Source organism: Streptococcus danieliae (assembly GCF_013415245.1).
GTDB lineage: Bacteria > Bacillota > Bacilli > Lactobacillales > Streptococcaceae > Streptococcus > Streptococcus danieliae_A.
The window spans coordinates 1-56,711 of record NZ_JACBXX010000134.1 but is presented as its reverse complement, the minus strand read 5'-3'; the positions used below and the strand labels follow the sequence as shown (position 1 = coordinate 56,711).

Below are 56,711 nucleotides of genomic sequence, written 5' to 3'. Positions count from 1 at the left end.
AAATCCGGTAAGGAAGAATGGATTAATTCCACGTCGTCAAAACTATTGTAGGGTGATTGGTAGGTAAGTGCATGCTGGATATGTTCATCCTTGCGATTCCTCATGAGAAGTCCTCCTGATACAGTAGCTGAATCCCAACTTGCTCCCACTCCTGAAGCAATTGGTCTAAAATGTCTTTATCAAAAACAAAAGCGATTCCACAATCGCCCCCTCCGGCTCCAGAGGATTTCGCAACAGCGTCATATTGACTAGCAAGGGACCGTAATTGGTAGAGCTTGTTGGTATAAATGGCCGGACTAAGATTCTCTAACAAATCACTGATCTGATTCAAACTCTTTTTAAACCCTGCACCGTCTCCTTTTAGGAGTGCTTCTTTACAACGGAGAGTTGCTTGATTAGTTGCCTTTAAAAATTCAGAATCAATAGCCGCCTGTACCTGCCGAATCAAGTCCTTGGAAATGGCTGGTTGACGCGTCCAGCCCACTAAAAATTGACAAGCTAGTTGAGACTTGAGCACCTCAATCTGATAGCCCCAATCTAAGGCTAGGGTTTCCTGTAACGAATGATTTTCTAGATAACGACGCACTCGCTTGCGATCAAAGGCTTGAAAACTAATAAAGTCTTCATAAGCGATACAGGCCAAATCCCCCATCGATCCGTTATCTCCTCGAGCTAATAAGACGTAGGAGGCCAGTCGAAAAAGACGATCTGGGGACAGCTCCAGATCCGCAAAAGCCGCTAAAGCTTTTAAAACCAAGACTGTCACAGAGCCGCTGGATCCAATACCATACTTCAAGCCATCCTCTTCCATCTTCCCTGAAATTTCTAAGGCAAATGGAGATAGTTGGGCTAGGTCCAGACCTCTATAACGAGCCCAAACTTTGACGGTGTCCTGTATGAGGCTGTAATTCTCATCTGTCTCCATTCCAACCGAATAGTCAAACAAATCCGAGTGGATCTGAATCTGAGAGGCAGGAGCAATACTTGCCTGCATGTAAATGGGAATGTTTTTTATTAAAGCCGTTTGTCCGGGAGTTAAAATAGCATATTCACCGGCTACATAGAGTTTCCCACAAGAGGTTACCTTAATCGTCATAACTTGGATCCTTTGTTCCTGAACTGATCACCCGATAGCCATAATCCTGTTCAAAAATCTGACTGAGCTTTACCAAATCTGCTTCCTGGCATAGCACTTTAACATTAGGGCCAGCGTCCATGGTGAAGTAACACTCATGCCCTTTTTGGCGTAAGCTTTTTACTAAATCCATCGCCTTATAGGACTCTGGCGTCAAATAATTAAAGGATGGTGTCGCATATTCATTGGTCCGGTGCATGGCCAAAGCATTTTTCTCCGTCAATTGTCCAACTTTAGTAAAATCGTCCTCTTTTAAATACTCAAGCATGGCCTGATAATCTTTCTCAGACTGATCAATCCATTCTTGGAAAACTGTCGAGGTACTACTTGCAATTTTCATCCCTTCTCGGCTAGAAATTGGTTTTTTGTTAGTCTCTAGAACCAACATAATCATTCCCAATTTTAGATCTGTTTCTACCTGATAAATCTCACCAGAGTCCTTATCCCAAGCAGCTATTGGTCCAAAGAAGGAGCGTGAAGAGGAGCCGGATGCAAATTTAGCTTTTTGAGCCAACTCAGATCTGCTATAACCCGTTTCAAACAATTGATCACAGGCCATCACCAAGGCAGATAGACCACTAGAACTGGATGACAGGCCTGCGGCAGTGGGCATATTGTTCTGCGTTTCAACTTTCACATAAATGTCCGGATTACTACGGTACTGATCAATGACTGCCGAAATTTTGCTATGTTCTTTTTCATCCTGTAAAACACCATTGATGTAGAACAAGTCCTTCTTTGTTTCAGCAGGTAAAAAACTGACGGTTGTCGTTGTATACAAATTGTCAAGCGTCAATGAAATACTGCTGGTTGCTGGAATCATCCGTTCTGCATCAGCCTTTCCCCAATATTTAACAATAGCAATATTCGCATAGGACTGAACGGTTACACTTTTTCTATCCATACCTGCTGAGCTCCTTTTCCAAATAATTTTTCACGAATCATAAATGCATCCTCCAAGTTGGCTGCAAGAGCTATAACACAGCCCCCTAGACCGCCACCGCTCATTTTAGCTCCCAGAGCACCGGCAGCTATCGCCTGATCTACCAATTCATCTACAAAAGGCAGGCTAACACCAATCGCCCTTAACTCTTTGTGGGCTAAGCTCATGAGACGTCCGACTTCACGACTATTGTGTGCTTTAATAGCAAGCTCAGTTTGTGCAGCCAAGTTTCCCAAAGTGGCTAGATGGGGACGATTCAGCTCCTCAAATTGTGCCACCTTATCAACAGCCTCACGAGTATGGCCCTGAATCCCTGAATCAGCAATTACTAAATAGGCCTCCAAAGCAACCTCTAAACTAGCAAAGCCAGTATCCCGACTAAATTTGATAGGAACATCAGACAGACAGGTTTTGGCATCAAGACCACTCGGATTGCTGTGGGCAATCTTTTCTGCTTGATGGACAAGCATTTCTAATTTTTCTAAAGATAGGGACTCTTCAAAATAAGCATAGACAGCTCGAATGGCAGCTATCGATACAGCAGCTGAGGATCCCATTCCTCGTTTTTGAGGAATTTTTGAATCGATTTCATAAGAAATTTTGGCCTCCAACTGACCTAAAGAATCAAGCGCTGCAAATACAGCCGTTGACAGGGAATCTTCAAAATCAAAGGTTATCGCTTGACTAGCCGGTTGAATACGACAAGTAGCCTCAATTCCTAATAAGGGGAGCGCAATAGCTGAATAACCATACACTACTGAATGCTCTCCCATCAAAATAATTTTACCGTGGGACCGGCCTATACCCTTGTCTACCATTCCTTACCTCACATCTAGCTAGTTGACTATCTCTTTCATTATATCATGCTCAAGGCAAATTCTAAAAAAGCAACCATTCCCGACTTTATCACCTAAAAATAGACAAAGACCAGCTAACCCCTTGTGCCCCAAGGGATTTGGCTAGTCTTTTTTCTTATTTGGGTGTTGTATATGGAGCTTTGATTCGCGTTTTAATATCCAACTGTATCACTTATCCAAAGCAAAAAGAGGCTCGGGAAATTCCCTGCCTCAGACTATCTTATTCAATCGAACAACCATTCAGTCCACAAGTCATGGCCGATGAGCCCAAACTGACTGGCTTCGTTTCTAAACCAAAAGCCTTTTCCAGAGCTTCTTCAAATACTGCTTGAGGCTGAGCTCCCGCAATCGAGAAGCGACCATCAAAAAGGAAAAAGGGAACAGGAGCTGAGCCATGTCCCGCCCCAGACCTTGCTCAATTGCTAAGTGGAGTAGGGCATGACTTTTACGACTATTGGGAATCCAGGCCTGGTCAAAGCGGAAGTCCAGGCCTTCCTCCTTAGCCAAGTTGGTGATAGCATCTAATTGTGCCTGGGCTTGCTCTTGGGTGAGTTGGTATTTAAGGGCTAGGTAGTCACGAGCTGGATACGATTGATCCACAGGGAGGCTTGGATCCAACTCAAACGAGCGAAAAACCAGCTCCACTTGATCTCCCTTTTGGTACTTGGCCAAGGCCTTCTCCAAACGGGCTTCTGCAATGTAACAGAAGGGGCAATAAACATCTGACCATACTTCGATTTTCATCAGACTAGTCCTTTCGATCAACGCTTTGACTGAGCTCTCTAAAATCATTGATTTCTTGAACAACTTCCGTAATTTTGTATTGCATAGCTGCTAGAGCACCGGAACCTGCATAGAAACGATTGGGAGCCTTTTTCATCGCAGCTAGTTCCAGAATCGCCTGCGCCAAGTAAGTTGGATCCCCGCCTTGGTTATGATTAAGTCGGGCTAGACCACTCATGGTTGCTTGAACAACCTCGTAATCCTTGATTTCTTTCTCCGGACGACGCATGGAAGAGGCATCCAAGAAATCGGTGCGAATCCCCGTTGGGTTAACTGCTGTAACTTGAATCCCAAACGGCTCCACTTCTGCCTGTAGAGCTTCACTCATCATAATGACAGAAGCCTTGGTCGCCGAATAAATCCCCTGAACCGGCCCAGTCACAGAACCAGAAATCGATGCGAGGTTGATAATATGACCCGATTGCTGCTCCCGCATACCTGGCAAGACAGCCTGAGTTAACGCCAAGAGACCAAAGACATTGACGTCAAAGTTTTTACGCACTTCTTCGAGTGAAAACTCTTCTAAGGCTCCAAAAATGCCATAGCCCGCATTGTTGACCAACACGTCAATCCGGCCAAACTGATCCAAGGCCTGCTTAACAGCCGCTTTGATACTGTCCTCTGTGAAGGCCATTTCCAAAGCTAGAAAATCAGCCCCAGCTTCCGGCACACGCGCCAAAACCTGCTCCCGTAAGGTTGCTGCATTTCGCGAAGTCGCGATAACACGATAGTCTTTTTCCAAAGCAGCAACAGCCACTTCCAAACCGATTCCTTTAGAGGCACCGGTCACAAATAATACTTTTTTCATTTCAATTCACCTCTGCGTAACAGTATACTCTATTTTGGCAAAAAAAGTTTCCTGGCGACACCAGGAAACTTTAAAAATTTATTTAGACTTAATATAATTAACTCCAACTGCCTTCGGCGCAACCGCTTTTCCGAAGAAGACCGCAAGGACGACGATAGTCAAGACATAAGGAGCAATCTGTAGGTAAACGGCTGGAACCTTGTCAAAGAGTGGCAACTGGCTCCCAATAACCGCCAAACTTTGGGACAATCCAAAGAAAAGACTGGAGAACATGGCACCAACTGGATTCCACTTCCCGAAGATCATCGCTGCAAGCGCGATAAATCCTGGTCCGACAATGGTTGAAATGGAGAAATTAACCGAAATTGATTGAGCATAAACCGCACCCCCAACACCACCAAGGAAACCAGAAATCATTACACCCGCATACCGCATCATGTAAACATTGATCCCAAGGGTATCGGCCGCCTGTGGATGTTCACCAACGGAACGGAGGCGAAGACCAAACTTAGTCTTAAACATTACAAACCAAGCCAGGAAGGAAACCGCAATGGCCACATATCCCATAATCGACGTATTTTTGAAAAAGATTTCACCGATAAATGGGATGTCCGATAAGAGTGGGAAATCAAAACGTCCAAAGGACTCTTGAATATTATCGGTTTGACCTTTATTATACAGAACTTTAACCAAGAAGACCGTCAAGGCTGGAGCCATCAGGTTCAGCACCGTACCACTAACCACGTGGTCTGCACGGAAATGGACAGTCGCCACAGCATGGAGGAGGGAGAAGAGCACACCCGCCAAACCTCCTACCAGAAGCGCCAACCAAGGAGTTGCCTCGCCTAAAACAGAAGCCGTTTCAAGATTGAAAACAACTGCGGAAAAAGCACCGACAACCATGATTCCTTCCAAACCGACATTGACAATCCCTGCATGCTCAGAAAAACTTCCACCGATAGAAGTAAAAATGAGAGGGGCTGAATAAATCAGCATGGAAGACACTAATAAGGCTAATAGGGTTTCGAGATTCATTTAGCTTGCCCCTCCTTTTTTGCTTTTGATTCGAGGAATTTTTCAATAACATAATGAATTCCAACGAAGAAGATAATCGATGCTGTCACAATGTTAACCAGTTCTGGTGGAATTGACGCCGCATTCATACCTGGCGCCCCAACTTGTAGGACAGCAAAGAGGAAGGCCGCAAAGATAATTCCAATTGGGGAATTATTGGCTAGAAGAGATACTGCCATCCCGTTAAAACCAATCGAGAGGGAACTTCCTTGAATGTAGACATTCTGGAAGGTTCCAAGTCCTTCAACAGCTCCTCCCAGACCCGCAAGCGCACCGGAGATAATCATCGAAATAATGATAATCCGTTTGGAAGACATCCCCGCATACTCACTGGCATGAGGGTTAAGACCAACCGAACGAATTTCAAAACCAAGAGTGGTTTTTTTCAAGAGGAACCAAATCGCAAAGACTGCAATTAGGGCAAAGAAAATCCCAATGTTCATCCGTGAGTTACTGGTCAGAGCCCGCAACCATTCTGTTTGGTAGCTCGCAGCCATTCCCACTGGCTTACTAGAGTCAGTACTTTGCATCACAGACTGAGGCAATTGGTGAATAAGCGCATTTCCAACATAAAGAACAATATAGTTCATCATGATGGTTACAATAACCTCACTTGTACCTAGGTAAGCCCGAAGAATCCCTGGAATCGATCCAATAATTCCCCCAGCAAACATGGCAATGATAATGGTAGCAGGAACCATAACCAGGCGTGGCAGGTCTGGATTGAGAAGGGCAAAGGATGCTGCCGCAATCCAACCCGCCAAGGCTTGGCCCGCCAAACCGACGTTAAAGAAGCCGGCACGGCTAGCGACCGCAAAACCGAGACCAATCAAGGTCAGGGGACCCATGGCCCGGAAGATTTCTCCAATCGAACGAAGGGAACCAAAAGCTGTTGCAAAGAGAGCTTCATATCCCCAAATAGCATCGTAGCCAAAAATCCACATGATAATGGCTCCAAGGACAATCCCCAAGAGAACTGAAATTAGGGGAACAGCTGCACCTTGAATTTTCTTAGACATTTCCTTCCTCCTTCTTCAATTCTCCACCAGCCATCAAGATTCCGAGTTCTTGTTTGTTAGTGGTTTCAGGATCTAGTTCACCCTGGATTTTACCATCATGGATAACGGCAATGCGATCTGAAACATTCAAGATCTCATCCAGTTCAAAAGAAACAACCAAGATGGCCTTGCCTTTATCCCGTTCTTCAATTAGACGCTTGTGAATATACTCAATCGCACCAACATCCAAACCACGGGTTGGCTGACTCACAATCAACAAATCTGGATCCCGATCCACTTCCCGAGCAATAATCGCCTTTTGCTGGTTTCCTCCAGACAGCGCTTTTGCCGGTACATATTCACTAGCCGCACGAACATCAAACTCATTCATGAGTTTACGCGCATGTTGGTAAATATTGTTGTAGTTCAGAATTCCCTTGGAACTCATTGGTTCCTTGTAATAGGTTTGTAGGGCAATATTTTCCGAAATTGATAATTGCAAAACAAGACCATCGCGGTGGCGATCTTCTGGCACGTGTCCAACCTGCATTTCTGTAATTGTCCGTGGACTAGCCCCGACAATGTTTTGACCTTTTAGGGTAATCGTTCCTGACTTAACCTTCCGTAGACCAGTAATGGCTTGGATCAACTCCGTTTGACCATTGCCGTCAATTCCGGCAATCCCGACAATCTCACCGGCACGAACATCTAGGTTGAGGTTTTTAACTGCAGGAACACCACGATTCTCCAAGACCACCAAATCTTTAATGGATAGAACCGTTTCTTGCGGTTGAGCCTTGACCTTGTCTGTTTTGAAGGAAACCGAACGGCCGACCATCATTTCAGCCAAATCCTGGTTGCTAGCCCCAGCGATTTCAACCGTTTCGATGCTCTTACCGCGGCGAATAACCGTCACTCGATCTGCAACAGCCCGGATTTCATCCAATTTATGCGTGATCAAAATCAAGGATTTCCCTTCTTTCACCAGACTCTTCATGATTTCAACCAACTCTTGAATTTCAGAAGGGGTCAAAACCGCGGTCGGCTCGTCAAAAATAAGGATATCTGCACCTCGGTAAAGGGTTTTTAGAATTTCAACCCGTTGCTGCATTCCCACTGAGATATCTTCGATCTTGGCTGCTGGGTCTACTGCCAAACCATAACGTTCAGACAATGCTTTAATTTCCTTGGTGGCTTCCTTAATGTCTAAGACACCATTTTTAGTGACTTCACTTCCCAAGATGATATTTTCTGCAACCGTGAAGGCCTCTACCAGCATAAAGTGCTGGTGTACCATCCCGATTCCAAGAGAAGCTGCTTTCGAAGGGGAATCCAATTGAACAACCTGGCCATTGACCGCGATTTCACCACTGGTTGGTTCTAACAAACCTGCCAGCATATTCATCAAAGTGGATTTCCCTGCCCCGTTTTCTCCTAGAAGGGCATGAATTTCGCCCTTCCGGAGTTGAAGATTAATATGGTCGTTGGCAACAAAATCCCCAAATTTTTTGGTGATGTCGCGCATCTCGATGACATGTTCATTCGCCATATTCCGTTTGTCCTTTCCAACGTCTCCGCTTATTATTTTTCAGGAACGGTTACTTTGCCGTCGATAATCGCTTGTTTCGCTTCCTCAACAGCTTTTTTGGTTTCATCGTTCAAGTTCTCATAAGTGACTTCAACACCACCAGATTTTAGGTCATAGGCAGTGGTTGTTCCACCAGGGAATTTATCTTCTTGCAATTTGTTGGCCATATCTTTGATAGTGTTTCCAACTTCTTTCAAGGTTGAAGTCAAAACAACATTGGCTTCTTTTCCATCCTTGTCTTTGTAACCACCTTGAGGAGCTTGGTCACTATCTACACCAATAACCCAAACTTTTTCATCAGAATCTGCCGCAAGTTTTTCATTCCGCGTAATGGCTTCATTCAAAAGTCCGTCACCAGTCTTACCAGATGCGTGGAAAATCACATCTGCACCAGCCGCATATTGGGCTGCAGCGATTGTTTTACCTTTGGCAGCATCATTGAAGGAACCTGCATAATCGACTTGCACTTTGATCGATGGGTCGACAGATTTCACACCGGCTTCAAACCCTTTTTCAAAGCGTGTGATAACTTCACTTTCAACACCACCAATGAAACCAACTTGTTTTGATTTTGTATTTTTGGCAGCAGCAACACCGGCTAGGTAAGCTGCTTCGTTATCTGCAAAGGTTGCAGAAGCCACGTTATCCAGATCAATCACACTGTCAACCATAACAAATTTTGTATCTGGATTGTTTTTAGCAACTTCTTCCAAAGAAGTCGCAAGGGCAAACCCTGCACCTGCAACCATATCATAGCCTTCTGTAATGGCTTGTTGGAAATTGTTGGTGAAGTCAGATTCATTTTCAGACTGGTAGTAAGTATAGCCCTGATTTTGTTTTAAGTTATTTTCTTCACCCCAAGCCTTCAAACCTGTCCAAGCAGATTCGTTGAAAGAGTGATCATCAACCCCACCTGTATCGGTCACATAAGCAACACGAATCGAATCTGCAGCTGACTCGGAGCGGTTTGCGCTACGGTTTGAACAAGCTGCTAAAGCAACTACTGCAAGAGAGGCTGCACCAAGGGCTACAATTTTATTTGACTTCATTACAATCTCCTTTATTTGAATCAATTAATTTAAATTTTGGAAAGAATAAGGTAACAATTCTGCCATCGTCATGGTTTTTGTTGAACCATCCTTGGCAATTAAGGTAATGGGTACATCCATTTCAAAAAATTCCGCCATTACTTGCCGGCAAGCTCCACACGGTGACACCGGTGCTTGCGTCTCTCCATAAATGTAGAGAGCAGAGAAGTCAGTCACTCCCTCTGAAACGGCTTTAAAAATAGCGGTTCTCTCCCCACAGTTGGTTAAGCCAAAGCTCGCATTTTCAATGTTAACTCCGGTAAAAACCTGTCCATCCTTGGCAACAAGGACAGCTCCAATGGGGAAATGGGAGTAGGGAACGTAAGCGCGGTTAGCTGTTTCCATAGCCAGCTGAATTGGATCAATAGCCTCCATTCACAACCTCGCCCTTCATAATGGCCACACCGGCAGAAGTTCCAATTCGAGTTGCCCCTGCTTCTACAAAAGCAACAGCATCTTCATAAGAACGTGCTCCACCAGCTGCTTTGACACCAAACTCTGGTCCAACTGCACGACGCATCAATTCAAGATCCGCTACATTGGCACCAGCTGTTGAAAATCCTGTTGACGTCTTCACAAAATCAGCACCTGCTTCAACGGTTAGGCGAGAAGCACGCTCTTTTTCTTCATCTGTCAACAAGGCTGTTTCAATAATAACCTTAACCACGGCATCTCCGCTGGCTTCCACAACTGCTTGAATGTCTTTCAAAACGGTTGCGTCATCACCATCTTTGAGGGCAGCAATGTTCATCACCATATCCACTTCATCAGCGCCATTTTTAACAGCTTCTGCTGTTTCGAACGCTTTTGTAGCAGGAGTTGTTGCTCCTAGAGGGAAACCGATAACGGTACAGACTTTAACATCTGTTCCAGCCAGCTCCTCCGCAGCCAAAGCGACCCAACTTGGATTCAAACAAACACTCGCAAAATCGTAGTCTTTGGCCTCTTGAATCAACTGTAGAATCGCAGCTTTTTGCGCATCTGCTTTGAGAAGTGTGTGATCAATGTATTTGTTCAGTTTCATGCTTTTCTCCTATTCTTTTGGCAGGAAATTCGGTTACATTTCACTCCCTCTATTTTATCATTTTTTAGCGGTCATTGACCACCTCCCTTCAAGTTTTTTGGGCGCTTATTTTGCAAAAAAAGAGGTTGATTTCTCAACCTCTTACGAATACAAAAGCCACTAAGGTTTTAAAGAAAAACTTCAAAACCTACGTCCACGCCAAAAAGATTATTTTTCAGGAACGGTCAAACGTCCCGCAATAATGTCTTCTTTAGCTGTTGAAACGGCTGCTTTAGCATCTGAGGAAAGTTGACCTGTCACAAGGTTTACACCACCCACCTTCAAACCATAAACAGTTGTTTGGTTTCCAGGGAAGTTTCCTTGACTGGCCTTATCTGCAATATCTTTCAGAGCTGCTCCAACTTCCTTGATTGTGGAAGTCAAAACAAAGTTTGCTTTTTTTCCATCTTTGGAAGTAAATTCTCCATCAGCGGATTGATCCTGATCCACGCCGATAACCCAGACCTTGTCGGCTTCATCACGTGTTTCATTTAAATCTTTCGCTTCTTTGAAGACTCCAGCTCCACTTCCACCTGCTGCTTGGTAAATCACGTCCACACCACTCGCATATTGAGCCTGTGCCAAGGATTTCCCTTTAGAGGCATCCGTAAAGGAACCTGCGTAATCTACCTGAACTTTGATGTCTGGATCCACCGAATGAATCCCTGCCTCAAAGCCCTTTTCAAACCGTTTCACAACTTCAGATTCAATCCCGCCAATAAAACCAATCTTCTTCGACTGACTGGTTTTAGCCGCTGCAACTCCCGCTAGGTAAGCTGCTTCTTGATCCGCAAATGTTGCACTAGTTACATTCTTTTGACCTTCAATCACTTCATCCAAAATGACATAATTCACATCTGGATGGTCCTTAGCAGCCTGTTCAACTGCGTTTTTGACAATGTAACCAATTCCAATAATCAAATTGCTTCCGCTCGAAGCGGCCTGCTCAAAATTATTGGTGTAATCCGACTCCGAATCGGATTGGTAATAATCATAACCATTACCCTGGCTAAGTCCTTGAGCCTTGCCCCATGCTTCTAAACCTTCCCAGGCAGACTGGTTAAAAGATTTATCATCCACGCCACCAACGCTAGTAACCAAACTAGCTTTTACCTTGGCTTCTGAATTTTCTGTGTTTCCTCGCTGACCACAAGCAACTAGTCCCAGTGATGCCACTGCTAGGCCTGCAACCGCAAGAATAGGCTTCTTATTCAAAGCGCTAACCTCCGTTTTTTACATACAGTTGACAGTATAGCACAGAAAAATCATTTTGACTAGATTCATTCGTAAAAAATCCAAAACTTTTCAGTAAACTTTCAAGAAAGCGTTTAAGTCACGAACGTTTTTAAAGCCGTTTTCTCTTATATGCAACTTACACCTACTTCCTGCTCCAGCAAAAAAGCCGGTAAAACCGACTTCTCGCTTATTCATACCTCAATGAAACAACCGGATCTAATTGACTAATTTTTTTGGTTGGGAAATAGGCGGATAGGTAACCCAAAAGCAAACCTAAACCAATCATCATCAGAATCGACTGCAGATCTAAGAAAAAGACCCTGGTAATGCTAGGATAAAAATGACGAACAAGCACATTGGCGATACTTCCAATGACTTGAGCAACTAGGAAAGCTGCTGCCAAGGACAGGAAGGTAATGATGAGCGATTCATAAAGAAAAATCGACTGAACACCCCGGTTCAAATAACCAACCGCCTTCATAACCCCAATCTCCCTGGATCGTTGCATAATATTAATATAAACGATAATCCCAATCATAATAGTAGAAACAACCACTGCTTGGAAAGACAAAACAATCAATAATCCCTGGATCACCCGAATAAACTGGATTACCAAACCAAGTACCTCTTGTTGCGACAGCACAGTATATTTTTTATTTTCCTTTAGACTTTCCACAACGGCCTCTGTCGCACCTGGATCCTGCAATTCAAAAATTACATAAGGCTTTAAACGCACGAATTGCTGTTGCTGCAGGATTTTTTCCAGCGTCACTGGCGCCATGTAACTATTGCTATCTGCCAACTCATCGGTCAAAACCCGGCTAATCTTCACCGAGACAGTCGCTGTATGAGTTCCTTTCTCCGTATTCTCCAGGATGACTAATTGAACTTCTTTTCCTACCAAGCTCTCTGCCGTGTAACTACTTTTGGTCTCGCGGTTAAAATCTTCGATAAAGGTGATTGGAACCGTTATCCCCTCTTCAGATGGATCCTTATAGGGATTCCCGGCAAGGAGATTTTCCTCTGTATTAGCAGGGACTGCAATCTCACTATTTGTATAAAGGCTGACCAGCTGAGCATAATTGGGTAGAGACTGACTGAGATCCAGTTTTTTTCCTTCAATACTAGCTGTTTGAATCAAGGTTGAAAAGGGACTTTCTAGATACTTGATCTGGTCTTTGCCCACCAGATCATAAATAAAATCAATATCCGATTGGTTCAAAACCCCACCACCAGTTGTTTGAGCATTCAAGGACACCTGGATCTGAGCTGGTAACTGTCCTTGATTAGTTTCCCGATGAATCAAATCAACAACCGCATTTCCTAGACCAAAAGCAAGTAAAATCCCGATAAAGCCGATAGAAGTCGCTGCCGCAATCATAAAATTTCGCCAACGCCGTTCTAAAAAATTAGACCAGGCCAAACGCAGCTTGCTTCTTCGTGTAAAACTATTTCTCTGACTTTTCTGTTTTCTCAATGATCTCACCGTCTTTCATCCTGATAATGATGTCTGCATAATCCGCAACTTCTGGATTATGGCTCACAATAATGATTGTTTTCCCCAAGGTCTGCAACTGTTTAAAAATCTCTAAAACTGCTGCTTGGGATTTGGAATCCAAAGACCCCGTCGGCTCATCCGCCACGATTAAGTCTGGAGTATTAACCAGGGCTCGGGCAATCGCCACTCGTTGCCGCTGCCCTCCAGATAATTCCTGAACATTTTTCGCTTTAAAGGCCAACATTCCCAACTGCTCCAGATACCGCTCCCCAATCTCATTCATTTCTTGTTCTCTTAACCCGTATAAACGCAGCGGCAACTTTACATTCTCTAAAACAGACTGATGGGCAATGACATTAAAATTTTGAAAAACAAAACCAATATTCTCTTTGCGGAAAAGGGTCAGCTCATCTGGAGATAGCTCACTCAGACGCTGGTTTTTAAACAAAACCTCCCCCTGATAATCTGAGTCCAGACCACTGATAATGTTTAACAGACTGGTCTTCCCACAACCGGATGGACCATAAATCACCACCAGCTTGTTTTCTTCCAATTGGAGATTAACTCCCTTTAGGGCTTGCTCACTAGCCTTCGAGGTCCCTGTGTACACTTTATGAACATCTTTTATTTCTAACAACATCACAATCTCCTTTTAAGGCAAAACCAGTATCTGGATAAACAAAAAGAGAGAGGACACGAATCCCCTCTCTCACTCGCTAATATCGATTATTTAGCTGGAACTTCTAGATCACCAGCTACGATTTTATCTTTTGCTTCTTTAACAGCTGCTTTTGCATCATCAGACAAGTTTGTTTCTGCAAGGTCAACACCTTTGTCTTTCAAACCGTAAGTAAGGTGTTTACCACCTGGGAACTTACCATCTTTCGCTTGGTTTGCCAAGTCTGCAACAGCTGCTCCAACTTCTTTCAAAGTAGAGGCAAGAACAAAGTTGGATTCTTTACCGTCTTTAGATTTGTAGTTTCCTTCATCTTTCTGGTCACGGTCAACACCGACTACCCAAACTTTTTCTGCTTCGTCTTTGGTTTCATTCAAGTCTTTTGCTTCTTTGAATACACCCACACCAGTTCCACCAGCTGCTTGGTAGATCACATCTACGCCAGCTGAGTATTGAGCTTGAGCGATTGATTTCCCTTTCGCTGCATCACTGAAAGAACCTGCGTAGTCCACACGAACGTTGATAGAAGGATCAACAGATTTAACCCCTGCTTCGAATCCTTTTTCAAAACGGGTGATAACTTCGGATTCCATACCACCGATGAAACCAATTTCTTTTGTTTTAGTTGTTTTAGCCGCAGCCACACCAGCTAGGTAAGCTGCTTCGTTATCCGCAAAGGTTGCAGAAGCAACGTTATCCATGTTTTCAATCACTTCATCAATGATAACGTAGTTAGTATCTGTACGGTCTTTCGCAGCTGATTCAACAGCGTTACGAAGGGCAAAACCGATACCGAATACCAATTGGTTACCGCTAGATGCTGCTTGTTCCAAGTTGTTGGCATAATCAGACTCACTTTGAGATTGGATATAGCTAATACCACTTCCTTCAGATAGGCCGTTTTCTTTACCCCAAGCCATCAAACCTTCCCAAGCTGATTGGTTAAAGGACTTGTCATCAACCCCACCAGTATCGGTTACGATAACTGCCTTGAGGTCTGTTTTAGCATCGGCATTTTCACTGGTAGAACGGTTGCCACAGGCTACCAATGTTAGGGCTGCTGCAGCCGTCAAACCGATACCAAACCATTGTTTCTTGTTCATTATGAACCTCCTAAAAAAATGTTAGAACGAATGAGTGATCCAAATCACTAGGCAAAAGATACGGTGAGGGATGTCGGAAATTCAAAGTCCTTCAAAATTAACGAACGATTTCAATAATTTCCTTGATTTCGACCTCTTCTTTTCCTATTTTAACATTTTCCAGAAATTCTTCAAGCATAACTTTCGGAATTTCCGAATTTGCGTAAATTCTCGCCAAAATCTGACCCGCTTCTACCCGGTCGCCCACTTTTTTCTCAAAGACAAGACCGGTTTCGAAATCCAGAGGATCTGTTTTAACAGCACGACCAGCACCTAACTTCATAGCAAAGAGACCATAATAAAGGGCTGGAAGCTCTGTAATATAGCCACTTACAGGTGCTTTAACTTCATACACCTCTTGGACTTGGACAGGGCGATAGAGATCTTCTAAATCACCACCTTGGGCCACCACCATCTCTTCAAATTTAGCCAAGGCTAAACCGTTTTCAAGATGGGAACGAACTTCCTCAAGTGATTTTTCAACACCTGCTAAAGCCAACAACATTTGCCCCAATTCGCTTACAAAGTTCGTAATATCCGAACGACCTTGTCCCCGTAAAATCTCAATCGCTTCCAGTAGCTCCAAACGATTCCCGATCGCCCGACCCAGCGGTTGGCTCATGTCTGTCACCACAGCCACTGTTTCACGACCAACGGCTTTTCCAAGATTGACCATGGTTGTAGCTAGTTCCCGCGCTTCTTCGATCGTTTTCATAAAGGCGCCTTGTCCAACTGTCACATCCAGAAGAATAGCATCCGCTCCTGCTGCGATTTTCTTACTCATAACCGAGCTTGCAATCAAAGGAATGATATCAACTGTTGCGGTCACATCCCGTAGAGCGTAGAGCAGCTTATCAGCCTTAACCAACTGGTCCGACTGACCAATCACAGATACACCAATCTCTTGGACCTGTTGAATGAAATCCGCTTCTGGAATTTCTACCTGGAAACCTTTGATCGATTCCAATTTATCCAAGGTACCACCCGTATGCCCCAGACCACGACCACTCATTTTAGCCACCGATACACCGAAGCTCGCAACCAGCGGCGCCAAGATCAAGGTTACCTTGTCCCCCACACCACCAGTGGAATGCTTATCAACCTTGATACCCGGAATAGCAGACAAATCCACCTGATCGCCACTAGCCACCATGGCCATAGTCAAATCACTGATTTCCCGTGTATCCATCCCCTTGAAGTAGATGGCCATGGCCAAAGCCGCCATCTGGTAGTCCGGAACAGCCCCATCCACATAGCCCTCAACCAACCAATCAATCTCTTCCTTGCTCAAGGCATGACCATCACGTTTTTTCTGAATTAAGTCAACTGCTCTCATTCCTTTTCACTCCTAAGGATGTAATAACCCTTATCCTTTCTGATAATTTCACAATTGCCAAAGATTTCTTCCATTTTCTTCTTGGCACTTGGCGCCCCCTGCTTCTTTTGAATCACAAGGGTCAAATCTCCACCAGGTTCCAAGTAATCTGGTGCCTCCACAATCATTTTGTGGACCACACTCTTACCCGCCCGAATTGGCGGATTGGAGATAATATGGGTAAAGGTCCCTGCAACCTGCTCATACACATCTGAAGAAAAGATCTGCGCCTCCACCCCATTGGCCCGGGCATTCTTGGTTGCCAAATCTAAAGCCCTTTCATTAACATCGACCATGGTCACCTGCTGGCCCTGCACCTTGGCTAGGGCAATCCCCAAAGGGCCATAGCCACACCCTAGGTCCAACAGCCGCTCTCCCGGTGCAAAATCCAGGCTATCCAACAAGACCCGGGAACCATAGTCCACCTGCTTTTTCGAAAAAACACCTGCATCCGCTAAAAACAGAAAATCCTGCCCCAACAGGGACTGCCGTAACTCCCGCACATCATGCGCAGCATCTGGCTGCCGCTCAAAATACATCTTACTCATGAAATTATTATACCACCCTACCTCCAACAATGGTAGTAAAGAGCGGGAGCTACAAAATAAGAAGGCCAGGTAAAAAAGAGCCTCTGACACATTTGAAAACGATTTACAGGTCTAGCCCCCTATGATATACTATGCGAGGAAACGAGGATTTTATGCAGGAATTTTTTAACTACCGTCAAATGAAGCGGGAGGACTGGAGCCAGCTCCACTCTGATTTCACCAAGGCCGGTTTAACCCAGGCCGAATTAGACGCTATTCGCAGCCTCAACGACCCCATTGAATTAGAAGAGATCGAAGCCATCTATCTCCCCCTCATTCATTTGCTTCATATCTATCGAAAAAATAAAGAAGAACTAAATCTAGCCAAGGGGACTTTTCTGGGCCAAACCGCTAGTAAGTCTCCCTTTATCATCGGCATCGCAGGTAGCGTGGCTGTCGGCAAATCTACAACCAGTCGCCTTCTACGCTTACTACTCCAACAGACCTATCCCAACTTACAGGTCGACCTGGTCACCACAGATGGTTTCCTCTACCCCAATGCCTACCTAGAAACCCAAGATATGATGCACCAAAAGGGCTTTCCCCAGTCCTATGACATGGAAAAATTGCTAGACTTTTTGGACCACATCCGTAATGGCGATGCCTACGATGTCCCCCTCTACTCCCATGAGAGTTACGATATTCTCAGCGACCAAGTCTACCACTTGGAAAACACGGATATCTTGATTGTGGAAGGGATCAATCTCTTTCAAATTTCAGACCAGCCCAATCTTTTCAGTCTCGATTATTTTGATTTTTCCATCTACATCGACGCCCCCACTGCCCTCATCGAGCAGTGGTACTTGGAACGCTTCCTAAAACTGCGCGATATGGCTATGGAGAAGCCGGAGAATTACCACCACCGTTTCAGTCGGATGACCGTAGCGGAATCCCTGACTTATGCCCGTCATGTCTGGGAAAGTATCAATCTGGTCAATCTGATCAACTACATTCTGCCGACTCGAAATCGGGCACAAATGATCCTGCACAAGAACCAGGACCATAAAATTGATAAAATCTACCTAAAAAAATGAATTCTTCTTGTCAAGTGCTCAAAATTTCTGTATAATTAGATAGTTATTATTTATGGAGGTGAAAGATTTTGGCAAATATTAAATCAGCTATCAAACGCGCTGAATTGAACGTAAAACAAAACGAAAAAAATTCAGCTCAAAAATCAGCTATGCGTACTGCGATCAAGAACTTTGAAGCAAACCCAACTGAAGAGCTTTTCCGTACTGCATCTGCTGCAATTGATAAAGCAGAAACAAAAGGTTTGATTCACAAAAACAAAGCAAGCCGCGACAAGTCACGCCTTGCTGCTAAACTTGCTCAATAAGAATAGAAGCTCCTCGGAGCTTTTTTCTTTGGCTCTTTGTCAACTGTAGTGAGTAGAATTTTACAATCTATAAATAGTGAGTACAATATAGCCTAAAAATGGCTTCCTTTCAATTCATATGGGATGCTTTCCCTGTGGTGGGGGACGGCAGCGACCTCTGACGAGTTCCATGCCTTATTCGGAAACCGAAGTTTTCCGAATCCCCCCGATTCCAAGCTCAGTAGCTTGGAATCTTTTCACCACGGGGTTCCGCATCCCTTTTAATTTTTGGAAGCCTTAAAGAATTGCATCAGGTGTGGGTGAATTCTATCAGAGAGCAAGTCGAGAGAGGACTACCTGTTCCTTTTCTCGTTTCGTATTCAAGGCTAGGAAAATGCGTTTCTTAAAATTGTCAAAGTTCCTGAAACCAAAGGCATTCCGCTTGATAACCTTGATGAGATTATTAGTTGCCTCTAGTCTTGCATTGGAATAAGGCAATTCTAGGGCATTACAAACCTTATCTTTGTTTTTACGGAAAGTATGGAAGACTGTTTGGAAAATCGGATTGACAGACCCTATTTCTTCCTCTATTAAGGCAAAGAAGTGATCCGTATTTTTATTCTTGATGTGGAATAGAAGCATCTGATAAAGTTGGTAATGCTGGTTTAGTTCCTCAGAATACCCAAGTAGTTCATCCAGTATTTCTTGACTAGTTAGATGCATTTGAAACATAGGTTAATAAGTGCGTTTTGTGCTCAATTTGCGGCTATCGGTTTGTATGATTTTCCAATACCGCTTTAGACGTCGATACTCTTTTGACTGTTTGTCAAATTGGTTCATAATTTGTATCCGCACACGATTCATAGCTCGGCTGAGATGTTGTACGATATGAAAGCGATCCAATACAATTTTTGCTTTTGGAAGTGAAACAGTCTGGGAATAGACTGTTTCAGCCTGAGCTTGGAAATAAAAAAGTGAGGTTGTTTGACCAGTGTGAAATAGGGTGTGAACATATCCATAGTAATGATTTCCACTTTTTTCTGATTTTCAAGGTATATTGTTGGAAATGGTCTCTAATTGTAGCATGAGTACGTCCGTCTAGTATTGCGACGATTTCAGAGGACTCAAAATCTTGAGCGATGAAACTCATTTTCCCTTTTTTAAAAGAATACTCATCCCAACTCATTATCTTGGGCAGTGACTTCAAGTTTGGTTTTGTCTTTACTAATTTTAACCGTCTAAGGACGGTTGATGTAGAGATATGTAGACGCTCGGCAATGCTTTTCATCGAATCCTTTTCGACCAGTAATTGAGTAATTTTCCGTTGGATGTCAGTTGAAATCTGATGATTTTTCTTGACAATAGGCGTCTCTGATACTTGCACTTTTCGGCATTCTTTGCACTGAAATCTTCTTTTCTTCAAGTATAGTGCAGTTGGCATTCCTTGACATTCTAATAGAGGGATTTTAGAAGGTTTTTGAAAGTCATACTTGATCATTTTCCCTTGGCAATGAGGACAAGTAGGCGGTTGATAGTCTAGAGTAGCGTTTAGTACAATACACTCTGGTCTTTTATAGTAAAAGGTAATTTTGATATTTTTGTCTGTAATTCCGAGTAATTCTGTGGTATTATGAATACGTTCTATATGATTCTCCTAATGTTGGTTTCGTCGCTATTCATTATAGATCATGTGGGACTTTTTTTGTATCTCAAAAAGCCCTATAATCTCTGTTTTGGGTCGTTACCCACTACAGAGATTATAGAGCCGTTTTTTGGTGCTCTCTTAAGGTTCCATATTTTCCGTCTCAGACCCCACACCATTTAGTTCATTCAGGGTAAGGGCATTGGTTTTAAGTTTCTCCACGGTATCGAGACCTAGAGAGCTGCGCAAGGTGTTTTGCATCTCCAAGATGTGGTCTGATTCGACAATCTGGTAGCTGCCTCCATCGGCCAGGGTCGCATCTTCTCCTCGGAGCTGTTCCTGCTTAATCTTGCGGAAAGCATCTTGGTAAACCAACAGTTTTGGAATACTGTTGGACGACAAGTCAATGCTGGTCTGCATATTATTGCTAACCGCACTTAAAATTTCCCGATAGTGGCTGACACTGTTGAGACTAAGTACTTTTTGGACAACCTTCTGAATCACTTCCCGCTGGCGTTGTTGGCGACCATAGTCCCCTTCGGGGTCCTGGTAGCGCATGCGAGCATAGACCAGAGCCTGGTCCCCATTGATGTGTTGCTTCCCAGGTTTGACCGTCGCCTTGTATTCTGGCTCCTGCTCCTCAATCGAAATCGGGAAGTCAAAGGTATTGTTAACCTCGATGCCTCCCACGGCATCGACTAATTCAACCAAGCCCTGCATATTAATCATGACATAGTGGTCGATGGTGATATTCATCAAGGATTCAATGGTCGGAATCGCCAATTCAGCCCCGCCCATGGCATAGGCTGCATTGAGCTTAGCCTCCGTCACCTCTCCCTTTTGGGAAATTTTGGTCAGGATATCCCGCTCCAAACTCATCATAGTACTGTTCTTAGTATCCGGATTGACCGTTACTAAGAGCATGGTATCACTATTTCCCTCCCAAGGATCCGAACGGGAACCACTTCCCGTATCCACCCCCATCAAGAGAAGGGTCATGGGTTCAGCCCGCTCAATCACATCCGACTGCCGGCCAAAATTTTGAAAGGTTTTGGCCAACTGACCCGTTGATTGAAAATAAATCGTCCCTGCATAGGTCCCAAGGCCAATCAGGGTAACCAGAAGAAAGGTTAAGAATAATTTTAAATTCTGTTTAAACATGTTATTCCCTATCTAACACCAGCCCCATCAAGAGGACTGTCTCATACCGACCATCCCAAAGTTGGATAGCCTCTTCCTGCCGACCTTCATAGGAAAAGCCCATTTTTTCATACAAGGCCCTGGCAGCTTGATTTCTTTCTTGAACATTTAAGGATAAACGCCGAAGAGTTGGGGTCTCAGCCAACCAGTCAAAGAGCAGCTCAAACAGCATGGTCCCGATTCCGTGACCCCAGTAAGCCTGAGCAACCGCCACGAACACTTCTCCCACATGAGCTAAGCGGGGATTGCTGTCTGTCGACAAGTTCAGCAGACCAACCAGCTGATTGTCCAGGCGAGCCACCAAAAACAGCCGCTCTGGATGCTGCAGACTCGAATCTACATAATCCTCCAGCTGCTCTAGCGACAAGTCCAAACCACTAGGTTCCAAACTGGTCAAGTCACTTTCACATGCCACCTGCTGAAAAAACTCCAGCAGCTGACCAGCATCCGTCACCTGGGCTTCCTCAATCACCAATTCTTGCTGCGGCATCTTTCCAAGCCTCCATCAATTTCTGGCTGCGGGACCCAAGAGCTGCCAGCTCCAGGCGACGACCTTGATCCTCATGATACAGGGTCAAATGTAAGTAATCATTGGGAAGGGCATCGCCCATTAACTCACCCCACTCAATTACCGTGACCCCATCGCCGAAGAGGAAGGCATCCAGATCAATCGAATCCGGATCTCCCTCAATCCGATAAACATCTAAATGGTAGAGCGGCAGGCGCCCCTCGTATTCACGCACAATCGTGTAGGTGGGACTTTTGATCATCTGGTTAATCCCCAAACCCCGCGCAATCCCCTTAGTCAGGGTCGTTTTTCCAGCACCAAGGTCACCGGACAAAACCAGCACATCTCCGACCTCCAGGAGGCCTCCTAATTTCTCACCCCAGGCTATCAGGGTTGCTTCATTTTGACTTTTCATTCCTTCATTATACCAAATTCACTTCCTACTTCCTACCTTTACCCAATCATCGGCTAATAAAAAGAGGCACATGCCTTGAAGGGCGGTAAAACCAAGAATAAAAATGATGTGTTGCCAGCTAAAGACGTCCAAGAAAGTCTGGACTACCAAGTTGGGACGTGTAAAGACATCCCAGGAATTGAGGCGAATGTAGCGCCCCACGGTGATGGCCAAACTTGAGAGGCCAGACAGAACCACCGTTGCCAGAATCTCCTGCCAAAGTTTCCAAGAAAAATGCGAGCGTATCAAGCGCCAACTCTCCACGCCACACAAAACACCAAAGAAAATAGCAAAGACAAAGCCAAAAAAGAGCTTCTGATTAGCCCGGTTATAAAGCACATCTACGACCCAATGCATGTGGATCAAGTCCGTCACCATATAGAAGGTGTTGGGGAAAAACAGCAACCACAAAAACCAGGCTCCCCAACGGAAAATCCGATTCTGACTGACCTTGGACAAGAGTGCAAAATCCAGAGCTGTTAAGGCTAAAAACATATTCCAGGTTAGATTGGGACCATTCTGAGTCGCCCCAATCAAAGCCAAGACTGTAAAAATCGCAATAAAAGCTGATTGATAGACAAGCAAAATTCGTTTGTACATAATCCCTCCCTTTTAGTTGCTAACAGTTTACCATGAAAACATTAAAATTTGCTATACTAGGTAAAAGTAAAAAACTGGAGTAGCTATGGAAACAACTAAAATTATTGCCCTCGATCTCGATGGAACCCTCTTAAATGATCAGCAGCAAATCTCTCCTAACAGCAAGGAGGTACTCAAACAAGTCCAGGACCAGGGCCACAAAATTATCATCACCACCGGCCGTCCCTATCGCTCTGCCATCCCCTACTACCAATACTTAGAACTCGACACCCCCTTGATTTCCTTCAATGGCGCCCTAACCTCCCTGCCAGGTCAAGACTGGGAACACGAACGGGAATACACCATCAACAAGGACTACCTGGTCGACCTCGTTCACAGACAAGACGAGGTTCAAGCCGACTTCATTGTCAGTGAATACCGTAAAAAATTCTTTATTCACCAACAAGAGCCCCAGAATCTAGATCCCCAGCTTTTGGGAATTGAGAAGATTACTAAACAGCACCTGCTGATTCCCCAGAAAATCACCAAAAATCCAAATGCCATCCTCTTTCAAACCCGCTTCCAAGATATCGACCATCTAGCTCAAGATTTAACCCACTACTACCAAGGGGAAATGACTGTCAGCACCTGGGGTGGTCCCTACAATATTTTAGAATGCACTCCCAAAGGTATCCACAAGGCCAATGCCCTCAAGCACCTCTTGGCCATCTACCAAAAACAAGCCTCTGATCTCATCGCCTTCGGCGACCAACTGAATGACAAGGAAATGTTGGCCTTAGCCGGATCCGGCTATGCCATGCAAAATGCCAACCCCAAACTCCTCGACTATGCCGACCAACAAATCCAATGGACCAACCAAGAAGATGGTGTCGCCCAAAAACTTGGAGAACTCTTCCTATAAATAAGTCCTATTTTTGTTCAACCAGTCAGAAGCAGATCGACCTCCTGCTTCTGACTGGTTTCTTTTTTGGCAAAAACCATGTAAACGCTTGCACCTATAAAACCATTGTGATATACTGAACATATAAAACAGGGGAAGCCCTGAGACTAAGGAGGCTCTATATGAAAGCTGTTGTTGTTAATGCAGAAGGTACCGGCGTTGAAGTTGTCGAAAAAGAATTTCGTCCGATTGAAGCAGGGGAGGCCCTGGTCGAAATCGAATATTGTGGGGTCTGCCATACTGACCTCCACGTCGCTCATGGCGATTTCGGAAAAGTTCCTGGCCGTGTCTTAGGCCATGAAGGAATTGGTCTTGTCAAAGAAGTAGCTCCAGATGTTCGCAACCTCAAGGTCGGCGACCGTGTGAGCGTGGCCTGGTTCTTCCAAGGTTGTGGAAGCTGTGAATACTGTACCACCGGCCGCGAAACCCTTTGTCGCGACGTCAAAAATGCAGGCTACTCCGTAGACGGGGGCATGGCCAAACAATGTATTGTCACAGCTGACTATGCTGTAAAAGTGCCTGATAATTTGGACCCAGCCCAAGCTTCGTCCATCACCTGTGCGGGGGTTACTACCTACAAAGCCATTAAAGAAGCCAATGTGCAGCCAGGCCAGTGGGTTGTTATTTATGGTGCTGGGGGTCTGGGAAACCTCGCCATTCAATATGCGAAAAAAGTTTTCAATGCCCATGTCATTGCCGTCGATATTAATCAAGATAAACTAGATTTGGCTTTGGAATCTGGGGCAGACATCAGCCTCAATGGTCGCGAAATCGAGGATATTCCAGGAAAAATCATGGAAATCACCGGCCTTGGAGCCCACGCTGCTGTTGTCACAGCTGTTTCTAAAGTGGCCTTTAACCAAGCCGTCGATTCCCTTCGCGCTGCTGGGGTTTTGGTCGCTGTTGGGCTACCATCTGAATACATGGATCTCAGCATCGTCAAACTTGTTTTGGATGGCATTAAAGTTGTCGGCTCCCTGGTCGGAACCCGTAAAGATTTAGAAGAAGCCTTCCAATTTGGAGCTGAGGGCTTGGTAGTACCAGTTGTTCAACTACGCCCAGTTGACGAGGCTACAGCTGTCTTTGACGAAATGGAAGCCGGTACCATCCAAGGCCGTATGGTGCTAGACTTCAAAAACGCTTAATCAATTTACGATAGGTAGGGGATCAGCCTCTACCTTTTTGTTGTGGTTTTTTCACTTGTCTAGGATTTTTTGAAATTACTTGACATTTTCTTGAAATCGCTTTACAATGAGATAGCTTAAACATTTCTTAAGGATTTAAGTTTCAAATATTTTTTAGGAGGAGACCAATAATGAGTATTGGAATCATTATTGCTAGCCACGGTGAATTCGCTGCCGGCATCCACCAATCTGGATCTATGATCTTTGGAGATCAAGAAAAAGTCCAGGTTGTAACCTTTATGCCAAGCGAAGGACCAGACGACTTGTATGCCAAGTTTAATGACGCTGTGGCTGCGTTTGACGCAGAGGACGAGGTCCTTGTTCTAGCTGACCTTTGGAGTGGATCTCCCTTCAACCAAGCTAGCCGCGTTATGGGCGAAAACCCTGAGCGCAAGTTTGCCATCATCACTGGTTTGAACTTGCCAATGCTAATTCAAGCCTATACAGAACGAATGATGGATCCAGCTGCAGGTGTTGAATCTGTCGCTGCTAACATCATCAAGGAAGCCAAAGATGGTATTAAGGCACTTCCAGAAGAGCTAAACCCTGCTGACGAAGCTGCTCCAGCAGCAGCTGGACCTGTTGCCCAAGCTGCAATCCCAGAAGGAACAGTGATTGGCGATGGCAAATTGAAGATCAACTTGGCGCGGATCGATACCCGTCTACTTCACGGACAGGTTGCAACTGGTTGGACACCGGACTCAAAAGCAGACCGGATTATCGTTGCATCCGATTCTGTTTCGCAAGATGAATTGCGTAAAGAGTTGATTAAACAAGCAGCTCCTGGTAACGTCAAAGCCAATGTTGTCCCAATTCAAAAATTGATCGACGTTTCCAAAGACCCTCGTTTCGGAAACACTCACGCGCTTATTTTGTTTGAAACACCACAAGATGCGCTTCGTGCCATTGAGGGCGGTGTTCCGATCAAGACCTTGAATGTTGGTTCTATGGCTCATTCAACTGGTAAAACAATGGTTAACAACGTTCTATCCATGGACAAGGAAGACGTTGCAACCTTTGAAAAACTACGGGAACTTGGCGTTGAATTTGACGTCCGCAAGGTTCCAAATGACTCGAAAAAAGATTTGTTTGACCTCATTTCTAAGGCCAACGTTCAATAATAATAGAAAGGACATAAACCATGTCATTGATTTCTGCAATTTTGGTTATCCTTGTTGCCTTCCTAGCTGGACTTGAAGGTATCTTGGACCAATTCCAATTCCATCAACCACTTGTTGCTTGTACCCTTATCGGTCTTGTAACAGGTAACCTTACAGCAGGTATTATGCTGGGTGGTTCTCTCCAAATGATCGCCCTTGGTTGGGCTAACATCGGTGCCGCTGTCGCACCTGATGCAGCCCTTGCTTCTGTCGCTGCTGCGATTATCCTCGTTTTGGGTGGCGATACTTCCACACGTGGAATTGCCGTTGCTCAAGCCGTTGCGATTCCACTAGCCGTAGCTGGTCTCTTCCTTACCATGTTGGTGCGTACCGTTTCTGTCGGTTTGGTCCACGGAGCTGACGCAGCTGCCAAAGAAGGTGACATCGCCAAGATGGAACGTTACCACTACATCGCTCTCCTTCTTCAAGGACTTCGGATTGCGGTGCCTGCTGCCCTTCTTCTAGCAATTCCAACTCAGGCCGTGCAAGCTGCACTTGAAGCTATGCCAGCTTGGTTGTCTAATGGTATGGCCATCGGTGGTGGTATGGTTGTAGCCGTTGGTTACGCCATGGTTATCAATATGATGGCAACTCGTGAAGTATGGCCATTCTTCGCCATCGGTTTTGCACTTGCAGCCGTTTCTGACCTCACCTTGATTGCCCTTGGTGCGATCGGTGTTGCTCTTGCCTTCATCTACTTGAACTTGTCTAAAAAAGGTGGTTCAGGTGGTGGCAGCGCTGCTACTTCAACAGACCCTATCGGGGATATCCTAGAAGACTATTAAGAAAGGGGACTTACAAGCATGTCTGAAAAGCTTCAATTAACTAAAAATGATCGTCAGAAAGTCTGGTTGCGTTCCACTTTCTTGCAAGGTTCTTGGAACTACGAGCGGATGCAAAACTTGGGTTGGGCTTACTCTATGGTTCCAGCCATCAAACGCCTTTACACTTCTAAAGAAGACCGTGCGGCTGCCCTTGAGCGTCACATGGAGTTCTTCAACACACACCCATACGTTGCTTCACCAATCCTTGGGGTAACCCTAGCCTTGGAAGAAGAGCGGGCGCGTGGAGCTGAAATCGATGATACCGCAATCCAAGGGGTTAAAATCGGGATGATGGGACCTTTGGCCGGGATTGGAGATCCAGTCTTCTGGTTTACTGTTCGTCCTATTCTTGGTGCCTTGGGTGCTTCTCTAGCCCTCTCTGGAAACATCATGGGCCCAATCATCTTCTTCGTATTCTGGAACCTTATCCGGATGGCTTTCCAATGGTATACACAAGAATTGGGTTACCGTGCAGGATCTGAAATCACCAAAAACATGTCTGGTGGTATCCTTCAAGACATCACCAAAGGAGCTTCAATCCTTGGTATGTTTATCCTTGCCGTCTTGGTTCAACGTTGGGTATCGATCAAATTTGCCTTCAACGTCTCTGAAGTTCAACTAGATGAAAAAGCCTATATCCACTGGGATCAACTTCCTGAAGGTTGGGAAGGTGTCCGTGAAGCCTTCGCTCAAGTTGGCTCAGGCCTTTCTCAAACACCAACTAAGGTTACCAGCTTCCAGGACAACTTGGACAGCTTGATTCCTGGTTTGATGGGGCTTCTCCTTACCTTCCTCTGCATGTGGTTGCTTAAGAAGAAAGTTTCCCCAATCACCATCATTTTGGCACTCTTTGTTGTCGGAATCCTAGCTCACGTAGCTGGTATCATGTAATTCTTAAGGTGGGCTTAGCCCACCTTATTTTTCTACTAAGTTTAAAGGAGCAAGCATGGTTCAATCCCTCAACACAAGCATTGAATGTCAAACAAAGGGCCAATTCTACCTCGGCATTGGCGGGCAGGTTGGGACTTTTTTGGTCGGCGATAAGGCCCTCGAATTCTACAATGACCGCAATGTGCAAGATTTTATCCAAATTCCTTGGGAAAATATCCACAGTATTGGAGCTAATGTTAGTCGGAACAAGGTTAGTCGGCATTTTGAAGTCAGCACCGATTTAGGAAATTTCCAATTTGCTTCCCCCGACTCCGGCAGGATTCTCAAAATCGCTCGTCAACACATCGGGGATGAGAAAGTCGTGCGACTCCCAACCTTGGTCCAGTTGACCTGGAAAAAAATTCGGCAAGCCCTTGCCAAAAAAGACTAGTTTGGTTATAATGAAACAAACGGACAAGTACTCTTACTTCTTCTTTTAGAGAGTCTGCGGTCGCTGCAAGCAGATAGAAGTGGAAGACGAAATTCTACCGTTGGACTTTTTTAATAAGTAATCAAGGCACACGATGTGAAGTTGGATGGAACCGCGTTTTGACGCTCCAACATAAACATGCGTGTGTTTTTTCATACAGGAGGTTTTCTATGCTAGATCTAAAACAACTTCGGACTAATTTTGCAGCAGCCCAAGCCAAATTGGCAACACGAGGTGTAGATGCTGCTGTTCTGGACAATATGAAAGAACTGGATGAGCAACGCCGCGAACTACTGGTTCAAGTCGAAGAAGAAAAGGCTAAGCGCAATACCGTTTCTGCGGAGATTGCCCAAGCCAAACGCAACAAGGAAGATGCTGCTGACAAGATTGCTGCCATGCAGGCTTTAGCTGCTGAAATCAAGGAATTGGATAGCCGCTTAAACAGCATTGACCAAGAACTCCAAGAAATTCTGGTAACCCTACCAAATCTTCCCCACGATTCTGTACCGGTCGGCGAAGATGAAGAGGACAATGTGGAAATTCGCCGCTGGGGTCAAGCACCAGAATTCGACTTTGAACCTAAAGCTCACTGGGACCTGGGAGAAGATCTAGGCATTTTGGACTGGGAACGTGGCGGTAAGGTGACTGGTGCTCGTTTCCTTTTCTACAAAGGACTCGGTGCTCGCCTAGAACGCGCGCTCTACAACTTTATGTTGGATGAGCATTTGGCAGAAGGCTACACAGAGGTGATTCCGCCTTATATGGTCAACCACGATTCCATGTTTGGAACCGGCCAATATCCAAAATTCAAGGAAGATACCTTTGAATTGGCGGACAGCAATTATGTCTTGATCCCAACTGCCGAAGTGCCCCTCACAAACTACTACCGTGGTGAAATCCTTGAAGCCAAGGAGCTACCGATTTACTTCACGGCTATGAGCCCATCCTTCCGTTCTGAAGCCGGATCCGCCGGTCGTGATACCCGCGGCTTGATTCGCCTCCACCAATTCCATAAGGTGGAGATGGTCAAATTTGCCAAACCAGAAGATTCTTATGAAGAATTGGAAAAAATGACCCTCAATGCGGAATCCATTCTCCAAAAACTCGGCTTAGCCTATCGCGTCTTGGCCCTCTCAACTGGCGATATGGGCTTCTCTGCAGCTAAAACCTATGACCTCGAAGTTTGGATTCCAGCGCAAAATGCCTACCGTGAAATCTCCAGCTGTTCCAATACAGAAGACTTCCAGGCTCGCCGGGCGCAAATCCGTTACCGTGATGACGCAGATGGGAAGGTTAAACACGTCCACACCCTCAATGGATCAGGACTTGCTGTTAGCCGGACTGTTGCTGCTATCTTGGAAAACTACCAAAATGCTGACGGCTCCGTCACCATCCCTGAAGTTCTCCGACCTTACATGGGTGGGATCGAAAAAATCCAAGCACCATAACTACTAAAGCTGGGGCCGCCCCAGCTTTTTTAAACCTAATTAAAATCGAAATTAGAATACTCGAATAATTTCAAAGAATTGACTAGGAAAGCCGACGAAGGTAGAACTTAGGTTCATCAAGGAGGTTTGACAACGTCAAAATTTGAAATTCAATGAGTATTAAACCCCAACCAAGAGATTCTAGCGCTATCTTTGGTATAATAAAAACAATTGAACAAATAGAAGGATAGATTATGAAACTCATTTCTTGGAATATTGATTCGTTAAATGCGGCCCTGACCAGTGATTCGGCGCGGGCTCAATTGTCACAGGCTGTTTTGCAAACCTTGGTGGCTGAGGATGCTGATGTAATTGCCATTCAGGAAACCAAATTGTCAGCTAAAGGCCCTACCAAAAAACACCTCGAAATTCTCGCGGATCTGTTCCCAGACTACGAAAACACCTGGCGCTCCTCTGTCGAACCAGCCCGCAAGGGATATGCTGGCACCATGTTCCTCTATAAAAAAGAGCTGGAGCCTGTCATCTCCTACCCGGAAATTGGAGCTCCTTCAACTATGGACCTCGAAGGTCGCATCATTACCTTAGAATTCCCTGAATTCTACGTCACTCAGGTTTATACCCCCAATGCTGGAGATGGCCTCAAACGCCTGGCAGAACGTCAAGTTTGGGATGCTTGCTATGCCGACTACCTGGCCAGCCTTGATCAGAACAAACCCGTTCTAGCAACGGGTGACTACAATGTAGCCCACAATGAAATCGACCTAGCCAATCCTGCTTCCAACCGACGCTCCCCAGGCTTTACCGATGAGGAACGCCAAGGCTTCAGCAATCTCTTGGCCAAAGGCTTTACAGACACCTTCCGCCATCTTCATGGCATGGTTCCCGACCACTACACCTGGTGGGCACAACGCAGCCGTACTAGCAAGATTAACAATACTGGCTGGAGAATCGACTACTGGTTGGTCAGCGACCGTCTAGCCGATAAGGTCCAAGAATCCAGCATGATTGATTCCGGCGCCCGCCAAGATCACACGCCAATCCTCTTGCAGATTGATCTCTAAAAACGACGATAAAACCCACGAGCCTTCAAACTCGTGGGTTTTATCATCTCTGAAAATTTTCCTCCTAGCCAAAACTGGCGGAGGGCTAGGCTGATTTCCCTTGCCTTCTACTTTCGTCTCATCCTTACAAGGCTTAGGCTAGGTGTTGCATCCTTGAGCGCAAATGACTCCAATTGGTTGACTTGGGATCGCAGGATATTAGCCTCTTGACTGCTAATATGGCCGTCAGTCTCATAGTCAAAAATCGCTTTACGTTCCAGGTAGTAGGCCTTGAGCATTTCTTTGGAGCGGTAGGCCTGCTCTCTCAACAAGACACGATTGACAAAGCCACCATCTCCAATAATCGCTGTTTCCCGGATCCGCCAATCTTGGACAAACTGGATTAGGGAATCCGTGTAGACCCCTTGCAAGTCTGCCAAGGCATCCACAATGACCTCTGTATTTTCCAGATAAAGCATGGCCAAATCATCCTCATCATCTTGGGTCAAACGGGGATTTTGGTTGTGCATCCACTGGCGGCTGCTAGCCCCGAGGGTCAAGATTTCATGCAGAAGGAGGCGGAGCACCCGCCAAACAACCAGGAGCACGTAGGTTAATTTGGACACTACCGATCGATTGATCCGTCTTTCCATGGCACGGAGATAGCGTTGGTAGGCAAAGTAGGCCCGCTCGGAAATCCGGCCATCTTCATAAGCCTGTTCCAAACCATCATTTTCGACACTTAAAATCAAAAGCATCAAGTCCGTCCATTCTTCCTGAATGGTCTTGCCTTCTTGGGCGATGGTCAAATTCACCAGGCGATCATTGTAGTTGTCCAACACCAAATAGAGTGAGGTTTTGGACTGGGATTGATAGAGCTCGCTTTCCAACTGCTTCATCACATCCGTCAGAATAGCAATCTCCATCAGGTGATCCGCCTCTTCCCGATTGGGTTCGGCCAGATTAGGCAAGACCAAGAGTCCGGTCAAGAAGCTGAGAATCGTCACCCCGGCCACCAAAAAGAGCAATACGGGATACTCTTCCTTGAGCTCTTGCGGCAAGAGCAGGATGGTCGCAATCGAGACCGTCCCTTTTACCCCTGCAAAGGTCAAGATTAACAGATCCTGCTCCTCTTTTTCTTTTTTGAAAAAAGCTTGAAGGGTATAAAAAATCCGCAACATGACATAGCGAATTCCAAAAAGGAGGGCGGTTAAAGCCAGGCAGAGGCCAAGGAGTAAGACTGTGTCGTAAACTGGACTAGTGAGGATTGGATCAATCAGGAAGACCATTTCAATCCCAAAAAGGAGAAAGACCGAGCCATTGAGCATAAAGGTCAGGGCCTTCCACACAATCTCGGTGGTTTCAAAAACTTCCGCCTCCAGGGGATTGATCCGCCGGAACCGACTGGCCTTGAGAATTCCTGCAACCACAACGGCGATAATTCCAGATACATGGAATTCTTCAGCCAGGAAAAAGGTCAAGAGGGGCAGACCCAACTCCAGCAGCAACTCACCGGCCACATCCACCGCTTGGAACCGCATCAAAATATTGTGGACCCAGCGGTTTAAGAGGGCCGTCACAATCCCGACCAGGGCACCTCCCAACATCTGCAAGAGGAGGTTCCCACCAGCATGGGCCAGGGAGAAAGCACCTGACGACCAAGCCAGAATCGCGACCTGAAAGGTCACCAGTCCACTGGCATCATTGAGTAACCCCTCTCCCTGCAAAATGTTGGCCGACTTACGGCTAAAGCGAAAACGCTGGGCTAGGGAAGAAAAGGCAATCAAATCCGTTGGCCCCAAGGCCGCCCCCACAGCAATACAGGCTGCCAAGGGCAAGAGCGGCATCTGCTGAGATACTAAGCCTCCCAGGGCAAAGGTCGTCGCAAAGATGCCTGGAAAAATTAAATACAGAATAATTTTCCAATGCTGGAGGATACTAGAAATATCCGCCTCCTCGGCTTCTCGAAAGACCAAGGGCCCGATAATCAAGGCTAGAAACAACTCGGTATCAAATTCAAATTGCCGATCAATCAAAAAATAACCAAGCATAATCCCAAATAGGATCTGCAAAAAGGGGATGGGTAAACGTGGAAAAACTTTATTGATCGCATTGGATAGAATGAGTAAGGTCAAAAAGACCAGAAGAATCACTAAGGGGCCCATCTACTTACCCCTCTCCCCGGCAAATTCTCTGGTAGCGACTCTTCTCCTGATCAATCAAAGCCTTGGTTTTCTGCTCATCCTGGTGTTGAATTTGCTTGGAACAACGAGCCATCTCCAAATTTAACAAACGTTGCTGCTTGCGACGAATCTTCCGAAAACGGCTGCTATCCGCCTCGGCTGGAGCTTCCTCCAAACGGGTCACCGTCCGCCGTTCCCGCAAGCGTTGCAAGCGTTCTTCAAATCTAGCTTTATCCATGATTCTCTTCTTTCTTTTCAATCATAATTAAAAATGGGGGCCTATTGCGTTGGTTCAAGGGCTTGTATTCCATAACCGTATAATTCTCCTGAGGCAGGGTTTGGACAAAGTCTAACAGCGCATCCTTTTCCTCAGGACCACCGGCATGGCCCCAATAGACCATAATTGCGATCCGTCCTCCCGGAACCAAAGCACGGCAAGCACTGGACACAGCCACGAGGGTCGTCTCCGGCAAGGTCACCACGCTCTTATCTGCCGCCGGTAAATAACCCAAATTAAAAATGGCAGCACGAATGCTGGTCACATACTGTTCCAACTGCTCATGACCGACCAGATGCAAACTCACATTGCTCAAACCGGCTGCCTCTAAGCGGGCCCGGGTCTTTTCCAAGGCCACCTGCTGAATATCAAAGGCGTGAACATAGCCACTGTGCTGGGCTAAAAACAGCGTATCATGACCATTTCCCATGGTCGCATCGACCGCAATCGCATCTGGATCCAGCACCTGGACCAGAAATTCATGGGCCAGCTCCAAAGGTTTTTGAAGCATTTTTTCTTCCCTCTTTCATTTTAATGATGTTCCCATTATACCATTTTTACCCAAAAAGAAAGCAAGCTAGCCCAAGGCTACCTTGCTTGTTTGCCTGTAAAACGCCAACGAAAACGGAGGCCCTGATAGGCGGGATATTCAATAAACAGGAGGCCCAGGCTAAGGAGCAGACTGCCAAGCACATCACTAGGATAGTGAACCCCCAAATAGACACGCGACAGCGGCAAGAGTAAAATCAGACTGACCAAAACCACTTGAAGCAGGCGTCTGAGGCCGGTCGAGCTAATTCCCTGGGTAACCAGGATCAGCAAAGAACCAAGGACCAAACCGGCTGCTAGCGCATGACCACTTGGAAAGGAGAAACCATGCTCAACCACTAGATGCTCCAGGCTGGGGCGGGGTCGTTGGTAAATGTTCTTAAGCAGAACTACCAGTAGACCTGTCAGCACCAAATTCCCAGCCAGAAAGAGAGCCTCACTGTAGTAACGTTTCCAGACCAAAAAGAGCGTCATTACGGTGACCCAGGTGAGAATCACCGGCATATTGCCGATCTTGGTCAGGGTGACAAAGAAGCTCGTTAGGCCTGCTGGCAAATTGCCCCGTACAGTCGTCTGTACCATTCCATCAAAGGCCTCTAGATACTGGGGATAAAACCGAACGGTATAGCCTAAAATAACAAAGAGCAAGAGACAGAAACTGCCCTTGCTCCAATAGAGTTGCTTATTCTGCATAAGCTTTCACCAGAGGTTTCATCAAAGCCCAGACCAGACCAAAACTGATCGTGTAGACAACACCGGAAATCAAGTTAAAAGGAAGGATCATCGCTTGAAGGTAGGTTCCAATCCCAATAATCTTCCCAATGTCAAAGCCGGCAAACTGGGCGTAGAGGGGAATCGCATAAAAATAGTTCATGGCTACCATGGCGAATGTTAATCCCAAGGTTGCCAAACCGCCGGCTAGGAAATATTGAGCATAGGAATCTTTCTTCCGCCAGACCAAGGCCAAAACAAGAATAAAGACAAATACAGCCAGCATATTCATCGGCAAACCAATTACCGTTGAGACCCCTTGATTGTTCAAGACCAACTTCAAGAGGGAACGAAGTAAGAGCACCAAGCTGGCTTGTTTCAAACCAAACAGTTCCAAAGCTACCAAAATTGGCAAAATGCTGAGGTCTAACTGTAAGAAATCAGCGCCCGGAATAATTGGTATTGCGAAAAACATGAGAATAAATGAGAGGGCAGAAAGGACTGCCACAATAGTCAACTGTCTCACTCGAGTCATAATAGTACTCCTTACTTTATCTTATCCTGTACATAATGATGTACTTCTTCCAAGCCGACAAACTGCTGTTGGCGAAGAGCTTCATAAACCACCATACAAACCGCATTCGAAAGGTTTAAACTCCGAACATGGTCGTCATTCATAGGGATGCGAATAGCTTGACTCCGTTGATCCTGCAGAAAGGCTTCCGGAAGGCCAGTATCCTCACGCCCAAAGATGAAATAGACGTCTTCAGCTAGCTGATAATCCATCTGGGCATAGGTTTGTTCTGCAAACTTGGTAACAGGGTAAAGATTCTTTCCACCATGTTGGGCCAAGAAGTCCTCTAGGGAATCGTAGTGATGAATATCCAATTGATCCCAGTAATCCAAACCAGCCCGTTTCATTTTTTTATCATCCAAAGGAAAGCCCAAGGGATGAATCAAATGGAGGGGGCTATTGGTTGCCGCACAGGTCCTAGCAATATTTCCCGTGTTCTGGGGTATCTGGGGTTGGTATAATACAATGTTATTCACAGAAATTCCCTTTCCAGCTAAAAAAATAGCCACATCACCCGGAGTCAAGCTCGGCGGACAATGTGGTGCCAAACTTGATTAACTTAGGTCACAACAGGTTTGAGCTAAATCAATCAAATTACTTTTTTAGTATATACTAGGAGCTTGCTATCTGTCAAGCTTCTTGATTTCTTTTTTCAAAAAATGAAAGGAAGCTGGAACTGGATCCTCCCCGCCTTCCGACCAAGGATGGCAGGAGAGAATCCGTTTGGTTCCCAGATAGAGACCCCACAAACCATAAGCTTCAATCGCCTGGATCATATAGGTGGAGCAAGTTGGACTATAGATGCAGGAAGGAGGAAAGAGGGGCGAGATAAAACGTTGGTAGAAGCGAACACAGAGGATTAGCAAATAGCTCATCGTCTTTTCCGAGCAGGCTTCTTGGCCGTCACCGCTAAATTATGCAATTGACTCACTTCTTTTTTATTGAGGCGCCGGAATTCTCCTGGAGCCAAGCCGGCTGCATCCAAGTGGCCGAAGTGGGTCCGTGACAGTTTATCAACCTCTAAGCCAACCGCTTCAAACATTTTCTTGACCTGGTGGTTGCGGCCCTCGTGAATGGTCAGTTCAACCACTGAACGGTTTTTAGCTGGATCAACTTTCAAGATATTGTAAACAGCTGGTTTGGTTTTTTTGCCGTCAATCACAACTCCGCGAGTCAAGGGACGCAGATTCTCCTTGGTTGCCAGTCCTTTCACACGCGCCAGATAGACCTTGTCTAGTTCATTGCGGGGGTGGATCATCTCATCGGTAAAGTCCCCATCATTGGTCAATAACAGAACCCCACTAGTATCCCAGTCCAGCCGCCCAACCGGATAAATCCGTTCCTTAACGCTGCCAAAGAAATCGAGGACGGTCCGCCGGCCCTTGTCATCGCTAACACTGGAAATCACACCCCGGGGTTTGTTTAAGAGGTAGTAAACTTTTTCCTCCTGATAAATTGGCTGCCCTTCGACTTCTACACGGTCGCCCTTTTTGACAGTAGTGGCCAATTCCTTAACCACCTGGCCATTGATGGTTACCCGGCCCAGCTTAATCAACTCTTCCGCTTTTCGCCGACTAGCAATACCCGCATGGGCAATATATTTATTAATTCTCATTTTCTTCCTCAATCCTAAATAAAGACAGTTCTTCCTGGTCTTCTTCCTCAACTTGAACCTGGGGTAAATCCTCCAAATGGTTCATCCCCATATAATCCAAAAAATAGTCCGTCGTGCCATAAAGATTCGGACGGCCAAGGGTTTCCTTTTTGCCGACTTCTTTGATTAAACCAAATCCTTGCAACTTAGCTAGAGCTCCGCTAGAGTTGACCCCGCGAATGGCATCAATTTCAATCCGGGTAATGGGTTGGCGGTAAGCAATAATCGAAAGAACCTCCAAACTGGCCCGGGACAGCGACTGTTGCATAGGGGTTTGGGCATAGGCTTCCAGTAGGGAAGCGTAGGCAGGCTTGGTCACCAAACGCAAGTTACCCTTGGTCTCAATCACGGTCAAGCTAGAATCCGGATTCTGATTATAGGCTTGCCCCAGAGTCTGAAGTAGGCTTTCCAGCTGGGTCGGAGTTACATTCAACATGGAACTCAAATGAAGACGATCCAGACCATCCTCCCCTGCTGTAAATAAAAGGGCCTCTAAGGCTGCTAATTGACTCATGACACCTGTCCTTCTATCCATATTTCATCAAAGGTTTCTGGCTGATGGAGACGGATTTCCTGGATTTTCACCAACTCCAAGCAGGCCAAAAATTGTGTAATCATTTGCGAGAGCGATTCCGCCTGGGAAAGGAGCTGGCTGAAAGCCAATTTCCCCTTAGCCCGCACCAAACCTTGGCGAATCTGCTCCATCGAATCCTCAATCCGGAAATCATCCCGCTCCACCGTCGTCTGCTGACCCTGTCGCTTCTTTTTCTCCTGCCGCAACAGATGGGAGAAGGTCAAGAAGAGATCCGTAGCAGTCACATCGCGATTCAAAACAACCACTTCTGAAGCCAGGGGCAGGGCCGGATGGCTATAGTAACGTGAGCGCTCCTCGTGCTGCTGGGCCAATTCCTGACTAGCTGCTTTAAAATAACGATAGTCTTCCAATTGTTGTAGGAGATTTTGTTCCAAATCCTCGATGGGCTCATCGTCTTCCTGCTGCTGAATCTGAGGTAAGAGCTTGCGACTCTTCAGTAAAATCAACTGACTGGCCATGACCATATACTCAGACGCCACCTCCAAGCGGAGGGCTTGGAGGGTGGAGAGATAGGCTAGGTATTGTTCAATGACTTCCAAGAGAGGAACATCGTAAATATCCATTTGGTAGCGGGAGACCAGGTGCAAAAGCAAGTCCAGTGGTCCCTCAAAATCTTTGATTTTTATTTCCATTTGCGGTACTTCTCAATACTGTGCAGAGAGCGGAGCCCAAGATTGTCTGCAATTGTCAACAGGCCCACCCCAGCCTGCAATTCTTTAAAAATATATTGCTCCCGTAAGCTTTGGGGAGAGTGCGGGACCAGTCCCTGCTCCTCCAAATAGGCCTTGATTTGCAGAAAGACCCACTGACGGGTGTAGGGTTTGCCTTGGTGTTCAAAGATGTAGGAAGTTTGGCTTGTTTGAGCTAGGGCCTGGCTCAGACGCGGACTTAACTCCAGAACGCGGCGCCTCCCACTTTGGCCAACCTGTAGCAGCCCCAGGGCCGGCTGTAAGTCCGTCCGTTCTAGCTGGATAATCTCTGTTGCCTGTAGGCCAGCCTCCAAGATCAAGGCGACCAGAATTTGCCCTTGGGGATACTGGGTGACTGTCTCAAACAAATCCTTAGCCAGCAAAGTCCGGTCAGGAGTACTAGGCTCCTCTTTCCTTTCCAAAGGAGGTAAGGTGAGGCGATGGTACTGGTCGCTATGACCCTCCTCATAAAGAAAGAGGAGGAATTGATTAATGGCCGATAATTTCCGGCGCTGGGCGGTTACACTAAGCTGGGCCAGAGAATCGCGATAGAGTTTCAGACCCAACTCGTCTACTACTGCTCCCTGCAGACTTTTGGCCAGTTGCTGGAGGTCGGAACTATAGGCTGCTCGGGTATTGGCTGACAAGCGTTTGGAGTCTAAAAAGGCTTCAATCCAGTCTTTCATTTGGGACTCATTTCATAATACTGACCAAACTCGTGGAGCAGGGCATTGGTGGCCTTCAAAATGGATTTCCGGGCGATAATTCCTTCCAAGACACCTTGGTCATCCAAAACGGGTAGGAAGGATTCATCAACCAGTTTATGGAAAACCTCGGTTAAGCTGTAACCAGGAGCCAGGGTTAATCCATCACGTTTCACCATATGAACAATGTCCATACTTTCCAGCTCCTCAGCAGACAGATTGTGTTTCATTTGGTAGCTGAGAATGTCCGTCAGAGAAATCGTCCCAACATAGTGACCGTGGTCGGTGACCACGGGAATCCGAGTGTAGCTAATCTGGCTCAACAACAGAATCACATGGTCGACATTGTGACTATCAATGACCACCGCCAGATTTTTGGCCAGCGTGAGGAAGGTCGATTCTTGAGCCTTCAAATAATCCTCTAGTGGTTCTGCAATCATTGGATGGTAAACTCCTTGCTTAGGCCTGGGAAAAGCTGATGGTCACGCGTGTAGTAATCAATCCGAACCTGTGTACCTTGGATTGAGAGGACGGCATAGAGCCGCTCCAAGATTTGGCCTCGGGGCTGGCTGACAGAACCTGGATTCACATAGAGAATCCCCGCTTCTTGATAAGCAGCTGGGACATGGAGGTGGCCATACAAGCAGATGCTAGCTTCTTCCTCCTGGGCCCAATAGGCCAATTTATCCATGGTGAAATTGATGTTCTGTAAGTGACCATGGGTTTGGATGATCTTATAGCCATCCAGCTCCACCCGCTGCTGATCGGGATAACCGGCTAAAAAGTCCATATTGCCAGCAACAACCTGAATGCCATCCCAGACCGGATCACCCACTTCAAGCTCCGAATCGCCATTGTGGAAAATCAGATCTGCCTTGTCTTGCCACTGCTCTTTAATGGCTTGAACAATCTCGCGATCTCCATGAGAATCGCTCATGACAACTATTGTCCGTCTCTCCATGATGGAAATACCTCCACTAATTTTTCAACTGCTTGAGCCCGATGAGACTGCTGGTTTTTCTCCTCCATGCTCAATTGGGCAGAGGTTTTGCCAGTCTCCCCAATGAGGAACAGAGGATCATAACCAAATCCATTTTCTCCTTTAGGCTCAAATGCAATGTAACCCGGCCAATCGGCCTCAACAACTAGGGACTCCCGCCCCGGTGCCGCAACAACCAGGGTCGTGTGGAATTGGGCAGAACGCTTGTCAGCCTCCAAGACCATAGCTAGCTCATGCAACAACTTGGCATTGTTGTCCGCATCCGTCGCATCTGGACCTGCAAAGCGAGCACTCCAGACTCCTGGCAGTCCCCCTAAGACGTCAACCTTCAAGCCGGAATCATCGGCTAACACCATGGTTCCAGTAATAGCTGCAATTCCTTCGGCCTTCAGGCGGGCATTGGCTTCAAAGGTTGTCCCCGTCTCGGCAATTTCAGGTAGGTCGGGGTAGTCATTGAGATTTTCCACTCGAAAACCAAGGGGCTCAAAAATCTTCTTAAATTCTGCCGTTTTCCCTTCATTGCGTGTCGCAATCAAGAGCGGCTCTAAGTCCGCTTCACCCACGACCGTGGCCAGCTCTTCACCGTTTTCAGGCAAGGCGACATGCAACAAACGCCCGTCCTCAACCACCAAGAGGGCTGCTCCCCGCCGCTCCAAGGTCAACTGCCGGTCTTCACTGCGATTTATCAAGTCCACCATAAAGCGAGCTAGCTTTTGGGCTGAGGACCATTGGAAAACTTGAACTTTAAAGCCGTTTTTTGGGGACAAATTTTGAAAAGGAGCTAGGAAATGATACACCTGATCTTCCTGATCAAAAGCGAAACTTAAGTGAGGTCCGTCAGAAACTTGTGCCACGTACCAGTCTTGTCCATCTCGAAATTCTACTAATTCTTGTTTCATAAATCTATATGCTCCACTCGTACTGCTTCTTCCAGCCAGGTCTGAGCTAGCTGGGTAAAGGGTTCAACATCACCGGTTGTATAAAAGGTGTGTTGCTGCTCACCGAGATCACGACCGCGGTTAATCTCAAAATAATTCAGGAGAACGGAAATATCCCGGACACATTCCGCCCCACTATCAATCAAGGTCACCTCAGGCCCTAGGGCATTTTGAATGACTGGGCGCAACAAAGGGTAGTGGGTACAACCTAGGATCAAGGTTGAGACCTTGCCCTGAAAGTCCTTCAATTGGTCATAAACCACCTTTTTAGCCAAACTGGACTGCAGTTCATTGGCTTCTACTAAGGGCACAAAAGGAGGACAGGGTTGGCTCATCACCTGAGCTTTGGGATCCAAGGACTGGATCTTCTGCCGGTAAATGTCTGAAGCCACGGTCATCTCCGTAGCAATAACCCCAATCGTCCCCTTCAGATTAGCCTTTAGGGCTGCAGAGGCTCCTGGAAGAATCACCCCTAACACGGGGATGTCCAAGGCCTCCTTGATTTCTTCCCAGGCCACAGCTGTAGCCGTATTGCAGGCAATGACAATCATTTTGACATTTTTCTCTTGTAAAAAGCGGACCAATTCCCAAGTATATTGCCGAATTTCTTCGGCGGCGCGTGGTCCATAAGGCGCACGCGCCGAGTCCCCAATATAAATGACTTCCTCATGGGGGAGTTGCCGTCGCAATTCTTTAACGACCGTCAAACCTCCAACCCCTGAGTCTAAGAAACCAATTGGACGATTATCCATACCATCCTCCCTTTATCTTACCTGATAGACCACGAGGTAACACTAGAAATCTTAGCTTACCTGAGGAAAGCGACAAGGCTGAGACTCTTGTCTCAGCCTCACTTCCTTATTTCTTGGCTTGTTTCTTTTGTTGATTGACAATTTGTTGGTAAACTTGGTTGACACGAGCCTCACTTGGCTTTTGACCCATTTGGCCCATCATAACCCGAAGGGCATCCTTATTCAAACGAGGGTATTGAGCCATTTCTTGTTCAACTTGGCGACGGGTCAAGTAAATCCCGAGTGCCACACCACCAATAAAGAAAACGACGATTAAAATAATTGCTAGCCACAAAGCCATAGTTCAAATCCTTCCTCTTACTCTAACTAGTTTGAGTATTACATACATTCGCTCTTATTATACCAAAGCTCTGACGCTTTTTCAAAAAGAAAAAAGACCTCCAAGCAAAAATGCGAAGAATACTCAAGAAGAGATTAATAAAGTTCAAATAGAGACTCAAGGCCATAGAAATCGCCCAACCGTTGGACACTTGCCCACCTGATTGCTGGTAGGCTTGACGAATGCGTTGGTTGTCGTAGGCTGTCAAACCAGCAAAAATCACGACCATGACCAAACTCATCACATAGGACAAGCCGGCACTTCGTAGGAAAATGTTAATCAAACTTGCAATCAACACACCCAGTAGCACCATTCGGAAGGCCTGGGCCATACCGGATAGGTCTCGCTTGCTGACAAGACCAATCACAGCCATCGCAAAGAAGGTCAGGGTCGCTGTCACAAAGGCTGCAAAGACATTGGTTTGGCTGTAGGCTGCCAAAATAAAGCTTAGTGTAAAGCCGTTAAGAGCTGAGTAGAACAGGAACAGAGGCATGGCCATTGGATTATTTTTCCAGGCAGTGCTTGAAACGGAGTAGACCAAGGCAATTTCAATAAAGGAAGCGGCATAGTAAACCCAGGAATGGTTGGCCATGATGTTGAGCATGGTTGCTTGGAAAACGTAAAGCAAAAGTCCTGAAACTAGGGCTGAGATTGCTAGACCCAGACCCATATAACCATAGACCTTGGCAAAGAAACGATTTAAACCGGTATCGGCTTGACTGGTAATTGGTTGCATAAATTCTCCTTTAGCTATTTTTCAAATGAAACAAGAGGATCCCCGAGGCAATAGCCACATTGAGGCTTTCTGCCTGACCGGCCATCGGAATATGAACGGTCTGATCTGCCAGTGAATGGGCTTGTTCCGAAGCACCCTGGCCCTCATTCCCCATTAAGAGAATCACCGCATCCAAGGGACCTAGATCCAAGTAACTCTGAGACCGGTTTTGCAGACTGGTCACCAGCAGCGGCGCATGAGCTTCCTGGGCTAGCTGGTCCAAGGGATATTCATAAATGGGTAGGTGCCAGTGGCTCCCCTGCATGGAACGTAGGGTCTTAGGGCTATAGATATCAGCTGTTCCAGGGCTCACTAGAACCCCCGTAAAGCCCGCTGCATCAGCTGTCCGAATCATGGTACCAACATTACCTGGATCCTGCACTTCTTCAAGATAGAGCCACTTGCCCTGGGTCAGATCTGGGACCTCTTGGACCTCTCGTTGCACCTCGGCCACAATCCCTTGAGGCGTTTTCGAATCGGCGACTTCCGCCAGAACGGCAGGACTCACTACTTGATAGTTGACATCCGCGGGGAGACGATGCCGTTCTTCTTCCAAAATCAAAATCGGGCCAAAGCTAGCTCCGGCTTGATAGGCCTCCTCAAAAAGGTGCCAACCTTCAATCAAATAGGAATCCTTGCGGTATTTTTTCTTGGTCAGCTTTTTGATCTTTTTAATCAAAGGATTAGTTTTAGAGGTTATAATAGTCATAAGAGATATTATAGCACAAAAGGAGAAAGTCATGAAAAAAGTACGTATGATTGTTCAGGGACGAGTCCAAGGAGTCGGTTTTCGCTGGTCCGTCTGGGAATTAGCCAATTCTTTGGGAGGGATTACCGGTCGTGTCTGGAACCGCGAGGATGGGTTGGTTGAAATTCTAGCCCAGGCCGAAGATACGGCAAAGATGGCTCTTTTTATCCAAGAGGTGAGAAAGGGACCTAGTCCTTTTTCTAAAGTGACCTATGTCGATGTGACCCTGGCAAATTTCCCTTCTTACGAAGATTTTGCCATCCAAAACTAAGCTCCGTCTGCAGTCCTATTGTAATCCAGGCTCAAAAGCAGTAGAATAGAAGGGTATCATTTAGAAAAGGAACTGAATTGTGACGACTAAAAAAACATTTGCTACTGCAGGACTCTTGGCTTCCATGCTAGTCTTGCTCTCAGGCTGTGTCGGTCAAGATGCTAATGGCAATCCGACAGGTCTAATTTGGACCCTCTTGGGGCAACCCATGAGCACCCTGATCACTTTCTTCGCTGAAAACCAAGCCTTGGGTTATGGTGTGGCGATTATTCTTGTAACCATTATTGTGCGTGTGATTATCCTGCCGCTAGGACTCTATCAGGCCCAGAAGGCAGCTTATCAGGCTGAAAAAATGGCCTATATGCAACCCATCTTGGCACCGATTCAAGAGCGGATGCGAAATGCCCAGACCCAAGAAGAGAAATTATTGGCCAACCAAGAATTTATGGCGGCTCAACGGGAAAATGGCCTCAATCCTTTTGGAGGCATCGGCTGTCTCCCAATCTTGATCCAGATGCCTTTCTTCTCAGCTCTCTTCTTCGCAGCCCAACATACCCCTGGTATCGCAGGCTCCAGCTGGATGAATATTCCCTTAGATTCTCCAAGTATGCTCCTGACCATCCTAACCGGAGTTCTCTACTTGATCCAGTCAGCCTTGACCCTGGTTGGAGTCACTGAAGAACAACGCAAACAAATGCAGTCCATGGTGTTGATCAGCCCCTTGATGATTATGTTCTTCTCCTTCAGCTCTCCTGCCGGAGTAGCCCTCTACTGGTTGGTCGGTGGTTTCTTCTCAATTATTCAGCAATTAATTACCATGTATGTGGTTCGTCCACGTCTCCGTAAACAAGTTGCCAAGGAATTTGAAGAAAATCCTCCTAAAACACCAAGTCAGTTCGGAGCAGTCTTCGGAGCCGGTGCAGGTGCTAGTCCTATCAAAGACGTAACCCCACCAAGCTCCCAAAACCGTCAACAGGCAAACAAAAAACGCAACGCTGGTAAGCAGCGCTCACGCTAATCAGTGACCACCCCATTTTCCTTTGGAAGATGGGGCTTTTTGTAGTTCTGGCTACTCTCAGAACCCAAAAAGGACTTGATTCTTCAAAATGAGAATCAAGTCCTTTTTCACAGGCTACCCTGCTTACTTTGATTTTTTCACAGATACGATTTTGACATCGTAGCTGCCAACTGGGGTTTGGACGGTAACGGTGTCACCGGTTTTACGACCGATGAGGGCTTGGCCGATCGGGCTTTCGTTAGAAACCTTATTAGCAAAAGCATCAGCACCAGCAGATCCGACAATCATGTAAGTTTCGGTGTCTGTTTCACCCACTTCTTGGATGGTGACAGTTTTACCGATAGCTACTTCATTTTTAGCAACGGAATCAGAGTCTACGATTTCAGCATAGCGAATTTTGGTCTCCAAGTCTGAGATTTGACCTTCGACAAAGGCTTGCTCGTCTTTGGCTGCTTCGTATTCACTATTTTCAGAAAGGTCTCCGTAGGAACGGGCGATTTTAATCCGCTCAACGACTTCTGGACGACGGACCAATTTCAGTTCTTCTAATTCTTTTTCAAGCTTTTCCTTTTCAGCCTGGGTCATTGGATAGGTTTTTTCTGCCATAGTTTCTCACTTTCTAATTGGCACTAGCCGATGCGTTGGCTAGTTTGGAATTGACATGTTCTTCAACATTCCGGTTGTGTTCTTCAATATTGTTGGCGTAGTAGACAGTACCTGTATCGACATCCGCTACAAAGTAGAGGTAGTCTGTTTTGTTGGGATCAATGGTGGCACGAATGGCTGCCATTCCTGGGCTGTCTACTGGACCAGGCATAAGACCTGGATTTTTGTAAATGTTGTAAGGTGAATCGATATTGGTATCGATTCCAGCATCTTCAGCGAGGGTTGTCTTTTGTCCAAGTTTGCCCATTGCATATAGGATGGCAATGTTACTTTGGAGAGGCATTTGTTGGCTCAGACGGTTATTGAAGGCGCTGGCAATATTTTTCCGATCCTCATCTGTTGCTCCCTCTTTCTCAACAAGAGAAGCTAGGCTCAAGATATCATTCACGGATTTTTGTTGCTGGGCAATCGGCTCATAGAACTGTGCCATATTGGCATCCATGGCTGCGACCATTTGTTCAATCAAGGCCTCAACTGTGTCACCCTCATTGTAGTCATAGGTTGCAGGGAAGAGATAGCCCTCTAAACGGTACTTAACTCCCGCTTCTTTGGCAGCCAGACTGCCCAAAAGATTGGGGTATTTCGCCACGAGCGCTTCGATAAAGCCATCATCCTGAACTTTTTCCATAAAGGCTTCTTTGGTAAAGATACTATTTTCTTGACCATCTTTCGAAGCTGCATTTCGAGTAACAGCATCCGAAATCTGCTCCAAGGTATAACCTTCTGGAATTGTGATTTTACCGAGAGATGGGGCCACCGGACTCTCCGTTCCGCCCTCTTTCAATCTCTCAATAATTTCTTCCACATTCATATTTTTCTGCAGGTTGTAATAACCGGATTGGAAATCGGTATGATTGCGGAATTGTGTGTAAAAATTAAACACTTGGCCACTCTTAATGAGACCGGCATCTTCTAAAATGCGGCCAATTTCTCGGTTAGAAGAGCCAATCGGCACTTCAACCTGGACATACTCTGTTGAGTCTTGATCAATCGGCCCCAAGGCAGATTGGACGTAAATGTAACCGAAAACGCCAGTTGCTAGGAAGCAAAGCAAGAGTAGCAGAGTTACCACTCCAACAATCTTCTTAGCCACTTGGTTTTGTTTTCGACGTTTTTCTTGACGTTTTTCCATGTCTTCTTCTCCTTGCCAGTCGACTTGTTCAACCCGAGCCAACTTGGTTTCTTTTACAGGAGCTAGGCTCTGTTTCTGTTCTTCGGCAGCAAAAGAGAGCGATTTCCCTGGAGCTGCTTTCATGCGAATCTGAGCTCCAGGTTGTTTCTGCTGGACAGCTTCTGCATGCGCTTTTTCTTTAGCCGCAGGGACCGTTCTTTGTTTGCGAAGAGCCTCTGTCTCAATGGTGGTGGTATGTTTTTTACCAATGGACAAGGGCACCTGGATGGACTTCCCTTTCCGTTTGAGAGCTGCTGCCGGCTTGGGTGCCGCTACAGGAACCTCCGGATTCACATCTGTCTGTTTGATCTTTCCGGCTTGAGGGATAGCTGGAACGGCAGGCCTAGCCTCTGAGGATTTCACTCTAGACTGTTCGACTCCTGCTTCTTGTTCAACCACCTGGGCCTGAGCCATTTTTTCAGCATGGGCACGCTGAACCTGACTCAGCATCTCCTGTCTTTTTTGCTTGGATTTGGAAAGGTCTCTCAGAATTTGCTCTTTAAAGCTTAGACTTTTCGGTCTTTCTTGGTCAGCCAAAGGCGGGACCTCCTTCATACTAATCTAAATCATTATACCACAAAGACAGGATTTTCCACTAATGATTATAATCCTAATTCCCACAACATATCAAACCATTTTTCTCCAGCATAAGTGGAAGAAGAGGGACCTAATAGCTGAAAGCCCTGGCCTTCATAATAGCCAATCAAGTAATCATGGCAGGTTAAGTTAATCCCCAGCCGCTGATCCCGCAAGACCACCTGCTTCAGCTCATCTAGGAGTAAGGTTCCCAGCCCCCGGCCTTGCGCCTCCGGCGCTACGGACAAACTGGTAATCGAAATGTAGCCGCCCGGTTCCGCACTCCAATCCTGAGCTTGGTAAAAGTTCCGGTCTACTAGGGTTCGTTCGGGAACCACCGGTCCTTCAAGATAGGCGAGAATGCGGTCATCTTCCTCATAAACTAGGAAACTGGTCGCAATGTTTTGAATATGACGGGCCAGGGTTTCATAGGGCAAAGCTTCTTCCTGTCCAAAATTTTGGACTTCAATCTCATGCAGCCGATCCAAGTCAGTCATCCTTGCCAAACGTATCATATTTCCTCCCAAAAAAAGAAGGGGAGGTCGGGACCAGCCCCACCTCTCTACTTCATTATTGAATATTATTAGTTAAATTCGCAAGCAACTGCTCAAAAGAGTGTTCGTAGGTCTGGATATCACCAGCTCCCATAAACACAAAAATCGCATTGTCATGGTCCAAGAGAGGCGAGACATTATCGACTGTGATAATACCACCTTTTTTGGCAACCTTAGCTGCTAGATCCTCCACGCGCACCTGACCGTCGTCCACCTCACGGGCAGATCCATAAATCTCTGCCAAATAAACCGAATCTGCCAAGTTCAAGGCCTCCGCAAATTCATCCATCAAGGCAATGGTCCGCGTAAAGGTATGGGGTTGAAAAATCGCAACGATTTCTTTACTTGGATATTTTTGACGAGCGGCATCAATGGTCGCAATGATTTCTGTTGGATGGTGGGCAAAATCATCAATAATGGTCACACCATTCACAATTTTCTCGGTAAAGCGACGTTTCACACCCGCGAAGGTTTTCAAATGCTGACGCGCCAAGTCCAAATCAAAACCAATCGTATGCAACAAGCCAATGACTGCTGTCGCGTTCATAACATTGTGTTTGCCATAAGTTGGAATGTGGAACTGGCCAAGGTCTTCCCCACGAAACTCAACCGTGAAGGTTGAACCAGTCGTCAAACGCACCAAGTCCTTGGCAATAAAATCATTCTTCTCAGGATCAAATCCATAATAATAGATCGGAGCCTCAGAAGTAATCTTCCGAAGGAGTTGGTCTTCCCCGTAAATAAAGAGACCATTTTTAACATTATCTGCATAGGTATCAAAGGCATCAAAGACATCCATCAGACTGGTGAAATAATCAGGATGGTCAAAATCAATATTGGTAATAATTGAGTAAGCCGGATGATAAGGAAGGAAATGGCGCTCATATTCATCCGATTCAAAGACAAAGTAGCTGGCCTGCTCAGACCCACGTCCAGTCCCATCACCAATCAGGTAAGAAGTATCTGTCATATTGGACAAGACATGGGCTAACAAACCTGTCGTTGATGTTTTCCCATGGGCTCCCGCCACACCAAGACTGGTAAATTGCTCCATAAATTCGCCTAGAAACTCATGGTAACGACGGTAGCTAAGTCCTTGTTCTTCTGCCGCTGCCAGCTCCACATTGTTGCTAGCCTTGAAGGCATTTCCCGCAATCAATTCTAAATCGGGAGATAGGTTAGCTGCATCAAAGGGCAAAATCTGGATCCCTTCCTGCTCTAAACCGCGTTGGGTAAAGTAGTACTTATCGACATCACTTCCTTGAACCTCATAACCCATTTGATGCAGCATGAGTGCCAAGGCTGACATCCCTGACCCCTTAATTCCGATAAAATGAAAACGCTTGGTCATTGTTTCTCTCTCTCATTCGTCAACTTGCGCAAATCCAATTCCTGATTGGTTTGACGAGGACTTACTTTCTGTTCTTTCTCTTGGTAAATTTGACTCTTCCTTAGAAAATCATAGGAATCCTTGTTGGTCTTTTTATCACTTTTTTTCGTCCGTCCCCGTAAATCCGCTAGAATATACTGGTCCTGACTGAGTTTTTGGCCATACTTGCGGTAATCCGAACCCGCTTCCTCCTGGGGTCGTAAGGGCTGCACTTGCTCCAGACGACGCTTGAGGTCTTGACGAAAGACCTGGTTAGGATCATCCTGAAGATAAGAGGCTGACCGTTTCTGGCGGACACTTTCTCTGGCTTTTTCACGACCCAAGGCTGCATCCGTCTTAAACTCTTCCTCAACCGGCGCCTCCTTTTGCTCAAGCTTAGCAGCCGCAATCGGCGCCCAGTCATAAAAAGACTTCTCTTGGTAGTCACCTTTGATATTACTAATAAAATCAGACTCTTCATAGAGATTCATCGGCTGACGATCCTCAAAAATTGGTTCCGAATCAGCCAACAAAGGAAATTGTTTATCTGCCATAGTTTTATCCTCTCAAATCTCAATTATAGCGTTTTTTCTCCGATTTTCAAGTTTCGCCTTCCTACTTTTCCTAAATACCTAAAATTTCCTTTACTTCGTCCAAACTCAAGGCCTCACTTGGACGCCCCGCATTGAGCACAGACTCTAGGAGATTGCGCTTGCTTTCCTGCAATTCAAAAATCTTCTCTTCGATGCTCCCCTTGGTAATAAAGCGGTAGACCTGGACCGCATTCTGTTGCCCCATCCGATGGGCTCGGCCAATAGCCTGCTCCTCCACCGCTGGATTCCACCATAAATCCAAAAGGAAGACCGTATCTGCCCCAGTTAGGTTCAGACCAACCCCACCAGCTTTCAAGGAAATCAAGACTACATCCCCTTGACCCTGGTTAAAGGCGCGACTGATTTCCTGACGTTCACGCGCCGGCGTTGAACCTCGAATCATAAAATAATCCCGCTCTTCCTGGTCTAACAGCTGCTGGACCAGCTCCAACATTCCCACAAACTGCGAAAAGATCAGGATCCGCTGACCGCTTTCCCGGGCACGCTCTAATAACACCTTCAAGAGCTCGAGTTTGCCACTCTGTCCCTGATAATCCTCCAAAAAGAGGGCTGGACTATCGCAAATCTGCCGGAGGCGAGTCAAGCCTGCTAGAAATTCCACCTTCCGTTTCCGGAATTCTTGCTCGGTTAAGCTCTGCAATTCAGCCTGCATTTGATTTCGTTGCGCCAAATACAAGCTCTTTTGTTCTGGCAGTAGTTCCGTCACATAGATGCCTTCGCTCTTTTCAGGCAATTCGGTCAGAATGGCCTGTTTATCCCTACGTAAAATGAAGGGACGAATTTGTTGGGCAACGGCTTCTACTGGCATCTTCAATAAATCTTTTTTGGCTGGTAGGAGGCCTGGGAGGACCAGGTTAAAAATAGCCCCGATTTCTTCCAGACGATTTTCGACCGGTGTTCCAGATAAGGCAAAGATCGAGTCAGCTTCGATTTTTTGCAGGCTGGTGTGAACCTTGGTTCGTTGATTTTTCAGATATTGAGCTTCATCAAGAATCATGGTCTGAAACTGCTCATGCCGATAATCCAAAATATCCTGCCGCAAACTTCCATAGCTGGTAAGGTAAACCTGGGCTGTTTGACTGCGGGCCTCTGCCCGCTCCTGCTTGCTTCCATAGATCAGACTGACCTTGAGTTCCGGGGCAAAGCGCCGCAATTCCTCCTGCCAGTTGTAAAGGAGACCTGACGGCGTCACCACCAAAGCCTTTTCACCAGCTTTCAAATTCAGCAGTAAAAAACTAATGGCTTGCACTGTTTTTCCTAAGCCCATGTCATCTGCCAAGATCCCACCAAAGCCATAAGAAGCCAGCATGGACATCCAGGCCACTCCAATGCGTTGGTAATCTCGCAATTGTTCCAAAATCGGATGGGCTGGCAAGGGATAGGTTTCTGGTTGGGCCAAGTGTCCCAAAAACTCTTCCAAGGCTTTGGAATAGGTCACTGAAGCTCCCTCTAAGGCCGCCTGGATCCGCCCCAAAAGCTGGCGTTTGACTTGAAAAGGCCCGCCTTGGGGTTCCCAACTTCCACCTTCTACAGCCATTAGCTCCTGCAACCGTTTTTGATTTTTAGAACTCAGGCTCACAAAACGACCGGCCTTGGTCCGGTAGAGATTTCCCGTTGTCAAGGCTTGGACGGCTTCCTGAATCTCCTGTTGGTCGACCCCTTCCAAGGAAAAATTCACTTCGAGGTAGCCACGCCCCTCTTCAATCGTTAGGTCCAAGTCCACCTCCTGGCGCAGACTAGCAAAGGCCGCTGACCAGCTAACATCCGCCACTTCCTGTAAGACGGGGAGGTGGCGGTCAAAGAAGTCTAAAACCTCCTCTTCACTAAAAGGTGGTCGACGGCCGGCCATGCTGGTCGGTAGTTGCGCTTGCTCCAGAGCTCGCTCATAGCGGAGGGTTTGTTGGTAATCCAAGACAAGTCCTGACTCCACCACTTCCTTTTCAAGACTAAAGGTCGCGTCCCCAACCTGGTAAGTGGACTGGCTCACAATCCAACCTAGGGGATCAATATCTAAGAATAGAGAGATAGAGAAGTCTTTTACCTCTAAGCCCTCCGGCAAATGCAGCTGGGCTACCCCTTTAACTTTTTCCAAAAAAGTAAACAAACGACTCAATTGAGCCTTATGGAAGCGCAAAGCAGCTCTTCGAATTTGCAACATTTGAAAATAATCCCGAATTTGGCCAAGGAGCTGGGCTTGGGGTAGGGACAGGAGGAAAAGTCGGCCTTGGTCGTAAAGCAGCTGATCCTCATAGAGACCAAGAACATCTCCTACCTTGAAATCCAAGCGATAGCTTTCTGCATCCGCACTCAAGATTAGCTGATAGGGACTCTGGGCAGGATCCAGTTCCTGAATCCAGACCTGCTTCAAAATTCCATCCCCTAAATCCAATTGAAAATGCTCCAAATCTTGAAAGAAGGGCAATACCTGTGTTAAAAGCGACAGAGGCAAAAAGAGGTAACGGCCATAATTTCGGAAGTAAGGATCTGGCGCCGAAGAAGGCTCTTGTTTGATTCCTAGCAGGAAGGCTAAAACATCCTGGCTAGCCACATCGAAAAGTTCCCAACTGAGGGCTTCAAAGAAAATCTGGCTACTGAGTCGGAAGTCCGATCCCCGCGCCAAACGTGTTAAAAGTTCCGAAATATCCCGAATAATATAGTACCTGGAGTCTCCATAACGGAGCTTAAAAGTCCAGATAATTCCATCTTGACGATAGGAAATCTCCCCTTCTACCCCCAAATGCAGATGGATCGGCGAGACTTCGCCCTCCAGAAAATCAAGGAGAAACTCCTCTCCTTCCTGATAGAACATCATATCCGCCCCCGATTCTACCAGCTGATCCACGGGTCTTGGCATCAGGGTGCTCTCCTGCTCCCGCATAAAAATTTCAACGGCAGCGATGTGGACACAGTAACCCAACAAGCCAAAGTCTGAACAGGAACAGTAGTCTGGACCACCGCTTGCTGAGAAATGAATTTCCTCTGCTAGCACTTGGAACAACAACAAGTCCTTTTCATAGCCCTGAAAAACAACCTCTCCAGCTTGGTACAAGGCCTTACCAGCCTGCCGTACCTTTCCTGGAATCATGCGCATCCTGCTCCTCCTTTCTAGTCAAAAAGAGACCCTGCTAGTTTCGTTCAAGGGCCTCTTAGTCCATATACTCTTTAAAATCAAAACTATCCGTTGTCAACTCGCCTTGACCTAGATCTAGCACTGTTTACAGTAGGTTTCCTAGACTAGATTGATTTTAATTAGGTATGAGTATTATTTCCGTTTCCGAGCAATCAAATGGATTGGGGTTCCTTCAAAAACAAAGGCTTTGCGAATTTGGTTTTCCAAGAAACGGAGATAAGAGAAATGCATCAATTCTTCTTCGTTTACAAAAATAACAAAGGTCGGTGGTTTGACAGCCACTTGGGTTGCATAGAAAATTTTAAGTCGTTTGCCTTTATCCGTTGGGGTTGGATTAACCGCAATGGCATCCATAATGACATCGTTCAAGACCGCACTTGGAATCCGCAAGTTTTGGTTTTGACTGATTTCCTTAATCATAGCTGGTAACTTATGCAAGCGTTGTTTGGTCAGAGCAGACACAAAGATAATCGGTGCATAAGACAGGTATTGGAATTGATCACGAATGTCTTCTTCCCAGTTTTTGAGGGTATGGTTGTCCTTGTCCAAGGTATCCCACTTATTGACAACAATAATGATTCCTTTACCGGCCTCATGGGCAAAACCAGCAATCCGTTTGTCGTATTCCCGGATTCCTTCTTCGGCATTTAGAACCATCAGAACCACATCGGACCGGTCAATGGCCCGCATCGCCCGCATCACAGAATATTTTTCCGTATTTTCATAGACCTTCCCAGACTTCCGCATCCCAGCGGTATCAATCATGGTAAACTCTTGACCCTCGGGATCCACAAAATGGGTATCAATAGCATCCCGAGTTGTTCCCGCTACGGGACTGGCAATAACCCGATCCTCACCCAGAATGGCATTGATCAAACTGGATTTCCCAACATTTGGACGACCAATCAAGCTGAAACGAATCACATCGGATTCATCTTGAGTATCCTCAGCTGGTAAATTTTCAATAATCGCATCCAAGACATCTCCGGTTCCAATCCCGTGGACACTGGAGACTGGATAAAGCTCTCCCAGCCCCAAGGAATAAAAATCATAGATGTCATTACGCATCTCTGGATTATCAACCTTATTAACCACCAAGATGACCGGCTTCTCTGTTTTGTAGAGCATTTTCGCGACATATTCATCCGCATTGGTGATGCCTTCCTTACCAGAGACCACATAGACAATCACATCGGCCTCATTCATAGCGATTTCGGCTTGGTGTTTAATTTGTTCCATAAAAGGAGCATCGACGTCATCGATTCCCCCGGTATCAATAATGCTAAAGGAACGATTGAGCCACTCGGCCTGGGCATAAATCCGATCCCGGGTTACCCCTTCCACATCTTCCACAATCGAAATCCGCTCACCGGCAATCCGGTTAAAAAGCGTCGATTTTCCGACATTGGGACGACCGACAATCGCCACTGTTGCTACTGACATAATTTCTCCTTTACTGATTCCGCCGGTTTGCACCCGGCACATGTATTTCTTTAGCTAAATAACGCAGGCGTTCCATCACTCGTTGAGCCTGCCAACTTTCATCACCTTCTTTTCCTCTGGACATGCGCTTTTGCAGGTCTGCAAAGGATAGATTAGAACTAAAGAAGGTCGGTAAATTTTCCTGCATCCGGTATTGCAGGATCACTTGGAGGACCTCATCCCGCAACCAAGATGAAAATTGTTCGGCACCGATATCATCGAGAATTAAACAGGGAACCCCCTTGACCTCTTCAATTTGTTCCCGAACAGTATTGTTTTTGAAACCATCCTTGAGATCCTGAACAAAGGTTGGAAAATGCAACATCACCGTCTGGATGCCCTTAATGGTTGCTAGATCATTGGCAAAGGCTGCCAGCAAATAGGTCTTGCCGATGCCAAAATCGCCATAGAGATAGAAACCTTGGTAGTCTTGCGGATAGTTCAAAATAAACTTGGTCAATTGTTCAATCGTTGCCCAGCGGTCATCCAAATCCAAATCTTGGAGGCTAATTCCTCGCAAACTTTCAGGTAAATTCAAGAGCTGGATCCGGTTCCGCAGTTCCCTGGCTTTTTCAGCCGCGATTAGTTCATCCGTCTCCTGATAACTAACATCCGCATAGCCTTGATTCATAATCAGGACAGGCTGGTAGCCTTTGGAAAGATAACCTTCTTCTCCCTTACGGTAGCGGTCTCGTTCGCTGATAAATTGACTAAATTTAGAGATTGATCGTTGAATTTCTTCCAAACTCAGTTTGTGTTCTTGGATAAAGCGATGCACGTCTGGATCCTGCTGGATCTCTTGGACCAACTGTTGGTAGTCCATTTTTCTCTGGGCTTTTCCTTCCAGGGCATTATTCACTGATTTCATCTAGTTTCCCTCCCCCTTCATTTGTTGGAACATCCGCTTACGCTCTTCTTCACGCGCCTTCATCTCTTCTGGTGTCGTTTGATCTACATAATTTTTCTGACTCCAATTAGGAACATTGGAAGAACTTGCTGGACTGGTTTGCTTTTTCTGCTTGTTAAACGAAGGCTGCCTGCGGGAGGCTGTTCCTTGCTTCAGCCGTTGCTGAATGCGAACAATCGCTTCTTCTGCGCTGGTAATCCCCTGCTTCTGAAAATCCTCAGCCACGCTGAGAACATAGCGCTCATTGATCTGTAAGCTTTTATCCCGATTATAGGCGAGGAGCAAGAGGATACTGATTACCTCGTCTAAAAAACCTTGCTTCTGGAGGCTCAAAATCAAGGCTCGCTCTTGGTCTGTCACAGACGTACCGCGAGTATCTTTGAGCTGGCCTAAAAACTCCAGCGCTGATTGGGCTTTACTTTCCTTCAGATAGAAACTTTCCCCTGAGCTGAAGTTAGCCGCTACTGGCTTTTGTTTCAACTTCGCTTCCATGCGATTAATGGCAATTTGCCCCTGCACCGCTGTCTCCTCTGCCAGTTGGTAGAGCTGGTTCCAATTTAAATGGTATTCTCTAGCCAACAGTTCCAAGGCCAGGACATCCGTATCCCGATTGGCATAGCTGAGGGAACCTTTTTCTAACCGTTTTTGGAAGGTGACGGGGTCAAACTGGTTGAAGCTGGCTTTAACAACTTCTCGCTGCTCTCCAGCTAAGAGCCCTTTAAAAAATTTCCCTTCATCCGCTACTTGTTTCTGCCCTTGCGGTTTAGCGGGCTCTAGTGCTTTTAAAGCTACCTCACCAATTTTATTTTTCAATAAGGGCCGTAACAAATGATCTTGAAGAAACTCGGGGCCTTCAAGAGGTGACCGCAGATAAAGCGTTGTTGAATCCGCTGTAAAAAGCTCGACCAGTCTGACAACTTGCAGCAATTCGAGAGCCTGATTAAAACGGTCCAAGCCAAATTGGAGGTGGTTCAGCACCTGGGCAACTTGAGTCTGGCTAGATCCCCCATCCCAAAAACTCAAGAAATAGTGATAGAGAGCAAAGGCATCTGCCCCAATAATTGGGTAATAGAAGACCACCAAGGAGCTAGCATCTTTTTGAGGCGCTAAGCCCTTCCCATAGTAAAAAAAATCACTCGGCTTCACTCTCTTCTCCTTTCTGGCGGAATTGTCGCAGGAGTTCCTCGACTTCACTCAATTCATTAAAGCGCTTGTAAACACTGGCAAAACGGAAGTAGGCAATCGGATCGAGTTCCGACAAGGCTTCTAAGACCCGGTCTCCCACTTCGTCAGAGCTGACCTCCCCGCTGGATGAATTTCGCAGATTGGTCTCAATTTTTTTGACCACTTCTTTAATCTGCTCAGAGGTAACCGGGCGTTTTTCAGCCGATTGAAAAATTCCATTATAAATCTTGGAAGACTCGAAATTTTCCCGACGCCCATCTTTTTTGATAACCACCAGGGGTTTGGTTTCAATCCGTTCATAGGTTGTATAGCGATACTGGCAATTTTCACAAACACGTCGCCGACGAATCGCAGCTCCCTGCTCCACTTGTCGACTATCAATAACCTTGGTCTGATCACTTTGACATTCAGGACAACGCATCCTTCACCTCCAACACTTCAATACTTCATTATACCATGCCAAACACCGTATTCGAAAAAAATAGCCAAAAAGCTCCTGGCTAGTCCCAAAAACAAGAAATCGCATTTCCAATCCGGATACCTCCCCAAAAGCTGGCTGGCAAAAAAGGAGAACAAAACTCCAAAAAAGAGGTTCTTTTGCAAGTTGTGTGGAATTCCTGAAAACCGATAGTCATGGAATTTGATAATTGTAGCTTTTTAATGACTGTACCCTGGCTTCTTTCGAATTTCTATGAGATGCTTCCCCTGTGG

The 56,711-nt window shown here is 46.1% G+C and carries 62 protein-coding genes and 1 pseudogene (1 of these 63 running past the window's edge); 12 read left to right on the top strand and 51 right to left on the bottom strand.

Translation table 11 applies throughout. From position 1 onward, the window contains the following. The 18 genes from fni to HZY94_RS06345 all read right to left on the bottom strand — a co-directional run. Positions 1-104, bottom strand: partial view of a type 2 isopentenyl-diphosphate Delta-isomerase gene (fni, locus tag HZY94_RS06430; protein ID WP_179925501.1) — the 5' portion only. The gene continues 898 nt to the left of window position 1, outside the view; only the first 104 of its 1,002 coding nucleotides appear in the window; it begins with the start codon at positions 102-104; its stop codon lies off the left edge, out of view. Next, entirely contained in the window at positions 101-1,096 is a 996-nt protein-coding gene (locus HZY94_RS06425) for a phosphomevalonate kinase (protein ID WP_179925500.1), read from the bottom strand. The genes fni and HZY94_RS06425 overlap by 4 nt, the downstream gene beginning before the upstream one ends. Then, the gene (mvaD, locus tag HZY94_RS06420) at positions 1,086-2,039 is read right to left on the bottom strand and encodes a diphosphomevalonate decarboxylase (protein ID WP_179925499.1); all 954 of its coding nucleotides are present in this window, start codon (positions 2,037-2,039) and stop codon (positions 1,086-1,088) included. The genes HZY94_RS06425 and mvaD overlap by 11 nt, the downstream gene beginning before the upstream one ends. Next, complete coding sequence (gene mvk / locus HZY94_RS06415; RefSeq protein ID WP_179925498.1) at positions 2,021-2,896, bottom strand: mevalonate kinase; 876 nt, start codon at positions 2,894-2,896, stop codon at positions 2,021-2,023. The genes mvaD and mvk overlap by 19 nt, the downstream gene beginning before the upstream one ends. 327 nt (positions 2,897-3,223) lie before the next feature. Next, a complete protein-coding gene (locus tag HZY94_RS06410) occupies positions 3,224-3,679 on the bottom strand; it encodes a DsbA family protein (RefSeq protein WP_179925497.1) in 456 nt (151 codons plus the stop codon). A gap of 4 nt (positions 3,680-3,683) precedes the next feature. After that, complete coding sequence (locus HZY94_RS06405) at positions 3,684-4,526, bottom strand: SDR family NAD(P)-dependent oxidoreductase (protein WP_179925496.1); 843 nt, start codon at positions 4,524-4,526, stop codon at positions 3,684-3,686. Between the two features lie 78 nt (positions 4,527-4,604). Next, positions 4,605-5,561, bottom strand: coding sequence for an ABC transporter permease (locus tag HZY94_RS06400; RefSeq protein WP_179925495.1), 957 nt, complete (start codon positions 5,559-5,561; stop codon positions 4,605-4,607). Then, positions 5,558-6,619, bottom strand: a complete 1,062-nt coding sequence (locus HZY94_RS06395; protein WP_179925494.1) for an ABC transporter permease — start codon at positions 6,617-6,619, stop codon at positions 5,558-5,560. The genes HZY94_RS06400 and HZY94_RS06395 overlap by 4 nt, the downstream gene beginning before the upstream one ends. Then, the gene (locus HZY94_RS06390; protein ID WP_179925493.1) at positions 6,612-8,147 is read right to left on the bottom strand and encodes an ABC transporter ATP-binding protein; all 1,536 of its coding nucleotides are present in this window, start codon (positions 8,145-8,147) and stop codon (positions 6,612-6,614) included. Before HZY94_RS06390 ends, HZY94_RS06395 begins: the two co-directional genes overlap by 8 nt. A 32-nt stretch (positions 8,148-8,179) precedes the next feature. Further along, the gene (locus HZY94_RS06385; protein ID WP_179925492.1) at positions 8,180-9,235 is read right to left on the bottom strand and encodes a BMP family lipoprotein; all 1,056 of its coding nucleotides are present in this window, start codon (positions 9,233-9,235) and stop codon (positions 8,180-8,182) included. A 24-nt stretch (positions 9,236-9,259) separates the two neighbouring features. Then, positions 9,260-9,649: a cytidine deaminase gene (locus tag HZY94_RS06380; protein ID WP_179925491.1), complete on the bottom strand. Its 390-nt coding sequence runs from the start codon at positions 9,647-9,649 to the stop codon at positions 9,260-9,262. Next, the gene (gene deoC, locus HZY94_RS06375; RefSeq protein ID WP_179925490.1) at positions 9,636-10,298 is read right to left on the bottom strand and encodes a deoxyribose-phosphate aldolase; all 663 of its coding nucleotides are present in this window, start codon (positions 10,296-10,298) and stop codon (positions 9,636-9,638) included. Before deoC ends, HZY94_RS06380 begins: the two co-directional genes overlap by 14 nt. Positions 10,299-10,505: 207 nt before the next feature. Further along, positions 10,506-11,552: a BMP family lipoprotein gene (locus tag HZY94_RS06370; protein WP_179925489.1), complete on the bottom strand. Its 1,047-nt coding sequence runs from the start codon at positions 11,550-11,552 to the stop codon at positions 10,506-10,508. Positions 11,553-11,760: 208 nt separating this feature from the next. Further along, on the bottom strand, positions 11,761-13,059 hold the full coding sequence (locus HZY94_RS06365; protein WP_322783469.1) for an ABC transporter permease: 1,299 nt from the start codon (positions 13,057-13,059) through the stop codon (positions 11,761-11,763). Beyond that, positions 13,022-13,714: an ABC transporter ATP-binding protein gene (locus HZY94_RS06360; RefSeq protein WP_179925487.1), complete on the bottom strand. Its 693-nt coding sequence runs from the start codon at positions 13,712-13,714 to the stop codon at positions 13,022-13,024. Before HZY94_RS06360 ends, HZY94_RS06365 begins: the two co-directional genes overlap by 38 nt. An 83-nt stretch (positions 13,715-13,797) precedes the next feature. Next, positions 13,798-14,850: a BMP family lipoprotein gene (locus HZY94_RS06355; RefSeq protein WP_179925486.1), complete on the bottom strand. Its 1,053-nt coding sequence runs from the start codon at positions 14,848-14,850 to the stop codon at positions 13,798-13,800. Between the two features lie 97 nt (positions 14,851-14,947). Further along, positions 14,948-16,225, bottom strand: coding sequence for a pyrimidine-nucleoside phosphorylase (locus HZY94_RS06350; protein WP_179925485.1), 1,278 nt, complete (start codon positions 16,223-16,225; stop codon positions 14,948-14,950). Beyond that, entirely contained in the window at positions 16,222-16,812 is a 591-nt protein-coding gene (locus HZY94_RS06345) for a class I SAM-dependent methyltransferase (RefSeq protein WP_179925484.1), read from the bottom strand. The genes HZY94_RS06350 and HZY94_RS06345 overlap by 4 nt, the downstream gene beginning before the upstream one ends. Positions 16,813-16,964: 152 nt before the next feature. Here HZY94_RS06345 and coaA point away from each other — a divergent pair, with 152 nt between their 5' ends. Together coaA and rpsT are read left to right on the top strand one after the other, a co-directional pair. Then, positions 16,965-17,885 carry a type I pantothenate kinase gene (coaA, locus tag HZY94_RS06340; RefSeq protein ID WP_179925483.1) on the top strand — a complete coding sequence of 307 codons (921 nt, stop codon included), beginning with the start codon at positions 16,965-16,967 and terminating at the stop codon, positions 17,883-17,885. Between the two features lie 68 nt (positions 17,886-17,953). Beyond that, positions 17,954-18,190 carry a 30S ribosomal protein S20 gene (rpsT, locus tag HZY94_RS06335; protein WP_160332268.1) on the top strand — a complete coding sequence of 79 codons (237 nt, stop codon included), beginning with the start codon at positions 17,954-17,956 and terminating at the stop codon, positions 18,188-18,190. Positions 18,191-18,499: 309 nt separating this feature from the next. On the opposite strand, the pseudogene HZY94_RS06330 reads toward rpsT, so the two are convergent. The 5 genes and pseudogenes from HZY94_RS06330 to HZY94_RS06310 all read right to left on the bottom strand — a co-directional run bounded on the left by HZY94_RS06330 (position 18,500) and on the right by HZY94_RS06310 (position 22,573). Beyond that, positions 18,500-19,814, bottom strand: a pseudogene (locus tag HZY94_RS06330) (transposase). A 138-nt stretch (positions 19,815-19,952) separates the two neighbouring features. Then, positions 19,953-20,972, bottom strand: coding sequence for a glycopolymer--peptidoglycan transferase LytR (gene lytR, locus HZY94_RS06325; protein ID WP_179925482.1), 1,020 nt, complete (start codon positions 20,970-20,972; stop codon positions 19,953-19,955). Position 20,973: 1 nt separating this feature from the next. Beyond that, positions 20,974-21,501 (bottom strand): GNAT family N-acetyltransferase, encoded by a 528-nt coding sequence (locus tag HZY94_RS06320; protein ID WP_179925481.1) that lies wholly within the window; start codon positions 21,499-21,501, stop codon positions 20,974-20,976. Beyond that, positions 21,476-21,934 carry a tRNA (adenosine(37)-N6)-threonylcarbamoyltransferase complex ATPase subunit type 1 TsaE gene (tsaE, locus tag HZY94_RS06315; protein WP_179925480.1) on the bottom strand — a complete coding sequence of 153 codons (459 nt, stop codon included), beginning with the start codon at positions 21,932-21,934 and terminating at the stop codon, positions 21,476-21,478. Before tsaE ends, HZY94_RS06320 begins: the two co-directional genes overlap by 26 nt. A gap of 18 nt (positions 21,935-21,952) precedes the next feature. Further along, positions 21,953-22,573, bottom strand: a complete 621-nt coding sequence (locus HZY94_RS06310) for a DUF1361 domain-containing protein (RefSeq protein ID WP_179925479.1) — start codon at positions 22,571-22,573, stop codon at positions 21,953-21,955. 85 nt (positions 22,574-22,658) lie between these two features. Here HZY94_RS06310 and HZY94_RS06305 point away from each other — a divergent pair, with 85 nt between their 5' ends. The 8 genes from HZY94_RS06305 to HZY94_RS06270 all read left to right on the top strand — a co-directional run bounded on the left by HZY94_RS06305 (position 22,659) and on the right by HZY94_RS06270 (position 30,550). Then, complete coding sequence (locus HZY94_RS06305) at positions 22,659-23,474, top strand: Cof-type HAD-IIB family hydrolase (protein ID WP_179925478.1); 816 nt, start codon at positions 22,659-22,661, stop codon at positions 23,472-23,474. A 161-nt stretch (positions 23,475-23,635) separates the two neighbouring features. Next, positions 23,636-24,658: an alcohol dehydrogenase AdhP gene (adhP, locus tag HZY94_RS06300; RefSeq protein WP_179925477.1), complete on the top strand. Its 1,023-nt coding sequence runs from the start codon at positions 23,636-23,638 to the stop codon at positions 24,656-24,658. Positions 24,659-24,828: 170 nt separating this feature from the next. Continuing rightward, a complete protein-coding gene (locus tag HZY94_RS06295) occupies positions 24,829-25,818 on the top strand; it encodes a PTS sugar transporter subunit IIB (RefSeq protein WP_179925476.1) in 990 nt (329 codons plus the stop codon). Between the two features lie 20 nt (positions 25,819-25,838). After that, the gene (locus HZY94_RS06290; RefSeq protein WP_160333073.1) at positions 25,839-26,642 is read left to right on the top strand and encodes a PTS mannose/fructose/sorbose transporter subunit IIC; all 804 of its coding nucleotides are present in this window, start codon (positions 25,839-25,841) and stop codon (positions 26,640-26,642) included. 18 nt (positions 26,643-26,660) lie between these two features. Then, on the top strand, positions 26,661-27,572 hold the full coding sequence (locus HZY94_RS06285; RefSeq protein ID WP_179925475.1) for a PTS system mannose/fructose/sorbose family transporter subunit IID: 912 nt from the start codon (positions 26,661-26,663) through the stop codon (positions 27,570-27,572). Positions 27,573-27,627: 55 nt separating this feature from the next. Further along, positions 27,628-28,002 carry a DUF956 family protein gene (locus tag HZY94_RS06280; protein WP_179925474.1) on the top strand — a complete coding sequence of 125 codons (375 nt, stop codon included), beginning with the start codon at positions 27,628-27,630 and terminating at the stop codon, positions 28,000-28,002. 209 nt (positions 28,003-28,211) lie between these two features. Then, positions 28,212-29,489 (top strand): serine--tRNA ligase, encoded by a 1,278-nt coding sequence (gene serS / locus HZY94_RS06275; protein ID WP_179925473.1) that lies wholly within the window; start codon positions 28,212-28,214, stop codon positions 29,487-29,489. 233 nt (positions 29,490-29,722) lie between these two features. Continuing rightward, positions 29,723-30,550, top strand: coding sequence for an exodeoxyribonuclease III (locus tag HZY94_RS06270; protein WP_179925472.1), 828 nt, complete (start codon positions 29,723-29,725; stop codon positions 30,548-30,550). Positions 30,551-30,657: 107 nt separating this feature from the next. Here the strand turns inward: HZY94_RS06270 and HZY94_RS06265 are convergent, their stop codons facing one another. The 18 genes from HZY94_RS06265 to HZY94_RS06180 form a co-directional block, all read right to left on the bottom strand. Beyond that, positions 30,658-32,694 (bottom strand): cation:proton antiporter, encoded by a 2,037-nt coding sequence (locus HZY94_RS06265; RefSeq protein ID WP_179925471.1) that lies wholly within the window; start codon positions 32,692-32,694, stop codon positions 30,658-30,660. Between the two features lie 4 nt (positions 32,695-32,698). After that, positions 32,699-32,950 carry a hypothetical protein gene (locus tag HZY94_RS06260; RefSeq protein WP_179925470.1) on the bottom strand — a complete coding sequence of 84 codons (252 nt, stop codon included), beginning with the start codon at positions 32,948-32,950 and terminating at the stop codon, positions 32,699-32,701. Beyond that, complete coding sequence (locus HZY94_RS06255) at positions 32,943-33,500, bottom strand: tRNA (mnm(5)s(2)U34)-methyltransferase (protein WP_179925469.1); 558 nt, start codon at positions 33,498-33,500, stop codon at positions 32,943-32,945. Before HZY94_RS06255 ends, HZY94_RS06260 begins: the two co-directional genes overlap by 8 nt. A 77-nt stretch (positions 33,501-33,577) precedes the next feature. Further along, a complete protein-coding gene (locus HZY94_RS06250) occupies positions 33,578-34,231 on the bottom strand; it encodes a phosphatase PAP2 family protein (RefSeq protein WP_179925468.1) in 654 nt (217 codons plus the stop codon). Continuing rightward, positions 34,221-34,784, bottom strand: coding sequence for an ECF transporter S component (locus tag HZY94_RS06245; protein WP_179925467.1), 564 nt, complete (start codon positions 34,782-34,784; stop codon positions 34,221-34,223). The genes HZY94_RS06250 and HZY94_RS06245 overlap by 11 nt, the downstream gene beginning before the upstream one ends. Before the next feature lie 11 nt (positions 34,785-34,795). Further along, positions 34,796-35,305, bottom strand: coding sequence for a tRNA (uridine(34)/cytosine(34)/5-carboxymethylaminomethyluridine(34)-2'-O)-methyltransferase TrmL (trmL, locus tag HZY94_RS06240; protein ID WP_179925506.1), 510 nt, complete (start codon positions 35,303-35,305; stop codon positions 34,796-34,798). A gap of 141 nt (positions 35,306-35,446) precedes the next feature. Next, positions 35,447-35,698, bottom strand: a complete 252-nt coding sequence (gene yidD / locus HZY94_RS06235; protein ID WP_179925466.1) for a membrane protein insertion efficiency factor YidD — start codon at positions 35,696-35,698, stop codon at positions 35,447-35,449. Next, positions 35,695-36,438, bottom strand: a complete 744-nt coding sequence (locus HZY94_RS06230) for a pseudouridine synthase (RefSeq protein ID WP_179925465.1) — start codon at positions 36,436-36,438, stop codon at positions 35,695-35,697. The genes yidD and HZY94_RS06230 overlap by 4 nt, the downstream gene beginning before the upstream one ends. Continuing rightward, positions 36,428-36,991, bottom strand: a complete 564-nt coding sequence (scpB, locus tag HZY94_RS06225; protein WP_179925464.1) for an SMC-Scp complex subunit ScpB — start codon at positions 36,989-36,991, stop codon at positions 36,428-36,430. The genes HZY94_RS06230 and scpB overlap by 11 nt, the downstream gene beginning before the upstream one ends. After that, on the bottom strand, positions 36,988-37,704 hold the full coding sequence (locus tag HZY94_RS06220; RefSeq protein WP_179925463.1) for a segregation/condensation protein A: 717 nt from the start codon (positions 37,702-37,704) through the stop codon (positions 36,988-36,990). The genes scpB and HZY94_RS06220 overlap by 4 nt, the downstream gene beginning before the upstream one ends. Then, the gene (gene xerD / locus HZY94_RS06215; protein ID WP_179925462.1) at positions 37,695-38,447 is read right to left on the bottom strand and encodes a site-specific tyrosine recombinase XerD; all 753 of its coding nucleotides are present in this window, start codon (positions 38,445-38,447) and stop codon (positions 37,695-37,697) included. The genes HZY94_RS06220 and xerD overlap by 10 nt, the downstream gene beginning before the upstream one ends. Next, positions 38,444-38,905, bottom strand: coding sequence for a cyclic-di-AMP-binding protein CbpB (gene cbpB, locus HZY94_RS06210; RefSeq protein ID WP_179925461.1), 462 nt, complete (start codon positions 38,903-38,905; stop codon positions 38,444-38,446). Before cbpB ends, xerD begins: the two co-directional genes overlap by 4 nt. Then, positions 38,902-39,426, bottom strand: coding sequence for a metallophosphoesterase (locus tag HZY94_RS06205; protein WP_179925460.1), 525 nt, complete (start codon positions 39,424-39,426; stop codon positions 38,902-38,904). Before HZY94_RS06205 ends, cbpB begins: the two co-directional genes overlap by 4 nt. Continuing rightward, on the bottom strand, positions 39,408-40,364 hold the full coding sequence (locus tag HZY94_RS06200; RefSeq protein ID WP_179925459.1) for a nucleoside-triphosphate diphosphatase: 957 nt from the start codon (positions 40,362-40,364) through the stop codon (positions 39,408-39,410). Before HZY94_RS06200 ends, HZY94_RS06205 begins: the two co-directional genes overlap by 19 nt. Further along, on the bottom strand, positions 40,361-41,155 hold the full coding sequence (racE, locus tag HZY94_RS06195) for a glutamate racemase (protein WP_179923330.1): 795 nt from the start codon (positions 41,153-41,155) through the stop codon (positions 40,361-40,363). Before racE ends, HZY94_RS06200 begins: the two co-directional genes overlap by 4 nt. A 106-nt stretch (positions 41,156-41,261) precedes the next feature. After that, positions 41,262-41,495: a YneF family protein gene (locus tag HZY94_RS06190; protein ID WP_179923329.1), complete on the bottom strand. Its 234-nt coding sequence runs from the start codon at positions 41,493-41,495 to the stop codon at positions 41,262-41,264. Between the two features lie 22 nt (positions 41,496-41,517). Further along, a complete protein-coding gene (locus tag HZY94_RS06185; protein WP_179925458.1) occupies positions 41,518-42,270 on the bottom strand; it encodes a Bax inhibitor-1/YccA family protein in 753 nt (250 codons plus the stop codon). A 10-nt stretch (positions 42,271-42,280) separates the two neighbouring features. Beyond that, the gene (locus HZY94_RS06180) at positions 42,281-43,018 is read right to left on the bottom strand and encodes a TrmH family RNA methyltransferase (protein ID WP_160332299.1); all 738 of its coding nucleotides are present in this window, start codon (positions 43,016-43,018) and stop codon (positions 42,281-42,283) included. Positions 43,019-43,049: 31 nt separating this feature from the next. Between HZY94_RS06180 and HZY94_RS06175 the strand changes: the two genes are divergently transcribed. Continuing rightward, positions 43,050-43,328, top strand: coding sequence for an acylphosphatase (locus HZY94_RS06175; RefSeq protein WP_179925457.1), 279 nt, complete (start codon positions 43,050-43,052; stop codon positions 43,326-43,328). A 79-nt stretch (positions 43,329-43,407) separates the two neighbouring features. After that, positions 43,408-44,346 carry a membrane protein insertase YidC gene (gene yidC / locus HZY94_RS06170; RefSeq protein WP_322783468.1) on the top strand — a complete coding sequence of 313 codons (939 nt, stop codon included), beginning with the start codon at positions 43,408-43,410 and terminating at the stop codon, positions 44,344-44,346. Positions 44,347-44,469: 123 nt separating this feature from the next. Here the strand turns inward: yidC and greA are convergent, their stop codons facing one another. The 10 genes from greA to nrdR form a co-directional block, all read right to left on the bottom strand. Beyond that, positions 44,470-44,952, bottom strand: coding sequence for a transcription elongation factor GreA (greA, locus tag HZY94_RS06165; RefSeq protein ID WP_135035449.1), 483 nt, complete (start codon positions 44,950-44,952; stop codon positions 44,470-44,472). Positions 44,953-44,965: 13 nt separating this feature from the next. Further along, a complete protein-coding gene (mltG, locus tag HZY94_RS06160; RefSeq protein ID WP_373683182.1) occupies positions 44,966-46,720 on the bottom strand; it encodes an endolytic transglycosylase MltG in 1,755 nt (584 codons plus the stop codon). A gap of 65 nt (positions 46,721-46,785) precedes the next feature. Continuing rightward, entirely contained in the window at positions 46,786-47,274 is a 489-nt protein-coding gene (locus tag HZY94_RS06155) for a GNAT family N-acetyltransferase (RefSeq protein WP_179925455.1), read from the bottom strand. 55 nt (positions 47,275-47,329) lie between these two features. Continuing rightward, positions 47,330-48,664 carry a UDP-N-acetylmuramate--L-alanine ligase gene (gene murC / locus HZY94_RS06150; protein ID WP_179925454.1) on the bottom strand — a complete coding sequence of 445 codons (1,335 nt, stop codon included), beginning with the start codon at positions 48,662-48,664 and terminating at the stop codon, positions 47,330-47,332. Then, entirely contained in the window at positions 48,661-49,236 is a 576-nt protein-coding gene (locus HZY94_RS06145) for a cystathionine gamma-synthase (RefSeq protein WP_179925453.1), read from the bottom strand. Before HZY94_RS06145 ends, murC begins: the two co-directional genes overlap by 4 nt. 70 nt (positions 49,237-49,306) lie before the next feature. Continuing rightward, complete coding sequence (locus tag HZY94_RS06140; protein ID WP_218925728.1) at positions 49,307-52,387, bottom strand: DEAD/DEAH box helicase; 3,081 nt, start codon at positions 52,385-52,387, stop codon at positions 49,307-49,309. A 171-nt stretch (positions 52,388-52,558) separates the two neighbouring features. Beyond that, positions 52,559-53,869, bottom strand: a complete 1,311-nt coding sequence (der, locus tag HZY94_RS06135; RefSeq protein ID WP_179925451.1) for a ribosome biogenesis GTPase Der — start codon at positions 53,867-53,869, stop codon at positions 52,559-52,561. 10 nt (positions 53,870-53,879) lie between these two features. Continuing rightward, complete coding sequence (gene dnaI / locus HZY94_RS06130; RefSeq protein ID WP_179925450.1) at positions 53,880-54,776, bottom strand: primosomal protein DnaI; 897 nt, start codon at positions 54,774-54,776, stop codon at positions 53,880-53,882. Beyond that, positions 54,777-55,961 carry a DnaD domain protein gene (locus HZY94_RS10765; RefSeq protein WP_179925449.1) on the bottom strand — a complete coding sequence of 395 codons (1,185 nt, stop codon included), beginning with the start codon at positions 55,959-55,961 and terminating at the stop codon, positions 54,777-54,779. Further along, positions 55,948-56,421 carry a transcriptional regulator NrdR gene (gene nrdR, locus HZY94_RS06120; protein ID WP_179925448.1) on the bottom strand — a complete coding sequence of 158 codons (474 nt, stop codon included), beginning with the start codon at positions 56,419-56,421 and terminating at the stop codon, positions 55,948-55,950. The genes HZY94_RS10765 and nrdR overlap by 14 nt, the downstream gene beginning before the upstream one ends. Between the last annotated feature and the right edge of the window lie 290 nt (positions 56,422-56,711).

Coding starts and splice junctions, on each gene's coding strand:
- HZY94_RS06425 (WP_179925500.1), bottom strand. CDS start 1,096: ATGACGATTAAGGTAACCTCTTGTGGGAAACTCTATGTAGCCGGTGAA.
- mvaD (WP_179925499.1), bottom strand. CDS start 2,039: ATGGATAGAAAAAGTGTAACCGTTCAGTCCTATGCGAATATTGCTATT.
- mvk (WP_179925498.1), bottom strand. CDS start 2,896: ATGGTAGACAAGGGTATAGGCCGGTCCCACGGTAAAATTATTTTGATG.
- HZY94_RS06410 (WP_179925497.1), bottom strand. CDS start 3,679: ATGAAAATCGAAGTATGGTCAGATGTTTATTGCCCCTTCTGTTACATT.
- HZY94_RS06405 (WP_179925496.1), bottom strand. CDS start 4,526: ATGAAAAAAGTATTATTTGTGACCGGTGCCTCTAAAGGAATCGGTTTG.
- HZY94_RS06400 (WP_179925495.1), bottom strand. CDS start 5,561: ATGAATCTCGAAACCCTATTAGCCTTATTAGTGTCTTCCATGCTGATT.
- HZY94_RS06395 (WP_179925494.1), bottom strand. CDS start 6,619: ATGTCTAAGAAAATTCAAGGTGCAGCTGTTCCCCTAATTTCAGTTCTC.
- HZY94_RS06390 (WP_179925493.1), bottom strand. CDS start 8,147: ATGGCGAATGAACATGTCATCGAGATGCGCGACATCACCAAAAAATTT.
- HZY94_RS06385 (WP_179925492.1), bottom strand. CDS start 9,235: ATGAAGTCAAATAAAATTGTAGCCCTTGGTGCAGCCTCTCTTGCAGTA.
- HZY94_RS06380 (WP_179925491.1), bottom strand. CDS start 9,649: ATGGAGGCTATTGATCCAATTCAGCTGGCTATGGAAACAGCTAACCGC.
- deoC (WP_179925490.1), bottom strand. CDS start 10,298: ATGAAACTGAACAAATACATTGATCACACACTTCTCAAAGCAGATGCG.
- HZY94_RS06355 (WP_179925486.1), bottom strand. CDS start 14,850: ATGAACAAGAAACAATGGTTTGGTATCGGTTTGACGGCTGCAGCAGCC.
- HZY94_RS06350 (WP_179925485.1), bottom strand. CDS start 16,225: ATGAGAGCAGTTGACTTAATTCAGAAAAAACGTGATGGTCATGCCTTG.
- HZY94_RS06345 (WP_179925484.1), bottom strand. CDS start 16,812: ATGAGTAAGATGTATTTTGAGCGGCAGCCAGATGCTGCGCATGATGTG.
- coaA (WP_179925483.1), top strand. CDS start 16,965: ATGCAGGAATTTTTTAACTACCGTCAAATGAAGCGGGAGGACTGGAGC.
- lytR (WP_179925482.1), bottom strand. CDS start 20,972: ATGTTTAAACAGAATTTAAAATTATTCTTAACCTTTCTTCTGGTTACC.
- HZY94_RS06320 (WP_179925481.1), bottom strand. CDS start 21,501: ATGCCGCAGCAAGAATTGGTGATTGAGGAAGCCCAGGTGACGGATGCT.
- tsaE (WP_179925480.1), bottom strand. CDS start 21,934: ATGAAAAGTCAAAATGAAGCAACCCTGATAGCCTGGGGTGAGAAATTA.
- HZY94_RS06310 (WP_179925479.1), bottom strand. CDS start 22,573: ATGTACAAACGAATTTTGCTTGTCTATCAATCAGCTTTTATTGCGATT.
- HZY94_RS06305 (WP_179925478.1), top strand. CDS start 22,659: ATGGAAACAACTAAAATTATTGCCCTCGATCTCGATGGAACCCTCTTA.
- adhP (WP_179925477.1), top strand. CDS start 23,636: ATGAAAGCTGTTGTTGTTAATGCAGAAGGTACCGGCGTTGAAGTTGTC.
- HZY94_RS06295 (WP_179925476.1), top strand. CDS start 24,829: ATGAGTATTGGAATCATTATTGCTAGCCACGGTGAATTCGCTGCCGGC.
- HZY94_RS06290 (WP_160333073.1), top strand. CDS start 25,839: ATGTCATTGATTTCTGCAATTTTGGTTATCCTTGTTGCCTTCCTAGCT.
- HZY94_RS06285 (WP_179925475.1), top strand. CDS start 26,661: ATGTCTGAAAAGCTTCAATTAACTAAAAATGATCGTCAGAAAGTCTGG.
- HZY94_RS06280 (WP_179925474.1), top strand. CDS start 27,628: ATGGTTCAATCCCTCAACACAAGCATTGAATGTCAAACAAAGGGCCAA.
- serS (WP_179925473.1), top strand. CDS start 28,212: ATGCTAGATCTAAAACAACTTCGGACTAATTTTGCAGCAGCCCAAGCC.
- HZY94_RS06270 (WP_179925472.1), top strand. CDS start 29,723: ATGAAACTCATTTCTTGGAATATTGATTCGTTAAATGCGGCCCTGACC.
- HZY94_RS06265 (WP_179925471.1), bottom strand. CDS start 32,694: ATGGGCCCCTTAGTGATTCTTCTGGTCTTTTTGACCTTACTCATTCTA.
- HZY94_RS06260 (WP_179925470.1), bottom strand. CDS start 32,950: ATGGATAAAGCTAGATTTGAAGAACGCTTGCAACGCTTGCGGGAACGG.
- HZY94_RS06255 (WP_179925469.1), bottom strand. CDS start 33,500: ATGCTTCAAAAACCTTTGGAGCTGGCCCATGAATTTCTGGTCCAGGTG.
- HZY94_RS06250 (WP_179925468.1), bottom strand. CDS start 34,231: ATGCAGAATAAGCAACTCTATTGGAGCAAGGGCAGTTTCTGTCTCTTG.
- HZY94_RS06245 (WP_179925467.1), bottom strand. CDS start 34,784: ATGACTCGAGTGAGACAGTTGACTATTGTGGCAGTCCTTTCTGCCCTC.
- yidD (WP_179925466.1), bottom strand. CDS start 35,698: ATGAGCTATTTGCTAATCCTCTGTGTTCGCTTCTACCAACGTTTTATC.
- HZY94_RS06230 (WP_179925465.1), bottom strand. CDS start 36,438: ATGAGAATTAATAAATATATTGCCCATGCGGGTATTGCTAGTCGGCGA.
- scpB (WP_179925464.1), bottom strand. CDS start 36,991: ATGAGTCAATTAGCAGCCTTAGAGGCCCTTTTATTTACAGCAGGGGAG.
- HZY94_RS06220 (WP_179925463.1), bottom strand. CDS start 37,704: ATGGAAATAAAAATCAAAGATTTTGAGGGACCACTGGACTTGCTTTTG.
- xerD (WP_179925462.1), bottom strand. CDS start 38,447: ATGAAAGACTGGATTGAAGCCTTTTTAGACTCCAAACGCTTGTCAGCC.
- cbpB (WP_179925461.1), bottom strand. CDS start 38,905: ATGATTGCAGAACCACTAGAGGATTATTTGAAGGCTCAAGAATCGACC.
- HZY94_RS06205 (WP_179925460.1), bottom strand. CDS start 39,426: ATGGAGAGACGGACAATAGTTGTCATGAGCGATTCTCATGGAGATCGC.
- HZY94_RS06200 (WP_179925459.1), bottom strand. CDS start 40,364: ATGAAACAAGAATTAGTAGAATTTCGAGATGGACAAGACTGGTACGTG.
- racE (WP_179923330.1), bottom strand. CDS start 41,155: ATGGATAATCGTCCAATTGGTTTCTTAGACTCAGGGGTTGGAGGTTTG.
- HZY94_RS06190 (WP_179923329.1), bottom strand. CDS start 41,495: ATGGCTTTGTGGCTAGCAATTATTTTAATCGTCGTTTTCTTTATTGGT.
- HZY94_RS06185 (WP_179925458.1), bottom strand. CDS start 42,270: ATGCAACCAATTACCAGTCAAGCCGATACCGGTTTAAATCGTTTCTTT.
- HZY94_RS06180 (WP_160332299.1), bottom strand. CDS start 43,018: ATGACTATTATAACCTCTAAAACTAATCCTTTGATTAAAAAGATCAAA.
- HZY94_RS06175 (WP_179925457.1), top strand. CDS start 43,050: ATGAAAAAAGTACGTATGATTGTTCAGGGACGAGTCCAAGGAGTCGGT.
- greA (WP_135035449.1), bottom strand. CDS start 44,952: ATGGCAGAAAAAACCTATCCAATGACCCAGGCTGAAAAGGAAAAGCTT.
- HZY94_RS06155 (WP_179925455.1), bottom strand. CDS start 47,274: ATGATACGTTTGGCAAGGATGACTGACTTGGATCGGCTGCATGAGATT.
- murC (WP_179925454.1), bottom strand. CDS start 48,664: ATGACCAAGCGTTTTCATTTTATCGGAATTAAGGGGTCAGGGATGTCA.
- HZY94_RS06145 (WP_179925453.1), bottom strand. CDS start 49,236: ATGGCAGATAAACAATTTCCTTTGTTGGCTGATTCGGAACCAATTTTT.
- HZY94_RS06140 (WP_218925728.1), bottom strand. CDS start 52,387: ATGCGCATGATTCCAGGAAAGGTACGGCAGGCTGGTAAGGCCTTGTAC.
- der (WP_179925451.1), bottom strand. CDS start 53,869: ATGTCAGTAGCAACAGTGGCGATTGTCGGTCGTCCCAATGTCGGAAAA.
- dnaI (WP_179925450.1), bottom strand. CDS start 54,776: ATGAAATCAGTGAATAATGCCCTGGAAGGAAAAGCCCAGAGAAAAATG.
- nrdR (WP_179925448.1), bottom strand. CDS start 56,421: ATGCGTTGTCCTGAATGTCAAAGTGATCAGACCAAGGTTATTGATAGT.